We start from the raw sequence: 57,671 nt of genomic DNA, 5'->3' as shown, positions 1-57,671 counted from the left end.
CTGAAGAAACTCATGCAGCGACCGATGTTATTTATAGTATGAACCTCTTTTGGGGTACGATTCACATGGAGGGAAACCGTTTATGGATTCCGGGGCTGTCGTGAAGAACAGAAGTATTCGCTACGGGCTTTTCGGGTGTATTCTGGGTATCAGCGCCCCCATAGGATGGACGCTCATCCGCCTGATTTTTTTCGCCAATCCTGACCAGTCTCTCCTGTCGCAAGTTTTTGGCGATATCGTCAAATCCCCCTTTAATATCGCACTGTATACCTACATGGGAATCGGCACCGCAGGTGTGCTCGCCGTGCTCGGCTACTATATCGGCAAGACGACCGATGAGCTCCATAGTCGGGCTTCGGAACTGAATGTTCTTCATCGGGAGGTCGCTTCCCAAAAGGAAATTTTTGAACAGCGTTACCGGGCCCTCGACAGCAACATCAAGAACTTTCACCAGATCAGCAGTAAAATCCAGAAATCCATTGACATCGATGAGGTTCTGCACCTGTGCGCTGAAGGACTCCACGATGTGCTCGGTTACGAACGGGTCTCTATCCTGATGGCCGACGAAGGGCGCTCCAATCTTTCCTTTGTGGCGTCCGTCGGCACACCGGACTTCAACTCCCAAGGGGTCAGCATCCCTCTTGATATCCGCAGCGGAGTCATTTTCAAGTGCTTTGCGGATCGGCAGATCTATATGATCGACGATCTCAGTACATATCCGGCTGACTTTCGGCTCAAGCCTCCCTACGACGCCATCCGTGCGTTGCGCTCCAGGAGCTTTGTTCTCTGCCCCATCATCGTGAAGGGTGAGTCAGTGGGGGTATTCGGCATAGACAACCGCCAGAGCCGGCGCCCTCTCAATGACACCGATGTCGACACCATCAGGCTCTTCGCCGACCAGGCAGCCTCGGCCATTGTGAGGGTCAATCTTCTGAAGGCAATCGGAGCGCTCACCTCCGAGCTGGAAACCACTTTCTCCGATCTGCTCAAGAACCGCGACCACTATTCCCGCTACGTAATTAACCTCAAAGATGCGGTCAATTCTGTTGCCGACGGTACCGCTCACATCGCATCCGCCGCCGAAAGCGTCCTTGCCTCCGTTGATGAGACAAGTTCGTCGGTGAGCAACATTTACGTATCCATCGAGCAGGTTACGAAAAATCTCGATTATCTTTCTGAATCCATAGAAAAATCGGTGTCGGCCATGGAAGAGCTCAACTCCACCATCAAGAATGTTGAGCAGAGTGCCGCGATTTCGCACCAGGTTTCCAGCAAGGTGAAAGAGGAAGCTGACCGGGGGAGGCGCGTGGTGAAGGAGACCATTGCGTCACTGGCCGAGATCCAACGTTCGGTTGAGCTTTCCTTCGACGCCATGAAGCGGCTCACGGAAAACAGCGGCCGCATCGAGAGCATCGTAGGGGTTATCAACGACATTACCAAGCGGACCAATCTCCTCGCTCTCAACGCCTCAATCATCGCTGCCCAGGCTGGAGAATACGGCAAGAGCTTCGGCGTTGTTGCCGACGAGATCCGCAACCTTTCGCTCCAGACCGGTCAGTCAACCGGTGAAATCACCGGCATCATCGAAGAGATAATGAATGAGTCCCGCAGTGCCGCCCAGAACATTTCCGCCTCCAAGGAACTCGTGCAGAAGGGGGTGGAACTGGGGGGTGTCATGGGGCAATCGCTCCAGGTGATTCACGAGAGTTCGGCCCGCTCGCTGGATATGACCCAGGAAATTAAGATTGCGACCGAAGAGCAGGTCCGCAGCGTGCAGCTTGTCACCCATTCCATCGAAAACGTGAGCAGCATGAGTTCTCAGATATTCAAGGCGTCCAAGGAGCAGTCCGATGCCGCCATGAGCATTGTCCGCTCCGTTGATACGATTAAGGAAATGACCCAGGAAATGGTCAAGGCGACCGTAAAACAGGTGGAAGACGGCAGCGAAATCAAGCAGTCGGTGGAAGCTGTGGGCGAGATGGTAACCAAAATATTTGAAGACATGGAAGTTCGGCGCGGAGAAAGCTCCGCCGTAGTGAGAGAACTTGAAATGATGAAGAAAATCGCCGAATGAATTTAATGGACAGCTTCATCTGATCTATGGTAAACAATAACCGTGTTTTATAAATGACCCGCAACACTGGCGGAGTCGAAATCTGTTCACGACAAATTGATACTGCCTGGATTCGTACGAACCGGGACGGATGGCAATAGCCGCAACGACAGGGAATGAATCTTTTTCTCTTGGTCTTGGTACATGCGCCTCCGGAACCCCGGTGGCGCATTTTTTGTTGTGTGGAGCAGCCGTGAACCGCAAGAAGACAATCCTCGACATCCAGAAAATGAAGGCAGCCGGCGAGAAGATAACCGTCCTCACCAGCTATGATTACCCCTTTACCCGCATAATGGATGACTGCGGCATTGACATGATCCTTATCGGTGATTCCGTGGGAGTCGTCTTCAGCGGGTATGACAATACCCTGCCGGTCACCGTCGACGAAATGGTCTATCACACCCGGGCGGTGGTGCGGGCCCGGCCCAAGGCTCTCGTGATCGCAGACATGCCGTTTCTTTCCTATCAAACCGACGTGCGGGACGCCCGCCTCAATGCCGGACGTCTCGTAAAGGAGGGTGGAGCGGAAGCGGTCAAGCTGGAAGGTGGCGCCCATGTGGCCGACACCATCCGCGCCATTGTCGACATGGATATCCCGGTCATGGCCCACATCGGCCTCACCCCTCAGTCGATTCACCGGATGGGGGGGTACAAGGTCCAGGGGAAAAAGGAAGAGCAGGCCCAGCGGCTTCTGGATGACGCGAAAGCCGTCGAAGAAGCCGGTGCCTTTGCCGTGACCCTGGAAGGGATACCGCTGAGGCTGGCGGAAAGAATCACCGCAGAGCTTTCCATTCCCACCATCGGCATCGGCGCGGGGCCCCACTGCGACGGCCAGGTGCTTGTAATCCATGACATCTTGGGACTGTGCGAAAAATACTCTCCCAAGTTCGTGAAACGTTACGGGGACGCCAATGCGCTGATAACCAGCGCGGTTTCCTCATACATCGCCGAAGTGAAGAAAGGAGAGTTCCCCGACGAGGGGCATTCATTCAGCTGAGATGAGAATCATTGAAACCGTAGCCGAGATGCAGGCCTTTTCGCGGGAGGCGCGAAGGGAGGGGAAAAGCATTTCCCTGGTCCCCACCATGGGGTTCCTCCACGAGGGACACGCCTCACTTATGATTGAGGGGAAGAAAAGGGCCGACATCCTCGTGACGAGCATCTTTGTAAACCCCACCCAGTTTGGGCCCACCGAGGACTTCGATGCCTATCCGCGCGACCTGGCGCGGGACCGTAACGTGGCCGAGACGGCGGGGGTAGATATTATCTTCGCGCCCAAGGCGTCCGACATGTATCCCCGGGGATTCCAGACCTATGTGAACGTGGAGGAACTGACGCTCCCCCTCTGTGGCGCGAGCCGCCCCGGCCACTTCCAGGGTGTTACCACCGTGGTTGCCAAACTGTTGAACATCGTCATGCCCCACGTGGCCCTCTTTGGCAAGAAGGACTTCCAGCAGTTGGCAGTCATCCGCCGCATGGCCGCCGACCTGAACATGGACGTGGAAATCGTCGGCATGCCCATTGTGCGTGAAGCGGACGGCCTTGCCATGAGCTCCCGCAATGCCTACCTGGGGCCCGAAGAGCGGAGAAACGCTCTTTGTCTCAGCCGCGCCCTTGCCACGGCAAGGGACCTCTTCCTGGATGGGGAGCGAAGCGTTGGAACGCTGCGGGATAGAGTACTCCGGGTTATCGGCGAGGTTTCCGGCGCCGTCATCGACTATGCGGATTTCCGCGATGGCGACACCCTTGAGGCAGTCGAAACGGCCAACGGGCGAACTCTTATCGCCCTGGCCGTGAAGATAGGAACGACAAGGCTGATCGACAACTGCATCCTGGGAGAAGAGCAGTAAGCATACCGTTTCCGGTACTCCCTTATGTTAAGTCCCCCGTCAGCTCAAAGGATGGAGCGAACAATGCCGAAAAATCGTGACGCAGCCCGTGCCAGCCTGGAAAACCTCTACCGGATCTTCACCGTGCCGGAAGCACCCGATTCGACCCTCGGCGCCATCGACCAGGCGATTAGCGGCGATGTCGCCGGCTTCCTGCAGACCCATATCGTCGCCATCGAACGCCCCCTCGAAGAGATCGAAGCGGATTTCTCCTCCTTCTCCATACCTGAAGAACCGACCTACGTCTCCGAGTATACCGAATTCGTCAAAGAGAACCTCGTCGCCCACTCGGTCCATACCGCCTCACCGGCCTTTGTCGGCCACATGACTTCGGCGCTCCCCTACTTCATGCTCCCGCTGGCGCGCCTCATGACCGCCCTCAACCAGAATGTGGTCAAGGTGGAGACATCCAAGGCCTTTACGCCCATGGAGCGTCAGGTCCTTGCCATGCTTCATCACCTGGTCTATGGCCGGGATGACGGTTTCTACCCGCAATGGATTCATAACAGCCAGCATGCCTTGGGGGCCTTCTGCTCCGGCGGCACCATCGCCAACGTCACGGCGCTATGGGTGGCGCGCAACCGCCTGTTCGCTCCGGACGGAGGGTTCCGCGGCATTGCCCAGGAAGGGCTGGCCCGTGCCCTGAAATATCGCGGCGTGGACGGGATTGCCGTTCTCGTCTCCGAGCGCGGCCACTACTCTTTGGGTAAGGCTGCCGACCTCCTCGGTATCGGCAGGGACGACCTGATCAAGGTAAAGACCGATGCCAATAACCGCATCGACCTCAAGGCGCTGAGAGAAGAATGCCGGCGCCTGCAGGATCGGAACACCCTCCCGCTGGCGCTGGTCGGTATCGCCGGGACGACTGAAACCGGCAACGTCGACCCGCTGGAAGAACTGGCCGATTTAGCCCAAGAGCTCGGCTGTCATTTTCATGTGGATGCCGCCTGGGGGGGGCCGACCCTCTTTTCCGACCGGCACCGTCACCTGCTCAGTGGAATCGAGCGTGCCGACTCGGTTACCATTGACGGGCACAAACAGCTCTATGTGCCGATGGGGGCGGGGATGGTCGTATTCAAGGATCCCACCGCACTCTCGGCTATCGAGCATCACGCCAACTATATCCTGCGTCATGGATCCAAGGACTTGGGCAGTCATACCCTGGAAGGGTCGCGGCCCGGGAAGGCGATGCTGGTTCATGCCGGGTTTTCGATCATAGGCCGCAAGGGGTACGAGCTTCTCATTGATATGGGGATCGAGCGGGCGCGCACCTTTGCCGACATGATCCAGCGCCATCCAGATTTCGAGCTGATCAGCGAACCGGAACTGAATATTCTCACCTACCGCTACTGTCCGCCTGCCATCCAGCAGGCCCTGACCGAGGCGACAGCCCAACAGCGCGCCGCTATCAATGGGCTTCTTGACCAGGTCTGTCAGCTGTTGCAGAAATATCAGCGCGAAGCGGGTAAAACCTTTGTCTCTCGAACACGGCTGCATGTGGCTCGCCACGACATGGAGCTCACAGTCTTACGTGTCGTTCTGGCCAATCCGCTGACAACCGATGAGATTCTGGAGGCCGTTTTGGCGGAACAGTGCGAAATCGTGCGCCTGCCGGAGATTCAGGCCTTGCTGCGACAGGCCGGGGAACTCTGTCCCGGTCTGGCGAAAGCTGTATAACGGTAGTTTGATGGAGTTGGTGTTCTTTTGTGGTAGAGTGTAATGACTGAGTAAAGACCCGTTGCCGAGAGCCCTTTCGATGGAACTTTACGCCGCTTCATACATTCTGCCGATATCATCTCCCCCCATACCCGGCGGCGCGGTGGCCGTCGACGACGGCTGCATTGTCGAAACAGGAACGCTCGCCGATCTCCGTTCGCGTCATGGCGGTCCCGTTCATGATTTCCCCGGTTGCGCCATCCTCCCCGGGCTCGTCAACGCCCACACCCACCTGGAGCTTACCCATTTCCCTTCCTGGAAGATCCGCAAGGGGATCGACTATTCTCCTCGAACTTACGTGGACTGGATAATCCAGGTAATCAAGATCCGGCGGGCCTTGTCGCCGCAGGAGCTGGACCTTTCCGTGCGCGAGGGGCTGCGGATCTGCCTCGAAGCCGGGACCACAGCCATCGGCGAGATCCTTACCGACCGTTCACTTATCCCCCTCTATGCCGATTCAGACCTGAGAGGAAGACTCTTTTTCGAGGCCATCGGTCACGACCCGGTTCGCAATGCCCAGCTCTTTGAAGACCTTGATGCTGCCATCGCTTCCTTTTCCGGCGGCTCATTCCTCCCGGGCATTTCACCCCATGCTCCCCACACAGTCGCCGAACATCTCCACCAGGATGTCCTCCGTCTGGCGCATGAGCGGAACGTGCCACGAGTCATTCACCTGGCCGAGTCCCGCGAAGAGAGCGATTTTTTCTTTGATTCTTCCGGAAAAATTGCCGAACTTCTCTATCCCCACGTCCGGTGGGAGCCGTACCTTCCCGCTCCACGGCGCACAACCGCCACAGCCTGGCTCGATGGGCTCGGCGTATTGAACGGCACCATCTCGGCTGTCCACTGCGTTCACCTTATGCCGTCTGACGCCGAAATCCTGGCCAAGCGTGGCGTCGGCGTGGTCCTCTGTCCCCGGAGCAACGACAAGCTCGCCGTAGGCCGCGCCCCGGTCGTTCTGCTGAAGAAGCTCGGCGTCCCGCTTGCCCTTGGCACCGATTCGCTGGCCAGCAATGACTCCCTCTCCCTATGGGATGAAATGCGGTATCTCCTCGACACCTTCCCGGGCATTTTTGCTCCTTCGGAAGTCCTTTCAATGACCACCATCGGCTCTGCTCGCCAGTTGGCCCTTGCTGATCGGACCGGTTCCCTCGACAAAGGGAAACATGCCGATTTCCTTGTGATGAAGCTTCCGGGTCGGAATGGTTCCGGCGAGGCGCTGCACGAGGCGCTCATTCATTCGGGAGAGATTCTCCAGGTTTTCCTTGCCGGCAATCTCGTCGTAAGTCGGGAGGCGTTTCCTTGACCGTGCGCAAACCTCTTTTGTCCTGTAATTGCAAGGGTTTTTACTCCTTGCAATGATTTCGCCATATCTGCTACTATCACTTTCATGGGAGAAAAGCTGATCTGCAACAACAAGAAAGCGTTTCACGACTACTTCATCGAAGAGCGCTTCGAAGCGGGAATGGTCCTGAAAGGGACCGAAGTAAAATCACTCCGCATGGGGAAGGCGAATCTCAACGACTCCTTCGCCCTGGTCCGTGACGGTGAAATCTTTCTGCACAATCTCCATATCAACCCTTACGATTTCGGCAACCGCCAGAACCACGACCCCGACAGGCTGCGCAAGCTCCTGATGCATAAGAGCGAGATCGAAAAGCTCTTCGGCAAGATTCGCGAGAAGGGGTACTCGGTTGTCCCGCTCCGCCTCTACTTCAAGAACGGCCTCGCAAAGGTGGAGCTAGGCCTTGCCAAGGGCAAGAAGCTGTACGACAAGCGCGAGGACATGAAAAAGAAAGACCAGTCGAGGGAGATGGCCCAAGCCCTCAGGGAAAGAAGCAAGAGTCACTGATAAGAGTTTACAAGGGGGTGTACAGGTTTCGACGGGGATAGGAAACTAAAGGTTGCATGCCGAGGTCCGGGCTGGCCTCGTTAAAAAGCCCGGGGCGAATTACACGCCGATAATTACGACTACGCCGTAGCAGCTTAATACCCTGCTACCGATCCGCCGAGCCTCTCCCACGGGTGAAGATGGATCGTTATTTTAGTGGGATAGTCAAGGGGAGTGCCTGCGGCCCCAAGGCGAAACTTTAGCGGGATCGCTTCCCGGAAATCCCTGCCAGGGGAGAGTCGGGCGGCTAAATCAAATCCTGGCATAAGCATGTAGACGCCTTCTGTGTATGATCTTCGGACGCGGGTTCGACTCCCGCCACCTCCACCAATTCATAATCCGGCATAGTCCGGAGTAGTCAAAAAGCTCTCGGGGAATCGAGGGCTTTTTGTTTGTCTTGAGGACAGGTGTAATGGTTTTGTAAGAGCGGGATAATGTTTCCGAACCATTGCATACCTGAAAGCCCGGTATAAACTTGCCCAGTAAACTGCCTTGGAATTGGAGGAGGTGGCGGGAGTCGAACCCGCGTCCGGAGTTTATTGAGGAGGGAGGTGACGGGAAGAGGTTTGATCATCACGTCTGGCCAGGAAGGCCAAGAAACTCCGCAGACAGGAGCCCTGTATCCAAGGAGGATGAACGTGAAAAAAATAGTATTAGCCATTGCGATATTGACTGCCGCGCTGTTCATTTCGGCTGTTTCATGTTTCGCGAAAGATAAACAGAACGTGGCGGCGGGGCGTGACATCTGGTTTAAAAGCACTTTCGGCGGCGAGCGTTTTTTCAGCCTGATCCTGCCTAACCCTCCCTTCAATCTTCCGCTTGGTTTCGACCAGATGCTGACCTGGCCCCGCGACACCCGCTTCAACGAGTTCGGGGTCATCAATGATCCGGACTGCACGCCAGGGGATGCCTCGACCGACAACTTCGACCGATGTGCAGACTCAGAGTCCGCGGGAGTAATCGGAATCCGCAAGTTCCCCAATCCTTCAGGCGGCCCTCCACTCATTGGCGTTACCTGTTCCGCCTGCCACGCCGGGTTTGACCCCAATCATCCCCCCGCTGACCCGAATCATCCGAAGGCGGAAAACATCCACCCCACCATCGGAAATCAATATCTGCAGATCGGGAAAATTTTCAGGGGCCACCTCTCGCCCCATGACCCACGCTATCAGGTGTTTTCCAGTTGGGCGCCAGGCACGGTGGACACGACTGTCCTTGAAAACGATCACATCAACAATCCGGGAATGATTACGCCGATCTGGGATGTTCCGGATCGTCCGTTCTTCAATGTCACCGTTGGCGGTGTTCCTGTCCGTGCCCATCGCAACGGGCAGGGAGGGGAGGATGATGCGGGCTGCGAAACAGCTGCGCTCCGCGTTTACTTTAACATCGGCATGTGCGCCGCGGAATGCATGGTCGGACACCTTGCCAATGGACCGGGAGGGAGCCAAATTCCCATTGATCTTGCCGAGTGCAGGAAGGTCTGCCCTGATCTCGTGGAGGCGGAGGAGTCTGTCGGTAAGCTCTGTGCCTTTCTCCAGACTCCCCGTTCTCCGCGCCTGGTGAACGCGCCGGATGGCCCTCATTTTGTCGACTGGAAGGTCGTTGAAAAGGGAAAGAAGGTTTTCTACAACGCGTGTGGGGCATGCCACTCGGATGGCGACCCTTCCGTGAAGCACAACGTTCTTACCGACGATCTGATTCATCCTTACTCGGAAGTCGGCACGAACAGCTGCCGTGCCCGCACGACGAACTGGATGGCAGGGCACATCTGGGCAGCGTTCTCATCGGACCAGTACAAGGAGCGGCCCACCGGCGGCCCCGGTTTCTACCGCGACATGCCGCTCGTCGGCATCTGGGCGACCGCCCCCTTCTTCCACAATGACAGGCTGGGCCGTTTTACCGGCGACCCGTCGGTGGCCGGTCGAATCGCAGCCTATGAGAACGCGATGGATCTGCTTCTGAATCCGGATAAGCGGGATGAAGCCGGTTCGATCCTGAGAACCAATGACGTCGTGCTACTGCCGACTCCGTCCGGTGTCGTGACGCTTCCGGCCGGGACTCCCGTTGCCGCGTTCGCCAATGTCGACCCCGCAAGCGGCGACAACCTCTGCCCGGATCTCATCGAAAACAAGGGACACTATTTCGGAACTGATCTTTCCGCAGAAGACAAGTATGCGCTGACGGAGTTCTTGAAGACGCAATGATGGGGAGATACGAAATTGAAGGGGAGTGGCGCGCCCGGAGAGATTCGAACTCCCGACACCCAGGTTCGAAGCCTGGTGCTCTATCCAGCTGAGCTACGGGCGCACTGCAAAAAGAAGCCCCCGTAACGGGGGCAAATGAAAAAAGTGCTTTCTCTGATCTATACCACGTATCGGCGACTGTTACCAGAACTTGAGGATTAATCTTAAGGAAATCCGGAGAAAGTCAGCGCAACAACCGTAATGAAACACCACAGAGTAAGGGAGGAAGACCATGCAATTACCGAAACTTGTATGCTTGTGCTGTGTGCTGGCGTTAGTGGGGGCAACGTCTGGAACTTACAATGACGCAAGGGCAGCCGAAGAGAAACCCGTGTCTGATACCAGTGCAAGCCTTAAGGAGATGCCACTTCTGGATGGAGAGATCTGGCAGGCCATGACCGCCAGTGAAAGGGTTGCCTTCATCTGGGGGATCGGGCATGTCGTGACGATGGAACGCGAAGTCGCGGAGCAACGGCCGCAACTGAAAAAAGCAGGACTCGCGGCGAAGATGGCGGAAGGATTGTCCGGAATCCCCATGAATGAAATCACCGGAATGATCACTGAGTACTACAAAGAAAATCCTGGCTCACTGAAAGAACCGGTGATGAAGGTTCTTTGGGACAGGATTGTCAATCCGAGGATAAAGGCCGGTTTTGTCGATGAGACAAAGGAGTAGGCTGATTGTGGGAAATGGATATTCAACGATAAGGCATCGCCTAACAGTTTGTGACATGGCGTTGACACAAAGGAGATATCTGATGAAACCAAAAAAATTTATCGCTATAGCTGCCTTGGTTTCGGTAACTGCTGGTTGTGCGGGGATGACGCCAACCCAGCAGCGCACATTAAGCGGAGGCGCCATCGGTGCTGCAGGTGGAGCCCTGCTTACCGGAATCGCTGGAGGAAATGCCGCGGTCGGAGCTACTCTCGGTGGCGCGGCCGGAGCTCTTACCGGCTACATCCTTGGTGGGGGACACCACAAACGATAAAATGGCCTCTATGATCTGCAAGCAAAATCCGCGTTGGGAGGCACCTGATATCCGGTGCCCCCCAACGTTCGCATTGCGATGTCTCCCGCAAAGAGGAGAGACTTACCGGATGCTTTTTAATATATCTTCCGTCACATCTTTTACATCGACCTTATCGCCAAGATAGAGCAGGTCACGCTTCGGTACGATTACGGCAAATCCGTTGGCTTTGCCGTAATCGTCAGCGGCCTTCTGAATAGCCTTGGACATCGATTCTGTCAATTCGCCCTCTGTTTTTCGCATCGCTTTCTCGGCTTCCTGAACGTACTTCTGATATTCTCCGACCTTTTTCTCCAATTCCTTTACCTTTGCCTGCCGTTGTTGTGGCGTGAGGCTGGGCAGCTTCGATTCAATATCCTTCTTCATATTTTCGAGCTTCTTCTGCCGTGCGGCAATCTGTGAACGGTATTTCTCGGTTTTTTCCTTCATTTTGGCACTTGCTGCCTTGCCGGGAGCCGAGTCAGTGGCAATTTTCGATAAATCGACGTAACCGATTTTCACGGGCTGTTGTGCTTGTGATGGTTCTGCGAGCTTTGGGGGTTCGGCGGTTTTAGGTGGTTCAGGGGCTGGTTGCAGAACCGTTGGCGGTTCGGCGGTCGGTTGCGGAACCACCTTCGGTGACTCTTCCGCCATGGCGGAAAAAGAGATGAGGCAGAGAAGGAGGGCAATGCTGGCGATTGGCTTCATAGGGCACCTCTGGCGAAATGTTGAACTGCATCACGGGACGAAGATACGCGGTTTGCACAATTCAGGCAAACAAAACCGTATGTTATGCACATTTCCCCGGATTACAGAAGGAGTTGTGCCACGTCAGCGACGTTGGGATAGCTCGCCAACTTTCGCCTTGACAGGGGGGGGATTTTAGTGAACATAACGACGGTAGTTGTGCCGTGCTATCAATGTTGATTGGATGTGAAAATATTTTTCAACGTTTTGCAGGGCTCTATCGTTTATTTGACAATGGAAGAAGAAAACCGTTCGATCCCAAAAGGGAACAACGCGCTGCTCGATGGCCATTTGAGGAGGAATTGACGAATGAAACGGATGTGTGCTGCCCTGTGCCTCTGCCTTGTCGCGGCCCCAGCTTTTGCTGCGGAAGGCCAGATCTCCCTGCCCCTTGCGGAGGCAGTCAGGAGTGCCGTCGAAAAGAATCTTGACGTTAAAGCCGAGCTTTACAATCCTGCCATGGCCCAGGCCGATATCCGGAAGAACGAAGGGATTTACGACACAACCCTCCGTTTGGCCACGGACTTTAACTATTCAGTCACTGAACCGGCCAGTTCATTTCTCACCGGCAGTCTCACCAATCGTCAGAAAACCTTTGATGTTAATCCCGGCATAAGTCAGCTCATACCGATAGGCGGAACCCTCGGGGTGACCTTCAACAACACGTACAACAGCAATAATTCGACGAGATCCTTCAATAATTACTGGAATTCAGACCTGACCGTGAACCTTACCCAGCCGTTGTTGAAAAATTTCGGCAGGGAGCCGACAGAGCTTGCCATCATGGTGGCGCGAAACAGCAGGGGAGAGTCCCTTGAACGCTTCAGAACCACGCTTTCCGACACGGTTGCGCGGGTGAGGAACGAGTACTTCAAGCTCTACAGCCTGCGCGGGGACCTGGAGGTGAAAACAACCTCTTTGCTTCTGGCCCGGAAGATTCTCGACGACACCAAGGCTCGGGTGAAGGCAGGGGTTCTGCCTGCCATGGAGATCCTTAATGCCGAGTTCGGGGTGGCGAGCCGGGAGAAGGATCTGATCGACGCGGAAAAGGCGGTGCGCGACCAGAATGACGTGCTGAGGGTGCTCCTGCAGCTTCCGGGCAGGGAAGAGATTGTCCCGGTCGACATGCCGACAAAGGAGCCCTTTGCCGTCAACGAGAAGGAGATGGTCAAGCGCGCCCTGGACAATCGCTCCGAGATCAGAGAGCAGTTGGCCGCCCTCAAATCGAGGGAGCTTGAAATGCGGGTGGCCCACAACAGGACGCTTCCCGACCTGAACCTGAGCGCCAGCGCTGCGCTGACCGGCCTTGATGCCCACTACAACAGGGATATGGAAAAGATCGGTTCGGCTGATTATCCGGTCTGGGGCGTAGGCCTGCAGTTCGCGTATCCCTTGGGCAACAATGCCGCCGAGAACGATTACATCAGAAGCAAGCTCCGATTGGAGCAGGCCAAGACCCAGGTGCGCAGCCTCGAAGCGAATGTGGAGAACGATGTCAAGGCCGCCATCCGGGGGGTGGAGTCGGGATACAAACAGATCGATGTTACCGAGCGGGGCAGGGCCTTTGCCGAAGAGCGGCTTCGGTCCTTCATCAAGAAGAACGAAGTGGGTCTTGCCACCACAAAGGATGTACTCGACGTGGAAAACGATCTGGCCGCGGCCAAGATCAACCAGATCAATGCCTTGGTCGGGTACACCGATGCCATAACGCAGCTCTGGCGGACCACGGGAGAAATCCTCGACCGGACAGGGGTTCAGTTGTCCGACACGGAGGGGGATTCCCTCTACGAGCGGCACGCCCACAACTGAAGCCATCCTCTAATCGATCCACACCCACCGGAGATACACCATGAATCTATCTCTCTTCCCCCGTGACCCGTCGAGGAGCGGCATCCTGTCCCGTCGTGCCCGCCGACTGATGGTGCTTGGGGCAGCTTGTTCTCTCATTGTCACACTTGCCGCCTGCGCTCAAAAGGAGCAGAAACCTGCTGCCAAGCCGCCGGTCCCGGTAGCGATCGCCACGGTTGAGCGAACGACCGTGCCGGTCCAGATCAAGGCCATCGGTAACGTGGAACCCTACGCCACCGTGGCCGTCAAGGCGCAGGTGAACGGCGAGGTACTGAAGGTCCATTTCACCGAGGGACAGGACGTGAAAAAGGGTGACCTCCTTTTCACCATTGATCCGCGCACTTACCAGGCGGCGGTGAGGAAAGCCGAAGCCAATCTTTCCCGCAACCTGGTCCAGGCACGGAACGCCCGGCAGGACGCGGAGCGCTACGCCCAACTGGTGAAGGACGGTATCGTGACTTCGGAGCAGTACGAGCAGTACAGGACCAAGGCCGAGGCCTTTGCCGCCGATGTGTCCGCCGACCGGGCCGCCGTCGAGAACGCAAAGGTGGAGCTTTCCTACTGCTTCATCCGCTCCCCCCTGACCGGCCGCACCGGGAATCTGGCGGTCCACGCGGGGAACATCGTCAAGGCCAATGAGAACCCCCCACTGGTCACCATCAACCAGATAACGCCGGTCTACGTGGCGTTCTCAATCCCTGAAAAGGACCTCGCCGAGATCAAGCACCGCATGGCTGCAGGAAAGCTGGCGGTGGAGGCGACCATTCCCAACGATGCCGGGCCGGCGGAGCAGGGGGTGATCTCCTTCCTCGACAACACGGTCGATGTGGCCACCGGCACCATCAAACTCAAGGGGACCTTCGAGAACAGGGCACGTCGCCTCTGGCCCGGGCAGTTCGCCAACGTGGTTGTGACCCTCGCGGCCAGGCCCAATGCGATTGTGGTCCCGACCCAGGCGATCCAGACCGGCCAGAGCGGTCCCTATATCTTTGTGGTCAAGGCTGACTCTTCGGTAGAAATCCGTCAGGTAACCCCGGGGATTGCCTACGAAGGGGTCACCATCATCGAGCAGGGGCTCGCGCCCGGAGAAAGGGTGGTTACCGACGGTCAGATGAGGCTCACGCCCAACGCCAAAGTGACGGCCAAGCAGGGACCGGGAACCGGGAACCAGGGACCAGCAAAATCCAGACAAGGTTCTGGTCAGTCCCCGGGCAAGCAACCATGAGTATAGCCGAGATCTTCATCCGGCGGCCGGTCATGACGAGCCTCGTCATGCTGGCTGTCATGCTCTTCGGTCTCCTCGCCTACAGCAAGCTGCCGGTCAACGACCTGCCGACCGTCGACTACCCGACCATCCAGGTTTCCGCCAGTCTTCCCGGCGCCAACCCCGACACCATGGCCGCGTCGGTGGCGCTCCCCCTGGAGCGGGAGTTCTCCACCATAGCCGGCGTGGACTCCATGAACTCCACCAACGGTCTCGGAACGTCCCGCATCACCATCAAATTCACTCTGGAGCGCGACATCGACGCCGCTGCCCAGGATGTCCAGGCAGCCATCTCCCGGGCCCAGCGCCAGCTCCCCCAGGACATGCCGGCGCCGCCGTCGTTCCAGAAGGTGAACCCGGCGGACCAGGCAGTTCTCTATCTGACCCTCAGCTCGCCGACGCTTCCCCTGTCAACGGTCAACGACTACGCCGAGACCATGATCGCCCAGCGGATTTCCATGGTCAACGGCGTGGCATCGGTGCAAGTCAACGGTTCTCAAAAGTACGCGGTGCGGGTCCAGGTGGACCCCAAGGCGCTTGCGGCTCGCAAGATCGGCATTGACGAGGTGGCCCAGGCCCTGGAGCGCGGAAACGTGAACCTCCCCACCGGCACCCTCCAGGGAAAGCACGAGGCCCTCACGATCCAGACCAGCGGCCAGCTCTATAGCGCCAAGGAATATGAGCCGCTCATCGTCGCCTACCGCAACGGTTCACCGGTGCGCCTGGGGGATATCGGCAAGGTCGTCGACAGTGTGGAGAACGACAAGGTTGCTGGTTGGTACAAGCAGACCCGCGCCATCATCCTCGCCATCCAGCGCCAGCCCGGCACCAACACCATCGAGGTGGTGAACCGGATCAAGGAGCTGCTTCCCCACTTCCGCTCGCAACTCCCCGCCTCGGTGGACCTGAACATCCTTTTCGACCGGACCGAGGGGATCAAGGAGTCGGTGGCCGACGTGAAGTTCACCATGATGCTCACCATCTGCCTCGTCATCCTGGTGATTTTCCTCTTTCTGCGCAACCTCCCTGCCACACTGATTCCGAGCCTCGCCCTGCCGCTCTCCATCGTCGGAGCCTTTTCAGCCATGTACCTGATGGGGTTCTCGGTCAACAACATCACCCTCATGGCCCTGACCCTCTCGGTGGGCTTCGTGGTGGACGACGCCATTGTCATGCTGGAGAACATCGTTCGGCACCTGGAGAAGGGAGAGGATCCCAGAGAGGCGTCGTTGCGAGGTTCCCGGGAGATCGGCTTCACCATCGTCTCCATGACCATTTCGCTGGTGGCGGTCTTTATTCCGGTTCTCTTCATGCAGGGGATGCTCGGACGGCTCCTCCATGAATTCGCCGTCACCATCAGCCTGGCAATCCTCATCTCCGGCTTCGTTTCCCTCTCGCTGACCCCCATGCTCTGCAGCCGCTTCCTCCGTCCCCACGGCGAAATGAGCCACGGCCGGTTCTACAATTTCATGGAGCGGTTCTTCGACGGCATGTATCGCTTCTACGAAGTGACCCTGGCGCAGGTCTTGAGGCTTCGCCGTACGGTGCTGGCAGGTACATTGTTCTTGACGCTCCTCGCGGTCTGGCTCTTCACCAAGGTACCCACAGGCCTCTTGCCGAGCGACGATATCGGTGCCATCTTCGCCATGACCGAAGGGGCCCAGGGAATCTCCTTCGAGGAGATGAAGGCCAAGCAGCAGCAACTGGCGGCCATCCTGCTCCAGGACCCGAACGTGGAGGCATTCATGTCAACGGCGGGGGCTTCGGGTAGCCGTGTGTCGTCCAACTCGGGTTTCATGTTCATCCGCCTCAAGCCCCGCCAGGAACGGAAGCTGAACGCCGACCAGGTGATCCAGCAACTGCGTCCCAAGGTCATGGGGGTGCCGGGGATTGTCATGTTCCTCCAGAACCCGCCGCCGATCCGCCTGGAGGCCCGACTGGCGAAAAGCCAGTACCAGTTCGTGCTCCAGAGCCCCGACACCGAGGATCTCTACGCGCGCGCGGCCGAACTGGAGGCAAAGCTGAAACAGGTGCCGTTGCTGCTGGACGTGACGAGCGACCTTCAGCTTCAGAATCCCCAGGTCCAGCTGGATATCGACCGGGACAAGGCATCGGCCCTCGGGGTCACCGCCCATCAGGTGGAGGACGCACTGTACTATGCCTATGGTGCGCGGCAGGTCACCACCATCTTCGCCCCGGACAATCAGTACAAGGTGATTCTGGAGTTGGAGCCCCAATATCAGACCGATCCGACAGCCCTCTCCATGCTGTACATACGCTCCCAGAAGGGGGATCTGGTCCCCCTGAATACTCTGGCAAACCTGCGGCGCACCCTCGGCCCCCTGTCGGTGAATCATCTGGGGCAGATCCCCGCCGTGACCATTTCCTTCAACCTGCGGCCCGACACTCCCCTGAGCGAGGCGGTTTCAGCCATCGAAAAGGTGAGCCGCGAGACGCTTCCCGCTACCTTCACCACGAGCTTCCAGGGGGTTGCCCAGGCTTACCAGCAGTCCACCACGGGGCTCACGGTTCTGATCATCATGGCGATTGTTGTCATCTACATCGTCCTCGGCATCCTCTACGAGAGCTACATCCATCCGATCACCATCCTGTCGGGGCTGCCTTCAGCCGGTTTCGGGGCGCTGATCACTCTCATGATTTTCGGCAAGGAGCTGAACCTCTATGGTTTCGTCGGCCTTATCATGCTGATCGGCATCGTCAAGAAGAACGCCATCATGATGATCGACTTTGCCCTGGAGGCCCAGCGCAGTGAAGGGATGCCTCCCCTGGAGGCGATCCATCAGGGGGCCCTTGTCCGGTTCCGTCCCATTATGATGACCACCATGGCGGCCCTCATGGGAACGCTTCCCATCGCCCTCGGCATCGGGGCAGGGGCCGAAGCCCGGCGTACCCTCGGGCTTTCAGTCGTGGGGGGGCTTGTCGTGTCGCAACTGCTGACCCTCTACATCACGCCGGTCATCTACTACTATATGGATCGCATGCAGGAGTGGGTGAAGACGCGTCTCGGGGTCGGGCAGAGTTCCCGGAAGGAGCGAAAGGCGGCAGGGTAGGGAGCTTGCGCAAGACGGCTGCCTATATATACTTACCCTGGCGAGTGGGGTTGGTTGCCGACCCCGATTTTCTGAAGGGGGCCATGCCATGAAAAAGCTCGTTCTGCTTCGCCACGGCGAAAGCGTCTGGAACAGGGAGAACCGTTTCACCGGCTGGACCGATGTGGGGCTTAGCGAGAAGGGGATTGAGGAGGCAATCCGGGCAGGGCGCACCCTGAAAGATGAAGGGTTTGTTTTCGATGTGGCCTACACGTCGGTCCTCAAGCGGGCCATCAAAACCCTCTGGCTCGTCCTGGAGGAGATGGACCTCATGTGGATCCCGGAATACCGCCACTGGAGGCTCAACGAGCGTCACTATGGAGCGCTCCAGGGGCTCAACAAGGCGGAGACAGCCGAGCGGCACGGCATGGAGCAGGTCATGATTTGGCGCCGCAGTTACGATATCCCGCCGCCCCCCCTGACGCCCGACGATCAGCGGTTCCCGGGAAGCGACCCTCGCTATGCGTCGCTTTCACCCTCGGAGATCCCCCTCACTGAATCCCTCAAGGACACGGTTAACCGTTTTCTCCCTTACTGGCACGAAACAATCGCACCCGCTGTTAAAGAGGGAAAGCGGGTCCTCATCACCGCCCATGGCAACAGCCTGCGGGCCCTGGTAAAATACCTTGATCTGGTCTCTGACCCAGAAATCGTCAACCTCAACATCCCAACCGGCATTCCCCTTGTCTACGAACTCACGGATAACCTGACACCCATCAGGAATTACTACCTCGGTGATCCGGATGAAGTGGCCAGGGCAAGCAGGATGGTGGCGGATCAGATAAAGAAGTAAGTATCGCCCCGAGCTCCTGGCTCCGGCGTCAAGCGATAAAAAATCGTCCCTTCCTCATTGCGATAAACCCTTCTGCTTCCATCTGCTTCAGGTTGCTCAATGCCGCATCCTGGGGCTTGTTCAGAAAAGGCATAATTTCTTCAAGCGTTATGCCTGGTCTATCCAGTATTGCCTTAAGTATCAGGCTCCGTAGTTCCCGATTGGATCCCTTGAAGGGGCTCTGGGTTGCGTGATGGGCACTGCGCCGAGAAGGATTGCCGTGGAGCCTCTTGAGGTGGGCACCGTAGTCCATGAGGGCATAATACCATTCCCGCGGATTGCCATGATCGAGAGTTCCTTCGACCAGGGGTGTGATCTCACGGTCATGGACCTTTTCAGAATCATTGAAGAAGTGATGGATGAAAACGGTTCTGATGTTGGTTTCGATGAATACGGAAGGCACGGAGAAGGCAAAGGCCGCCACGGCCCGCGCTGTGTAGTGGCCTATGCCGGGGAGCTTTTCCAGTTCCGCGATGGTGGAGGGGAGGGTGCCGCCATGTTCTGTTACGACTGCTTCGGCGCACCGCTTCAGATTGAGGGCCCGCCTGTTGTAGCCGAGCCCTTGCCAAGTGGAAAGAACCGCATCAAGGGTAGCTGCTGCAAGGGACCTGAAATCGGGGAATGCCGAAAGGAATGACATATACTTACCCGTCACCCTGTCGACCTGGGTCTGCTGAAGCATTATCTCGGAAACGAGGATGGCGTAGGGATCATGGGTCTCGCGCCACGGAAGGGTGCGCCCGTGGCGCCGGTAATGGCCATAAACAATCTGTCGGAAGAGGAGGGCAGCCTCCGGGGTGAGTCCCCCGGAGGAATACAATGCCCTGAGAAGGTTTTCGGTGCTCAATGGTCGTGGTAGCCAAGGACAACAAGGATGCAGGTTCCGTCGGCAATGACGCTGATCCCGTTCCTGCGGCATGCCTCGATGGCAGCATCGCTTTCGGCGCCCGGCTGCATCCAGACGTTCTTGATCCCCTTGCGGGCAGCCATTTCAACCACCTGCTCGGTCACCTGGGGAGGGGTAATCACCGAGATGCTCTCCACGTCACCGGGAAGATCCATGACGCTCGGAACGCATGCAACTCCTTCGATCTCCTGCTCCCTGGGATTGACCGGAATGACCCGCAGGTTCTTCTGCTGGTAAACGCGCAGCACCTTGTTGCCGTATTTGTGCCGGTCTGCCGAAGCGCCGACAACGCCAAAGGCCTTTGACTGGAAAAAGAGATCAAGCTGTTCCTTGGTATCCATGTTCACTCCTCCCAAAGTGTCTTTGGACACTAGTATCCGTCATTTCAGATGCTTTGCAACCAGCATCTCGATAAGTTCGCCGATCGTCGTCCTTTTGTGTGCCGCGGCAATCTTCAGCTTCAGGTGGAGATCCTCGCGGATATTCGCCGTGAGGCGCACATCTCCCTCGGGCACCAGCCCCGATGTCGAACGGCCCTTTGCCGTTCCTTTGTGTTTGCCTCGCGATTTTTGATCGGATTTCCTTGTTGGGGCTTTCCCCTTGGTGGCGGCATTTTTTGTCGCCTTCTTCACAGGCGCTTCCGAACGTATTTCTTTGGGGGCTTTCTTTTGAGTCGGCTTCTTCTTTTCCGGCTCCGCAGGCGTTTCAAAGAGGGCCATTTGTCCTTCAAGTGGTTCGCTGCTCATGGTATTCCTCCCGGCGCAAGAATCGATGCGGAATTTAACCATATATACTTACCCGAGTAAATAGAAAGGTCACGGCATCAGGGAGATATTTTGCATTTTGGTACCTCCCATGGTACTATCGCCTCGCTCAAAAGGCAGTTAATGAAATCATTGAACAGGGGAGCCACCAATGTACAAATTGGCGATTCACACTTCTTTTGCCGCTGCCCATTGTCTCATCAACTACCAGGGGGACTGTGAGAACCTCCACGGGCACAACTGGAAGGTGGAAGTGACCGTGACGGCCCTAGAGCTTGACAAGGCCGGCCTCGGAATCGATTTTAAAATCCTGAAGCAGGAAACGAACGCAATTCTGCGTACCCTGGATCATAAATACCTCAACGAGTTGACGCCGTTCCGTGAAGTTTCCCCATCTTCCGAGAACATTTCCCGCTACCTCTACGAAGAGCTCTCCAAGCGGCTCAACGACGGCAATGTCAAGGTCGACAGCATCACCGTCTGGGAGTCGGACAACGCTGCCGCCACCTACTATGAGTAAGCCGACCGCGGAGCTGGCCGAAGTCTTTTCCTCTGTCCAGGGAGAGGGGATGCTGATCGGGCTGCGGCAGGTTTTCGTCCGCTTCCGCGGCTGTAATCTCACCTGCGACTATTGTGACACTCCCACTGAAATAACCGCCGAACCCTGCCTTATGGAACAGACTCCCGGCAGGCGCGATTTTGTTCCGACCGCCAACCCCGTGGCCCTTGATCGCCTCGTTTCGCTCGTCGACGGATGGCAGCGAGGATGGCCGGGGGTCCACCATTCCATCAGCATTACCGGCGGTGAACCGCTCCTCAGCCACACTGCACTTTCGTCCTGGCTCCCGGAACTGAGAAGTATCCTTCCCGTCTATCTGGAAACCAACGGCATCATGCACTCGGTCCTGGGGCTTCTGATAGACCATATCGACATCATCGGCATGGACATCAAGATCCCATCCACCTCGGGATGCACCGGCCTGTGGGACGACCACCGGAGTTTTCTTCAAATTGCCGCCAGAAAGAATGTCTTTGTAAAAATTATCGTAGGGGATGAAACGGAGGAATGGGAAATTATCCGCGCCAGTGAACTGATTGCCGACATAAACAGCCATATTCCCCTTATCCTGCAACCCGTCACCGAATCTGGCGGAAGAGTCGGCATTAACCCCGTCAGGGCGCTGGAATTCCAGGAGATTGCCTGCCGCCACCTAGATGAAGTCCGCATAATCCCCCAGACTCACAAGTTCATGGCCCAGTTGTAGGGGGAGACGAGAGCGACATGATCATCGAAACAATGACTATGATCGAGTTCGAAGAGGGGCTGACGCGAACCCGGACGGTTTTCGTTCCCTTCGGGTCCGTCGAAGAACATGGTAGCCACCTGCCACTTTCCACCGACACCATCCAGGCCTACGAAGTGGGGAAGAAGGCAGCCCTGCAGATTCCGCTCTTCGTGGCCCCGCCGATCCACTACGGCTCGTGCCGCTCCACCTCATGCCATCCCGGCACCATCTCCATTACCACCGCAACCCTCAAGTCCCTCATGAAAGACATCGTTCGCTCCCTGTACGCGCAGGGGATGCGCAATTTCATCATCCTCACCGGCCATGCAGGGGGCTCTCACCGCATGGCGCTTCAGGACGCCGGCGAGGAGCTCCTGCCGGAGATTCCCGACATCAGGATTGCCGTTGTCACCGAATATGAGCTTGCCAGCCGGGAAGGGAAGGGAATCATCGAGACGGAAGGGGACGCCCATGCGGGCGAGATAGAAACGTCGCGGATTCTGCACACGCATCCGCATCTGGTGAAGGGGGCGGGAGAGCGGGAATTCCCCTCGTTCCCCATGGGCATTCTGGTCCGGAACAAGAGGAAATACTGGCCGAACGGCGTCTGGGGCGACCCCACCAAGGCCACCGCCGAAAAGGGAAAACGGCTGGAAGAGTTGGTCGCGAAAAAGATAGTTGAACTGGTTGCGGCGCTTGAGCAGTTTCAGGAATAGACAGTACCGATCTGCTAATCCAGAATTACCGGGCACAGGGGCGGGCATTCTTGACGCTTCCCAGGCACATCCGGATTCTGCAAAGGTCCTTGAGCATCTGCAGCGAATCAAAAACGGGATGAACCTTCGAGCCCGGCGAATTGATCCACTTGATCGGAACCTCAGCAACGCGATGGCCATGCTTCTTTGCCAGGGCCAGCACTTCAACGTCATAGGCAAACCGATCAATCCTCGCCTCCGCGAACAGCGTCCGGGCAACCCCGCCTCTGAACAGCTTGAAGCCGCACTGCGTATCATTGAAATCGTCCATAATCATCAGTTTTACTATTTTGTTGAAGGTTTTTCCCATCCCCCTGCGCCACCAGGGCTGCTTCTCCAGGATTTGGCTGAGGGCCAGTGCCCGCGAGCCGATGGCCACCTGGCAGGCGTTGTCGGACAGGTGAGGCCAAAGCACCTCCAGTTCCTCGATGGGGGTGGAGAGGTCCGCATCCGACACGAGAACCAGCTCCCCCTTCGAGGCAAGAACCCCGGTCCTCAACGCATATCCTTTGCCCCGGTTGGGCTCATAGCGAATCACCCGTAACGCCGGGATCTCCTCCGCAAGGCGTTGCACTAACGCTGCAGTACCATCACCGCTGCCGTCGTCCACGACAATAATCTCGCAATCCAGCCGACGCTCCGTCACGTACTGCCGGATTCTTCGCAGGGTGCCGCCGATCCGCGTCTCTTCGTTATAGGCGGCGATTACAATCGAGATCGTTCCGGTCATGGCAGTCTCCTGATGTCTGATGGCGATGTCATCGATATTCCTTCCACATCAAGCCCGTTTGCGCGTTGAACTTGGTAACGCTGTCCGAATCCTCGATGCTTCCGGTGAATGCCTCATCGTCATCCCAGAGGATTCCCTCCGGCATCAAAATCTTGGCGACAATCGTCTTTCCCGCAATGGTTTTCCTGCCAAGGGTTTTCGTCTTGGCCCGATTGGTCGCCTCATAGAGCTTCAGCGAAAAGCTCGTGGTCACCGACTCCCGCTCGTCGGGTTCGGCAAACAGAACATAGATACCTTCAAGGGTCGATTTGATGATGACCTCTGTCGAGTTATCCACCGTCCGCAGGACAAGCGAAACAACCTTCTGCTCCCGGGTTGATTCGGACTTTGTCATGGGGCGGTCCCTGCGGTGCTTGGGGAACGCCTTGTACAGGGCGCGATATTTCAGCTGGTCCGTCCCCGCCACCACCAGTTTCAGGTCGCCATAGACCGTGGCAAGCATCAGGCTGACTTCTGGCGAGACATCTGCCTTCACCTTTTTTGAGCTGCTCGGAGCTGGTATTGATTGGCTCCTTTTCTGCGCCAGTTGATTTCCCTTTTCTCCGGGCAACGCAGCACTTTTCGCCGTCTGAATTTGCGATTCTGACGGCATGGATGATGGTGCTGGTGCAACAGATGCCTTTGACCTGGCAATCCGCTCCTGCTCAGCCCTAAGGGCGGCAACACGTTCACGTTCCGTTTTGATCTGAGCCAGTCTGGCTTTTTCAGCCCTTTCGGCCGCGGCCCTTTCCACCGCCAGCCGTTCCTCCCTGGCTGCTGCTGCCCGTGCGGCAGCAATCCGCGCCTGCTCGGCCTTCAGGGCTGCAATGCGCTCCCGTTCCGCACCTTCCTGAACCTGTCTGGCCCGTTCAGCCCTTTCGGCCGCGGCCCTTTCCGCTGCCTGCCGTTCCTCCCTGGCAGCTGCTGCCCGTGCGGCAGCAATCCGTTCCTGCTCCGCCCTTAGAGTGGCAAGCCGCTCCAATTCCGCACGTTGCCTCGCCAGTCGCCTTTCTTCCGCCAGGGCCGCTGCCAGGCGCTCCCTTGCAGCCTTTTCCCTCTCCAGTCGCTCCCGTTCAGCCTTCTCGCGGGTCGCTTTCTCTGCTGCCAGCCGTTCCGCTTCGGCCCTTTCGGCAGTAAGGCGTTCCGCCTCTGCCTTCTCAGCAGCTGCCTTTTCAGCGGTCAGCCTTTCCCGCTCCGCAATCTCGGCGGCGATTCTCTGTTGTTCCGCCAATTCCCGCGCCTGACGCTCCCGTTCGAGCTTGAGGGCCGTCGCCACTTCGCGCTCTGCCTTTTCCTGGGCAAGGCGTTGCAACTCAGCCTGCTCTCTGGCAGCTTTTGCCGCCGCAAGCCGTTGCATCCTTGCCATCTCAGCCGCTAGTCTCTCCCTCTCTGCTTTCTCCTGCAACAGACGTTTGGCTTCGGCCAGTTCATCGGCACTTGGCTGGGCATCGATAGTCTCTTTATGGGCAGGTTCCGTAACGGATAGTGAGGCAGCTTTGAGTTTCTTCCTCAATGCCTTGGATGCAGCAACCATCGCTACTTCCGGCTCCGCCTGATCATCCGCCGATGCAGTGTCAACGTCGTCTTCCGCACTGCTATCGGGAGGGGCAATTGCTTCGTATCTGTTGGGTGGTTCGGGCTTTTCTTGATCTGCCGATGGACTGGAGGAAGCGGCTGGCTCTCCCGGAATCGAGTCGGTATTTACCCAGATGAAATTGAACCTTTCGACGCTTCCGGTTGGCGGATAGAAGACTGTAGTGGTGGCGAGGATAGCGAGCAGGACGCCATGGAGAACCAACGACGCAGCAAAAGGCCAACCGAGGCCGAATCGTTCTGATCTTTTAAGAAGCCAAAGATAATCGTCCATTACAATCTCACCACAACCAATAACCAGGTGCTCTTCTATGACTAAGTATCTTCCTTCCTGTTCACAACAACTGGTTTCACATTCTTATATTTTTCGATCAAATACTGGTACTGGGGAAGATCCCTGACAAATATGTTCGCAACCTTGTCGGAATAGATCAGCTTCCAGTCCTTTTTTTGAAGAAGAATCCGTGAGAGGATAGAGTCCGTGTCAAAGATTACCCACGTGAAACGGTACTTGCTGACCACATCGTCCCATCCGGTATCAAAACCTACAACTGTGTTGTATTCCTTCATCCTCTCCGTGCCGTACATGTCTGATCTGCCGTCGAAGAACACCTTGTACTGGGGCCACGCCGCATAAATGATGTAGTCGCCGAACTCGTCGTTGTTGAGCATATTGCCGGCTATTTTTTCCTTTTTCAGGAACTCCACCGCCGCCACCGGTTTCTTCTTTTCGTCGAACCTGAATTCAATCTTGCCGCTGGCAGCGAGAAATATAACCAGCATCATGGCCAGGGCAGGCCAGAGGAAACCCCTGTTGGAAGCGTCCAACTTCGCGATGTTCGTCGACCTCTCTCTCAGGATAGCAAGCAGGCCGTTGTCGGAATCAGTCATAATTTGGTCGACCCTGCGCAGCAGAATCGGCGCAGTGATGATCGCAAACAGTGGAATGTATCTAACCGAATAGAGTGCCATGTTGGTAAAGAGAAGCACAAGAAGCAGTTGGGTGAGGTTCAGCTTTTCTCTGGAAACCGCAAACACGGCAATCATGGCGAGCAATAAATACTTAAAAATAGATAAGTCATGAAAGTTCGGCGACAGGAACTCCATAACGTGGTCCATGATGTATTTGTTGCTTACTAGGTTGAAGGGAAACAGCAGGATATGAACGCCGAACGGGTTAATAAGGGATGCGATAAGGCAGAGGGCAATAGAGATCGCGAGTTTCTTCGCATTGGCAAGTGATTGCTGCTTTTCATCGGATTGACCCCACAGGGCGTTGGTGAGGTTGCCGACGAAGTAGATCCCCGTCATGACGAAACCGATGACGTATCCTCCGTGGAGATTGACCCACAAGAGCATGAGGAGAGGGAGAAAAAAAAGCCAATTCCGGTTCCTGTACTGGAATGAATCAAGGATGAAGTACCAGAGAATAATTAGGAGAAGTGAAAAAATATGAGGTCTGGCAAGCCAATGTATCGTTGACGCTGATATCGCAACCAAACTCACCAGAGCTGACAGGAGTATGTTATTCCCAGCAGAGCGCATGATTAACTTAAAGAAAAGGTAGTAAGTAAAGGCGATCAGAGATGCAAAGAATATAACGGCTCCGGTTAGACCGAAGCCCCTGTGAAGGAGCGCCATGATAATCTCTGACAACCATTCGTGGGCGGTCCATGGAAGCGGAGGGGAGAGGAAGGAAAACATGTCATAGCGCGGAATCGAGAACCTATTAAGAATATACTCGCCAGCACGTATATGGTAGCCGGTATCGCCATCATTTAACAGCCCCTTCCCACTAGGGAATGACAAATAAAGTAGGAGAGTAATAAAAATAATATCGGCAATAGATGGTAGCAGAAAAGAAATATTTCTCTTTGTCTGAGTTATTTCCTGCTTTTTTGATAAAGATATTGAATTCACGAGTTAAATGCTCCCTGAACTTATCAGTTTGCCTGAAAGATATAATTACATTGTTGCAAATGCCAACCAACAAACAGACTTATCATTTGCATGCGGTAACCCACAGATTCATACCTGCTTCGAATTTACCGAAGTTCATACGTGACCGAAGGAATCCTCCCTTTTCAAGGAAATCTGCAATCATATTGTGTGAATAGGCACCTTTGTGTTCATTGATTTCATCACGGCTTACCAAATTGCAACAGGCAAGGAATCTTAGAAGTCTGTCTGTCCAAACAGCTGGAGTCGTCATGATAAAAAGCCCCCCTTGCTTCAGTACTCTGAATATTTCTCTCAGAATATTTGGGAGGTGGGTCGGTTCGATGTGTTCGAATACGGCAAGCATAGTTACAACTGCAAAGAAGTTGTCTTCGTGTGGTAGTTTATTCTCTTGGGCAATATCAAGTCTAGAGATAGATATCCCATTGTTTTCCCAACGTGTTTCGTCGGTAAAAGAAATCTGATCAATTCCATATTTATTGGCGAACCGAACGGTCTGTAGAAAAAGAGGAAAACTACCGCAGCCGATATCCAGTATACTTCCCGAACGGGATGCTTCTGGAATAAGCCGGTCAGCCATCACAACACGCTGACGAGCCAGAAAGCTTTCCAAACATCCGTTTCCGCGTGTTGCCGTTTCAGAGTGATTTGTCATGAACATGTCATCCCAACAAGGTTTCTATCTTAGAAGGTTATACTTGATAATACAGCGTAAAGCGGATACTCCGTCTTTCCAGCCGATTTTTTTCCCTTCTTTGTAACCCCTTCCCGAATATGAAATTCCGACTTCATAGATTTTTATATCCAATTTTGAAATTTTTGCGGTAATTTCTGGTTCAAAACCAAAGCGATATTCTTCAATCGTTATCTTGTCCAGCACCTCTTTCTTAAATACTTTGTAGCAGGTCTCCATATCCGTCAGATTCAAGTTTGTGAGCATGTTGGAAAGAAGAGTCAGAAACTTATTCCCCAACATGTGCCAGAAATATAGGACCCTGCGATAGTCTCCTGTGACAAAGCGGGAACCGTAGACAACATCTGCTTTGCCGTCAAGTATCGGCTGAATGAGCTTCGGGTACTGCTGAGGGTCATACTCCAAGTCAGCGTCCTGAATAATCACAATATCACCTGTAGCTTTACTGAAACCGGTTTTCAATGCAGCACCCTTACCTAGATTCCGGTCATGGAAGAAAATTTTTGTGGAATCATCCGCAAACGATGGGAGTAGTTGCCTAGTGCCATCAGATGAAAAATCGTCTACCAGAATAATCTCTTTCTCAATATCAACAGATCGTACACATCCGAGAATAGTCGCAATGGTAGATATTTCGTTATAAACCGGAATGACAATGGATAATTTCATTTTGTATCCCAACTGTATATTGTAAAGAGCGTTTTGTTAAAAGTATTTATTTTTAAACACTATTGTATAAAGTTTATGTCAATGTGTCTTTAAAGCGTTTTCTTTTCCAGATAGTTAAGTTTTTAAAATTTTTAACCGTAGAATACAAAAAAAATAACTTATCGTTATCTCTGTTATTAATATTCCACCCAATAATGTAGTTGATTGCAGGGTATTTAATCCAGTCAATGTTATAAGGTTGATAGGTAACTTCATCTGCTGAAGGAAGTATAGCTGCATCTTTCCTGAAATGTACGGGGAACAAATCATAGTAAGCTTCATAGTTGCCCACATCAATGCATTTGTTAAACAGAGCATAGTAACAAGAAGCATGTAAAAGAGGGTCTATTCTCTTGTTGCCGATGTCAAGTTGTCTGTAAGAACATAAATAAGAGCCTGAAGGTAATGTTATATTCTTAAATGACATATAAACTGCGATATTGCGGTACTCTTTACTCAATACTAGCGAATTTATAAATAATGATAAAAATACAGAAGTTATAATAAATAAAGAAAAGCTTTTTTTAGACGATACGGTTACTCCAAAATGTAATAAAGGTAGAGTTAACAAATAAATTACCAATGGAAACCTCTGATTAAAAAAACTCCCGTCTCCAAGTCTAAATGGCAGCATAAAGTACATAATAGTCATTGTAATGATAAAAATTACTAAATACTTATCACTTGAATGCCACTTATGTAATTTGTTTATATTTACTAAACCCACCAGTCCTTTGACTAATATAATAAGAACCAATAATGATGGCACTAATTGTAATCGAGAATAAGTAATGCTGGAAAAAGTCAGCAAGTCTGCAAAAAGTCCTAAATTTCTATCAACTGAAAGAAGGTATGAGAAGTCTTGAGAGGATGTTTGCTTGCCATGTGAAACATACAATAGCAGAGCAATTATTACCGGTGATGCCAGAATTAGTTGCAAAAATGTGCGTCCGAGTTTTTCTTTTGGTCCTTCATCCTCTGACAAGGGAATGAGGACGAGTGAGATTAAATAGAATACAAAGGGAATGAGATGAAAAAAGTACAGGGCAAAACCCATGAGGTTTAATATCGTCATTCGATAAGTGAAAGTGCGATTTCGGATTTTCCAGGCAACAGCGGTCGCTAACAGGAAGAGGGGGATTGCAATAGTGAAACTGTAGAATCCCATCATGAGGCAAAAGCTGAAAACAGCAGGGAACAGCAAGAATGAGGCGGGAAATAGAGGTTTTCCGAACGTTCGGAGGAGTACAGGGACAGCAATCGAAAAAAGAATAATATTGAGTGAAACAAAAATTTTTTCGGTAACCAGCGGGGAGAACAATTTCAGCAGTGGGTAAGCAACAAGATGATAGCCAAGATTGGGAAGTGCCCTTAACTCATAATAGAAATAGTTACCCCAGTCTTTCCCTCCATTTAGTAAATCCTGCAGGATGGCAAGATTGTATAGGTGGCTTGGTCCATCCTGGGTAGGGAAATACCTGAGGCTCCACACGAGTGCGATGTGAGTGGTCAGAGCCATTACATAACACACCCAAAGGTGTTTGTTTGAGGCAAATATCGGCTCAGTCTGGTTCGATTGCAATTGGATCACCCAGTTTTGTATTTGTAAGATCGACAGTTCCAGCAGGCAATTCAAGAACGCATTGGGCCTGCATATGAACACGCGACATTCGGTTTGGAAGCATATTTTTATTAAGTGCTACCACCGTCATCTTTTTGCCAAGAAAAAGAACATCTATCGCGAACCGCATGCCTAAGGTGTGAACCCCTTTGCACGGCGTTATGAGCAATCCCTTGCCTGCAGGCAGATGTCTTTTCCCCAGCAAACCCACTAGTCGTTTCAGTGGTGTGTCGGCCATAGCAAGATCGTCTGCCAACACTGTTTGTGTCGTTTTGTTAATGGCTTTCATTGGTGCTTAACCCAGCCTGATACCATGATGAGCAGGGATTTTATCTATAAGTGCAAAGTTAGTACGGACCGAAGCGATCTTTTCTCCCCGCTGGTCAATATTTGCTTCCTTTATCGGTCCTATCCGTCCCGATGCTGCCTTCAGATACCCGATTTTGTGCGGATCAATGCCCATGACCCTTGAACAGGTGGCGTCAACCGCCGCAAGATTGCGCCCCATGACCAACACCCCCGCCTGTTTGGGCGTACCCATGATGGGCCCGTCTCCCTCCATGCCGACGATGCCGTCAACAATTGCCAGGTGCGGTTTCAGCGTCAGGTTGATATCGAGGATGCATTTGTCGATGCCGGCAAAATGGAGCACATTCTTTGGCCAGCCATAGAAAGAGCCGGGCATGACACCGAACATGTTCTTCATCGAAAGCGTTACGCCGGCCCAATGGTGGGTTTTCATCTTGGGCATGGAAACTATTAAGTCAATCTGCTGAAGCGTTGAAGGGAAAACAAGTGCGGGCAGTTCAGACAAACGCCCCGCGTTTGCCACACGGAAGCCGCTGTCGTAGTTCAAGTCAACAAAGGGAATCCGGTCTTCATGCAGCACATCGCCTACGCCTGATTCTTCCAGAACCAGGATGGAGTCGCGACAGTGCCCCGGCCCTTCTGCAACCAGAACCCGGCTTGCGCCAAGGTGCTTGAACGCCTCCACCGCGCCACGAATGACCAAGGGATGCGTAATGATTGGACCGGCACCGGAGTGAGGTTCAACCATGTTTGGCTTGAGCAGCACCCGTTTCCCCTGGATCTCCTTCACGCCGACGCCCAATTCGCGAAGACCGTTCACAATAACCTTGGCAATGTCGGCATTGTAGTGCTCAACCTTGGCAATAAAGGTTTCTGCCCGTTGCCTTTCAAAGGAACAACCATTAAGGAATACTCCGCCGGAGAGCAGAATGGCGCCTCCTGTGGCGGAGCGGCGCAGGAATTCACGACGGGTCATTAATGATTCAGACAAGAACTGTTCAGGCCGCACCACGGCGATCTCCTTCCGAGGAGAACATGCCTGCGGGATTACCGTTGGTGGCGAGTACCACCATCAGCAGGGAGAGGAGGGAGGTGTCATAGGGGCCATATTTTTGTTGTAATTGACAACTCTCAGCAACCACATCGGCAATCGCCGGCTGAGTAACACCCCATGCCCCCAGGCCAATGATTCCCCACCCCAGAGAAAGGGGAGAGCGGATTCTGGAAACCTGCGCTGCAAGATAATCAAGACTCTTTTGTACCCGCTCCTTGGGTACGTGCCCGGCCAAAGCGGCGAGGGCAACCCCGGTACAATCGGCCTGCGGTAACTGTACCTGATCGAAAACAACTGTACTGCCGCAATTCCAGCCACCGCCGGGCAATTGCAGGCTCATCAGAACATCAACTCCCTCGCCAATGCGCTTGTGTCCGCCGTGTCCTGCCGAGGAGAGTGCCATGATGGCAAGGGATGTGGGGACCACCCACAAGTGTGTCCCTGCCGTCCACGGCCAACCGCGCTTGGTCGGGCTGTCCTTCAAGCGCTTGTTGCCGGTTTGCAGCAGGAACTCGATGGCCTGGTTCTGATTTTGTTGATACGAAGTTGAATCATTCCAGGCAAGAACTGCGAGTGAGGTGGGCCAAAAGGCATCGGGAGCTTCGCTGGAAACGGGAACACTCCCATTCTTCATTTGTGCGGCCGCCAGGCGCGTTCGGCCCGCTTCAGCCAATTCATGCCGTCTGCCGGCGGCTTCCAGTGCCATAATTGCCCAAGCAGTCGAGTCGGGCCGAAAGGTGCCTCCCGGCCGCTCCGCAAACCCTCCGTCAGCCTGCACTCTTCCGCAAAGCTCGCCAAGAATGTTATCGAGCAGCCCTTTGCCCATAGAAAATACTATCCAATCAAATTCGTTAATGCTTAGTGTTGGAACAGGAGTCTGATTTTGAACATGGCAGGCCCGAGGATTACCACCAGCAGAGCCGGGAAAATAAAGAACACCAGGGGGAAGAGCATCTTGATCGCTGTCTTGGCCGCAGCCTCTTCGGCATACTGCCGCCTCTTGGTGCGAAGGGTGTCGGAGTGAATGCGTAACGCCTGGCTGAGGCTCGTGCCGAATTTCTCCGTCTGCACCAGCATCATCACGAATGCCCTCATATCTTCCAGCGACGTTCTTTCCGCCATGTCTCTCAGGGCTTCGGAGCGCGGTTTGCCCGCCCTGGTTTCCATGGCAGCCACCTTTACCTCTTCAGCCAGGGGATTTCCACGAAACTGCGGGTTTTCGCTTGCGCGGATCATCGCCGCATCAATGCTGAGGCCAGCCTCCACGCAAACCGTCAGAAGATCGAGTATGTCAGGGAGAGTCTGGAACATCAGAAGCTTACGTTTTTCCGCCTTCCGATGGACGATGTAGCTGGGGAGCAGATACCCAATGATGGCAAACATCACCGCATAAAGCATGGTTTGCATCTGCGCCAGGGCACCCTTGGGAATGGCATAGAGAAGAATGAAGATTACGGGCAGCCCAACGGCAAGGATGATCTTGCTCCCAAGGAAGATGTAGAGGGATTCTTTTCTGTAGCCGGCAGCCAGCAGCATCTTCACGTACTTTGACTGCTCCTTGTTAGACTGGGTAATCTTGCTCCCCATCCTGGCAAGGAATAGCTGCAGGGGGGTTTTCTCCTTGATCAGAGAGAACGTTTCCGGTTCGCTCTTTTGGGTGGTGGACAGTTTCTCCAGCCGCTCCTTGACGATGCTTCCGCGGGTCAGGTACGGGTAGAGCAGGGCGACGGTCAGCAGCGACACGGAAATAAAGATCGATACGGTGATTATCGTAAGCATCGGGTCACCCTAAATCCTGATATTGATGATTTTGCGGATGAACAGAAAGCCCAGCAATTGTGAAATAATGGCGTACCCAAGGATGTATTGGCCTTCCCGCTCTTTGATCAGAACATCTTCGTATCCCGGCATGATCATGTTGAAAATGAGAAAGGTGACAATAGGCAATGCCCCGAGCACATAGCCCGACATCCGCCCCTGTGCGGTAAAAACCCGCACCTGTCTCTTGATCTTGAGCCTTTCCCTGATGGTATCCGCAAGCTTGTCGAGAATTTCAGCAAGATTGCCCCCCACCTCGCTGTTGATGCTGACCGCAGTGGTAAAAAAACGAAGATCCACGCAGTCGATTCGGTCAACCATGTTGATAAGGGCGTCCGTGATTCTCAGCCCCAGTTTCTGCTGCTCGTAGGCAGTCTTGAAGAGCTCCTTGGCCGGTTCAGCGATTTCATCGCCAACCAGTTCCACCGCGCTGGTAAGGGAGTGGCCGGCCCGCAGGGAGCGAGACATCATGTTCAGTGCTTCCGGCAGTTGTTCGGTGAACTTGTCCAGCCTTTGGTTCTTCTTGTAGTACAGGAACAGGAAGATGCCGACGATTGTCACCACCGAAAAGCCGGTGGCCAGGAGATATCTCCGGGAAAGGATATAGACAACGGCGAAAATGACCACCGTCGCCACAAAGGAATAGAGGAGAAAATTGGTCAGGGTGATTTTGAGACCGGCATGGTCGAGCAGGCGTTCGACATTCTGCAGCGCGGGGATACGGGAAAACAGTCGGTCGAGCGGTGGAGTTTCCTTGATGATTTCCGTCCGCAGATCGTCGGGCATGCTCAAGAGGTCGGACGATGAGCCTGCCATGCGCCGCAATCTTCTTTTCAGCACAGCCGCGGATGACTCCTTGGCAGCCGTAACGGCGAAGAAGAGGGCGCACACTATCAGAAAAACGGCAATGAATGTCAGGATGACGACTGCTATCACGGATCGCTCCTCTTTATTGGAAGATGCCCGGAGGAAGCTCGAACCCTGCAATTTTCAGGCGTTCGGCGAACCGGGGGCGTACGCCGCTAGCCTTGAATTCGCCCACAACCTTTCCATCTTTGTCAATGCCGCGATGATGGAACGTGAAAATATCCTGCATGACGATGGTGCTTCCTTCCATGCCGGTAATCTCGGAAACGTTGACGATCTTCCGCGTTCCGTCCGGAAACCGCACCAACTGGATGATGACGTTGATGGCAGAGGCGATCTGTTCACGGATCGCCCGTTCCGGCAGATCCATCCCCGCCATGAGAACCATGGTGTCGAGGCGGGCCATGGCATCCCTCGTGGTGTTGGCGTGGATGGTGGAAATGGAGCCGTCATGGCCGGTGTTCATGGCCTGGAGCATGTCGAGGGCCTCGCCCCCCCGCACCTCGCCCAGGATGATCCGGTCTGGCCGCATCCGCAGGGCGTTTTTCACCAGATCCCGCTGAGTGACTTCGCCTCTCCCCTCGATGTTCGGCGGCCGTGTCTCCAGGCGGACCACGTGGTCCTGCTTCAGCTTTAGTTCGGCCGAATCCTCGATGGTAAGGATGCGCTCGCTGCCCGGAATGTACTCGGAAAGCACGTTCAGCAGCGTGGTTTTTCCCGTGCCGGTACCACCGGATATGAGGACGTTCAGCCGGGCCTTTACCACCCCTTCCAGGACAAGACGGATTCTCTCGTCAAGGGCGCCCAGGCGCAGAAGATCACCGATCTTGAGCGGCTCGACACCGAAGCGGCGGATGGAGAGCACCGGCCCGTCAATGGCCAGGGGGGGGATGATGGCGTTGACCCGCGAACCGTCGGCAAGGCGCGCGTCCACGTAGGGGGACGATTCGTCGATCCGCCGCCCCACCTTCGAGACGATCCGCTCGATGATCTGCATGAGGTGATTGTTATTGCGGAAGATGACATCGACCTTTTCCAGTTTGCCGTGCTTTTCGATGTAGACACTGGAGCTGCCGTTGATCAGGATATCCGAGATGTCCGGGTCGGCCAGAAGCGGTTCGAGGGGGCCCAGGCCGAGGGTTTCATGCTGAACCTCCACGATAATCCGCTCTTTTTCGGAAGAGTTGAGCGGTACTCCCTCTTCGTGAATGAGACTTTCGGTGATGAGCCCGATCTCTCGCACCAGTTCACCGCTTTTCAGCAGGTCGAGCTTCCCGAGATCGATCCGCTCGATGAGCCGACGGTGGATTCTGGTTTTCACTTCCTGGAAATAGAGGAGATTCTTCTCGATGGAAGGGGATTCTTTCCCCATGAATTGTTCAGTAAACAGCACAGCACACCTCCTGCCTGCATAAATCAATTGCGGCTATTTCAACATATCGGCCAGTTTGACAATGGCCGAACTCACGCCCGACCGGGGTGAGAGCTTCACAATGGGCACTCCCCTGTTTATGGATGAAACCACCTCTGCGTATTCGTTGGGGACCGTGATGAAAACCTTCCAGTCCAGAACCTTTGATGCATCTTCAACCTTGATATCCGCCTTTGGCAGGTAGCGGTTCACCACCACCGTGATCTTGTCCCGGGTAAGGCCCTGCTTGTCCATGGCTGTCAGGTAGCGCTTGGCGTTTTTCAGGGCAGGGAGGCTGAGGACCGTGGTGAACAGGATGTGGTCCGAGTTCTTGAAAGTGGCCATATTGCAGCCGAACAGCGGCCCGCCGGTATCGATGACAATGTAGGAGAAAACCCCTTTAAGAAAGGCCAGTACACGGTTGACCTGATCCGGGGTTATCCCTGCCGTGTCCTCCACCTCCATCGGTTCGGTCAATACGTAAACCCCCGAAGAGTGCCTGGTCATGACGCTCATCAGAAAACTGGCGTCGAGCCGGGATATGTTGGAAGTGACGCTGCTCAGGGTGTACCGCGGGGTGACATCGAGAAAGGTTGCCACATCGCCGCTGAACAGGTTGAGGTCCACCAAGGCGACTTTTTCGTTCTTGGCGGCAAGGGCCGCCGCCACGTTCACCGCTACGGTGGTGGTACCCATGCCGCCGATGGGGTTGTAGACGGTGATGATCTTGCCGGATGGGGCATCATCAGGCTGCCGGGACTCCCACAGCCTTCCCGCCTTCTGCAGCGCCTCCAGAAGTTCTATCTTCTCGACCGGCTTTACAAGGTATTCAACCGCCCCGGCCCGCAGCAGCTTCAGTATCCAGTCCGGGTTCTTTTCAACAGCCGTAACGAAAATCGAAGTGCGGGGGTAGCGGGAGAGAATGGAGCGGATGGTATCCACCCCTTTTTCCAGTTCCTTCACTTCAAGAATGACGATTGCCGGGTTCCTGTCGTGGACCAGCCTCAGCCCGTCCTGAAGATCGCCGACGGAACCGAGCAGGGATATCTTGTTGCCAAAAAGTTTGAGATGATCCTCAATGGCATTACGCGAATAGCGGTCGCTGTCGATGATGATGAGGGAGATGCTAGAGGGCATAAAACAAAGATCCTGTTCTTCTAAAATAAATTTATCCGATGTTACTGGACGAGTTTTGGTTTGATTCCCGGCGTTGCAGCGCTGCTCGCACAATCAACGCAGGTGATCTGGTCTATTTCAACAAATTTTCCACCGCCAGTACAAACTCCGGAAGGAGCAAAATATCGTCTTGCTCCGCCACAGGGCATGCCGCCACCAGAACCGCACGCCCTACTGATTCTGATTTTAGCGTAGCCCCATATTACATGTGGGTCATTGGGGCCCTGTAAGCCTGGATTATTAGTTTCAGTGACAGGAGCTGAGACAGTCCATTTTGTAACAATTCGGTCGCCGGTTTGCCGATCTGTTACAAAGTTGCCAAGAGCATCTGTTTGGAACTCTTTATTGCCTGCGTCGTAATAGGGATCGTAGAAATCAGCTTCAATATCCTGATATACCGAATTTCCTGTTCCTTGGGTTGAATATAACGGCTGGTTGCATACTTCAACGTTAGGGGTCGTTTTTCCGCAAATGAGATCACTGACATTGAACCCTGGCGCCGTTGGGGTTGCCAGGAAGGACGTCCATGCCATTTCACCCGATGAAGTCGGCGTTGGGTTTCCTGTATCTGGACCTATGTAAAGCCTCCTTGGTAGAGAAGTTGAGCATGTCTGGCGGCCGATCATGAAATAAGGAGAAGTTGCCGATGGTACCCGCGCTGCTATCGCTTCCGCCGAAGCACTCATTCTTGGCCTGCCAAATACATTACTCAAAAAGAGATCGACCTGTCCCCCGATTGAAGCCCCGGCGGCATCTGTGCTGCCGGTCCTTCTGGCTCTTACTTGCACTGCATTTATGGGGGTTCTTGCCGTCGAAAATTTTGGGGAAAGGTTTCGGTTCCAGTTGCCAACCGTAATATCATTATTTGCACTCAAATCATTGCTGAAGTCTGATGAAATGACAACACTGCCAGTTGCCGCAACATTCGCGCCAGCAAAATTTACCGCCAGCCTTCTCGCACTTGTCTGGATAGTAAATGCACTGCCATTGAGTTTTGCGGCTCCAGCAAGCGCAGCTGAATCAGCCGCATTCTGCAACTGGCCCTTCGCGACATACATGTATCCCAGATCGACGGCCATCCCCACAAATGCGATCAGGACCATGAGCATCAGGGCGATGTAGACAGTCGCCACACCTCTTCTGTTGTTCAGGATCTTTATCATTCGCCCGTTGGTATCCATTGCAATTCCCTCTCCTGTTCAGGAGTCAGTTCCTTGTCAGTGGGAAGCTCGGTTTTCGTGCCGGGTGCCGATGGTTTGATGAGTTTGGGTGTAATGAAAAACACCAGCTCTTTTTCTTTCAAGTCATTCTCGGTTGAACGGAACAGGGCGCCAAGGATTGGTATATCGCCAAGCAGGGGAATCTTGGACATGGTCCTGATCTGGTCTTCCTGCAGCATACCTGCAAGCACGAGGCTTTCGCCGTCTTTCAATTCGACGTTGGTATTGACCGTCCTGGTATCGATAATCGGGTAGCCGTTCACTTCAAGTGTTCCCGTGATGGTGCTTACCTCGGCAGGATCGATTTTCAGCTTAATCAGTCCGTTGTCCGATACCTCGGGAGCAAAATTCAGCTTCACGCCAACATCGACGAACACAATCGAGGTGGTTGCCGTTCCCCCCGTGCTGGTGACGACATTGTAGGGAATCCGGCTCCCTGCAAGAAAGTTCCCCTTTTGACCACTTTTAACCAGCAGGTTCGGTTCCGCCAGGATCTTGGCATACCCTTTAGTACTAAGTGCCTGCAGAACCGCACCAATTCCTTCAGGGAAATATGAAAAACCGAGTTGATAGGGGGCTAGGGGGCCGAGACTCCCCAGTCCCACCACGTTTCCGGCGATGTTTTCACCCTCCCCATCGCCTGCATGCCCGGTTCCAAATCTTCTAGCTGATCCGCTGGGGGCTCCGATCAAGTTGGTAAAACCTTCTCCGTCCAATTGTTTCACCATTGCACTGAAGCCCAGTTTTTTAAGGGCTGTTTTGTCAACCTGGGCGACCTTTACCTGGAGAAGCACCTGTTCAGAGCATTTGTCATCTAGCTGGATGTGGTCAAGCACTAATGGCACAATTTCTTCTTTACTCTGTTCAACGACACCTGCAACTTCAGCTTTCTTAGTAATCACTACCTTTTCTTCAGCATACGCATCGGCTATGTGTTTCGCTTTATCAATGTCTCTTTGTCGACACGCTGTTCCGGTAAGTACAATGGTCTTATTTGCAAATTCAACTTCAATATTTGGAGCGAATTTATGAATTTGTGATTCAACTTGATATTTCGCTTGTGACTTTAATTGCCGATTATCCTTGGGACCATAAAGTTCAATGGCATCAAGAACTTGAAGGTCAAAAAATGACGGATTTGCATTTCCCTTTTCCCATACAAGTATAGTGGTCACTCCGACAGTTGTGCCGTTTATCAGTATCTGCTTCGGCGAGATAAGGGTCAGGTCTGCAATGGCCGGATTGGCGACCGACACCCGAACGGCAGGATTTTTCAAGTTAAGCAGCACGCTTTTGTTTATCGTTACCTCGGTAGGAATTCCTGCTTCTGCCGTAACGGCAGAGATTAGAACCACAACCGATGCAAGCACGGTGAGCAGTCTCTTTATATTTCCAGACAGATTCATTGGGGCACCTCATACATAACATTAAGGTAGGATCGCTTCAGCATGAATTATTCAGAGAACTGTTTGGTTGTTTTCTCTTTCCCCTTGATGATTTCAACGGTTACCGACAGGGGAGGGGAGGGCGAAGCGGATTTTCTCACGGATCTTGCCACTCGCTTGGCCGGTTGAGCAGGGGCAGCGGCAACGCGGACCACGGGGCGTTCTGCGCCGCTTATAACTTTGGCGATGGTGGCACCCCTGGAATCGACCTCTGCCGTGTCGATGATGTTTCTCAGCAACAGCTGAAGGGATCCCTTGTGGGAGGCGAGCACCAGCTTTTCCGCGTCATCGGGGGTGAGGTCAAGAGTCACCGTCGGTACGATTACCGGCTTGCCTTCCTTCTGTTCAGTTATCTGGCCGGTGGCCAGGATGGGGACGTTCTGCAGGACTATTTTGCTGATGGTGCTGTTTGGTGAATTGGGCATATCAGCGGTGAGGACCACGTCAACCCGGTTGTTGGGGGCGAGGAAGCCGGCCACGCCTGCCACCTCGTTGACGCCAACGGTAACGGCCCGATGCCCTTGGGGAACGATGTAGGTCATGACCCCGGTGGCCGTGGCCCCTTCCTTGGGCATCAGTTTCTGTTCGGTTATGGTGTCTCCGGCGGTGAGTTGGCGGACAACGATGCGTCCCTCCAGTTGCTGGGGCGCAGTGAAACTCCCCTGGGGAATGTTTTCAGTCGGTACGTTCGCTGTTTTAAGCTGTGCTGCGGATAGTTTGGCTCCGATGGGCATATCCACGGCCGCCACAACGATTGCCTGACCTGAGGCGGCCTTGGATTTGGCAGACTCTTTGCTCAGGTACGAGTAAATTCCCCAGGAAGCGAGTCCTGCGAAGAGAAGGGCAATTGCAGTTACCACAATTGCAGCATTAGGCCGTGTCATAGTCCCTCCAAAAGATGCTTGATAATTATTTATTCATAACGCATCGACGCCGCTCCTGTCAGGGTGTTTGCGATTCGTATCAGTCTTGGAACTACAGAATTGAAATTGCAGGTTACGGAAATTGTAACGATATCACCAGATCTCGCGGGGTTATTTCCAGTCACCGCTAAATTAGCAGTTGCAGTATTTTTATCGACGTATTGCAGTCCATCGTAAATCGTCTGCTGGATTGCATCGGTGCCACGGGCGGCAAAAGAATACGATAAATTTTGCGCTAAGTTGGGAGTCACAACTGCTGCCCTGGCGCCTGCTCTGGCGGCATTGTTCAGCATGTTCTTGATATACATGGCCCTACCGAATTCAACCATGCCGAAAACAAGCAGCATTAAAAGGGGGAGGACAAGCGCAAACTCTACCAACGCCTGGCCTTTCTGTTTCGTTTGATGAGAGAATTTCGCTTTCATGGTGATTCCACCAACTATAGTTGATGCTCGACTCACGATCCAGCTGTGAACGCCGAGTTGACGGCACTGAAGGAATTGTTCGTAGTAGAGCCGAGCCCTTGAACCATAAGGAATACAACGACAGCAATCATAAGCAGTATAAGGGAGTATTCAACAAGGCCTTGACCCCGTTCATTCCTGAAAATACGGTCTAAGCACACGCGTACCGAGGTGCAATTTTTCAAGACGTGCCCCATTGAAATCCTCCTTTCATCACGATCAATCCCAGCAATAAACTTTCAAAGGCTTGAGGGTAAAAAAGAGGGGAAGATTATTCCCCTCATTGAAAGATAACCGGTTCGGTCAGCCAAAAAATTCTTACGAAGGTTGTACCAGTGCACTGTTGACGGTGCTGAATGCGTTGTTGGACGATCCGCCGACATTCATCAGCATGGCAATGACCACAATGGCAACAAGAACCAGGATGAGTGCATATTCCACAAGACCCTGTCCCTTTTGGTCCCGTGCTGTCAGCAAGAACCGTGCATAAAGTGCGTTAATGAAATTGATAAGTTGTTTCATACCATTCTCCTCCTCTGTTTTGATTGATACTTGCCAGAACTGCCGCTATTCATTTAGTCCTTCGTTCTCTGTCCCCCCTTTTCGTTGGTTTGTTTGCTGCAAGATTCATGCTCTACCGGGATTAACCCGAAAAAATCACAACCACCTTCCTTGGTTCTGCTGACAAAAGCAGATGGGAGGTGCCTTTGGAGGGGGCAGAGTTTCTTCTTGCTTATATGTCGTGCACGCGAAGCAGTTCATGCAATGCCGTTAAATAACCAAAAAATGCTATAAAATAAAACATGTTTTCACTGACTGAATAGTATTTGACTTCCATAATAATTGGCGTTACTAAGTTTGTCAAACCATATAACTGTCTATTTTTTTGAAGTTTTACGTTTTTATTGTTATAAACACATTAAAATTATAACTCTTTAAAATCATTGGAGGTTGTTATCGGTTCGGCCGGGTAGGCAGAAAATAATGACAGGATTTGGTTATTTCGCTTGGTTGGTCCCACGCGGAGCATGCGGTTATTGTCTGAGTTATATGTTGTACAAATATGTCATGTTCGGATTTTAGGGGGGGGCATGGGAAGGCAATTGGGCAAAATGCTGGTCAGTGCTGGAATTGTTACTGAACAACAACTCCATGAAGGCCTTGAGCGACAGCGCATTCACAAGGGGAAGCTGGGGGACAATCTCGAGGCGCTGGGTTATGTGCAGGACAGTGACCTAGTGAGGCTGCTCAGGCAGATTCCGCCACCACCAGTGAGGGTCGAGGATACGGGGCTGGAACTTTCCTTTATCGCCGATCTCGTGACAAAACACATCGTTTTTATGAGTGAATTCACCCTTGTCGATGTGGAGGAAAGGATCAAGCTCCCGGCCTCTATTGTTGATGCCAGCGTGGAAATGCTGCGTCGCGGCAAAATCGTGGAAGTTCTGAGTGCCGAAGGGTACGCGACGTCAACATACCGGTTCAGGATCACGGAGTTGGGGAGAAAGCGGGCCCAGGATCTTTTGGATATCTGCCGTTACGTGGGTCCGGCACCAGTCCCCCTGGACGTTTATCACACTATGGTTGTGACTCAGTCCATCAACGGCATTCCTCTTGATGAAGGGGTACTTCGCAAGGCCTATTCCCATCTGGTGATCGAGGATAATTTCTTTAGTCGCCTGGGGCCGGCAATTGCCTCAGGGAAATCACTGTTCATGTATGGCCCGTCGGGGAATGGCAAGACCGCTCTGGCCGAGAACATCAAAGCAATGTTGCCCGACACGATTCTGATTCCCTATGCGATCATCGTGATGGGGCAGATCGTGAATATCTTTGATCCAGTGACCCATGAGCTGGCTGAAACAGGATACCCGCCAGATGAACTGGACCAGCGGTGGGTTGTTACCAAGAGACCGGTTGTGGTGGTTGGCGGCGAACTGACCGCCCGCATGCTTGACCTTGATTTCAATTCCATCGCCAAATATTACGAAGCGCCGTTGCAGATGAAGGCCAATAATGGACTTTTTATCATCGATGACTTCGGACGACAGCAGATCGAGCCTCGGGCTTTTCTCAATCGGTGGATCTTCCCGCTGGAAAAGAGGGTAGACTTCATCAACTTGCATACAGGGATAAAGATACAGATACCCTTTGACCTTTTCGTTATTTTTGCCACTAACCTCGAACCTGCCGAGCTTGTGGACGAGGCATTCCTCAGAAGGATACGGTACAAGATTAAAGTTGATAGGCCATCTACTGAACAATTCGAGGCAATTTTCAGAAAGGTCTGCGATCGTAATGGCATTGCCTTCGAGCCCCAGGTGTTCGAGCGGTTGATGGGGCATTACAGAAAGTCCGGGGTAAAGCTGGCTGCGTGCCACCCCCGCGATATCGTCGATCACATCATTGACAATTCGCGGTACAAGCATCGCGGAGTGCGGATGACAGAAGAGGCCATAGACGCCGCATGGGAAAATTACTTTGTGGAACCGGGCCAGCACAATGCCTGAGTAGTGCCTGTTTCTGGCAATTAAGGTTGAGCGCAAGTAGACTCTTCTTGTTGTATATTGCACATCATGAGTGTAATATGTAACACAAAGAGAGGTGCTCAAAGATGCTGCTGACTCAGACTCGACCTTCGGAAATTGACCTGCACACCACGGAAGCGCGCGGTGCTTTGGCCAAAATAATCATGAAGCTCTTTACCCATTGGGGGCTGTCGACTGCCGACCAACTGGAATTGTTGGGACTGAGCCCAAAGAGTCGCGGGCTTCTCGCGAGGTACGCAAAAGGCGAGGCGTTGCCGGAAGGGCGCGATTCCCTTGACCGGGTCGGGTATCTTCTGGCGATCCATAAGTCATTGCGGCTGCTCTACCCATACAATCCTGAAATCCGTTATTCCTGGGTGAATCGGCGCAACACGGCCTTTAACAATCTCACCCCTCTGGCGGTTATGAAGGAACAGGGAATTATCGGGCTCGCCAGGGTGGCACGGTATCTCGACTATTACCGGGGGCTCTAGTGAAGGCCCTGTTTGTAAAGACCAACGATTTCCAGGGCGACGTATTCCGGAATATTGTTTCCCTGCGTGAATCGGTCGACCTTTTTGACGATCTCACCGACGAGGCGGGCCAGAGTCAGTACGCGACCGTTGCTGAAGCAAGAGTTAAAGAACTTATTCCTATCGGCCTGCTCGATAGAGGTTTTCACTACACAACAGCCATAGACTACCCGTTCGCCAAAGAGCCATTTTTGCTTTCGCGCTATGGGAACGGGACGTTCGGCGTGTGGTATGGTTCCCTGCAGTTTGAGACCACTATCCATGAAACCGTCTTCCATATGATGCGAGAGGAAGCGAAGGTTGAAGGGTTAACGGGGCGGTTGGTACGGGAAAGGGCTGTCTATCTGGTCCGCGCCCGCGCTGTTCTCATCGACCTGGTTGGCAAGGAAAAACGGTATCCGGATCTCGTTTCCGATGATTACAGCTTCACGCAGCAAATAGCCGAGCGATTGCAGAAGGAAGGGCATCCCGGATTGTTGGCTCCGTCGGCCCGGAGTGCGGGGACGAACCTGGTGGCATTCACTCCGAATATCCTGAATGATCCGCGGGTAAACTGCTATCTGACCTATACCTACGATTACCAGGCAAAGACTGTCGAGGTTGAGCGGCAGCCCGGAGATGTCATTTATTCACACCAGTTCACGTAAGGCTAGATTTTTAGGAGAGCCGGTGGCACGTGCGAACCTGCTGCCAGTCGCCTGGCGTCGCACTCCTTGGCAGCTGAAAAAAAATTTACCTGGGTTGTTTGACATATCCAAACTGGAAGGTACACTTGAGTCAAAGCCTCAATGACCTCTTGTCGATGGCAATAACAGTCACCGAAAAGAAAGTCAGAGATGCTTTTCCAGCCTTGCAGGATTCTTAGTACACCAATGAAAAACTATTGGTCACTATGAATGAACAAGGCTGGCAAGCCCTGCGTGGTTCCCTCTTTGGTCAGTAAAAGTCAAAAAGGACGAAAAGCCATGCAGGGCTTGAAATGAGCCTTGAATGGTCGCTCCAGGATTCTGGACATCAACGATTTTGACCGTTCAAGGCTCGGAAAAGCCTTGGGTGCTTCTCACGGAGGAAAGTAAACCTCCCGAAAGAATACGCTCAAGGCTTTTTTTCGTAAAATGGTGTATTCTCTGGTGCACCGCCGGATGGGCTTTGCCAGACTCAATCAGGTCCGGTGGTAATCACCAGTTGCATATAAATCAATGAATTTCGCAAATGGAGGAAAACATGGCCGTAACCGTTGTTGCAAAGGTTGTAGTGCAAAAGGAGTTTGTTGAACCGGTGAAAGCCGAGCTTCTCAAGCTGATCGACCCGACGCGGCGGGAGAGAGGATGCATCGAGTACAGACTCCATCAGGACAACGAAGATCCTGGCGTGTTCATATTTTACGAGAACTGGGAAAGCATGGCCTCCCTGGAGCAGCACATGAAGACCGACCATTTCAGGAGCTATGTCTCTGCAGTAGAAGGAAAGCTTGTCAAGAAGGTCGTGAATAAAATGACCGGGATATAAGTCGATGCACCTTGAATGATGACTGAAGCCGCACCACCTCGCATGGACCTTCGTCTGGCCGCGCTCCTGATAGGAGTCATCCTTTCAACGGTCGATTCCAGCGCACTCAACCTGGCCCTGCCGACCCTCGCCGCCCATTTTGGAACCGATGCCAGCGCAGTCCAGGGGGCAATCTCGCTCTATCTGGTCGGTTCCGCCCTTGCGTTTCTTCCCCTCTCAAGTATTGCCGGGCGGATCGGGACGGTCAGGGTCTACCGCATATCCCTGGCTACGTTCGCCCTCATCTCCCAATTTCTTGCCTTTTCTCCCAACCTTCAGACGCTGCTTGTACTCCGTTTTCTCCAGGGAATCGCCGGTGCCGGCATCGTCGGCCTTGTCCCGGGGATGACTGCCGCTACCTTCAGGGAGCACCGGGGGTGGGCGTTGGGCATGGTTTCCGGCTCGGTGGCCGCAGGTACCCTGATCGGCCCGCCCCTCGGGGGCTTCCTGGTTGAATGGTTAGGGTGGCGTTCCATCTTCTACATAAACCTTCCGTTCGGCTTGCTGGCGTTGTTGTTGTCAAGCCGTTTGACCGAACTTATGGGTGTCGGCCTTGTCGAGGGACTGCGAAGGATTGTCCGTGCTCCCCGTTTCATTTTGGCACTGGCCTCCACCGTCTGCTTTTTCATCCACTCCTTCGGCACCAACCTCATCTGGCCCTTCTATCTGGAAGCGGGAGGAATGTCTCCCGCCAAGGTGGGGCTGTTCATGCTGGTTCCGCCCGTCATGCTCATGGTCGCCGGCCCATCGTGCGGAAAGATGTCCGACAGTAGAGGGTATGACCGGGTAAGCTGGCTGGGAAGTGCCGTGCTGATGGCAGCTTCCCTGGGCCAAGGGCTCAGCGGGTCCGTTATCATCGGCTTGATGGGCATCGGCATCGGGAGGGCGCTGTTCCAGGCTGCCAACAACGCCGCCGTTTTGTCACAGGCTCCCGAGGGGACGAACACGGTCGCCTCGGGCCTTCTGTCCATCGCCAGAGTGAGCGGTCAGGCGTTGGGAAGCGTCCTTGCCGGTATCTTATGGGGAAAACTGGAACATGGCGGCACCAGCAGGGCGTTTCTCGTGGTCAATCTGGTGATGGCCGCTGTCGCCGCGCTCGCCGGATGTCTGATCATCGGACGGAGCAGGATCAAGTCATAGCGGATCAGCGATAGTGGTTAGCGAATTATCGACGCAGGGTCCTCTTTGCGCGCCAATTGCCTACCCAGTCACTCATACGTTCCAGGACCACATAGAACACCGGAACGAACGGGATGGCGAGTAGGGTGGAGGAGATCATTCCTCCGAAGACGACGGTGCCGATGGCACGTTGGCCCGCTGAACCCGCACCGAACGCGACCACAAGCGGAACGACTCCCAGGATGAAAGCGAACGAGGTCATGACGATCGGGCGGAACCGGCGGCGGGTTGCCTCGATGGCGGCCTCGGCTATGGACATCCCTTCGTGGTGGAGGTCGCGGGCGAATTCCACGATAAGGATGGCGTTTTTGCTCGCCAGGGCAATCATCAGCACCAGCCCCACCTGGGTATAGAGGTTGTTGTCGTAACCGCGGATGATGAGGGCCAGAAGGACTCCGACCAGCGCTATCGGGACCACCAGAATGATCGCTGCGGGCGAAGTCCAGCTTTCGTACAGGGCCGCCAGGACCATGTAGACCAGGATGACGGAGAGGGCGTAGATGAAGTAGGCTTGTTTGCCCACCTTCTTTTCCTGGAAGCTGGTGGAGGTCCAGTCGAAGTCAATTCCCTCAGGGAGCTTTTCGGCGGCCATTCGCTCCATCAGGGTCAGGGCCTGACCGGAGCTGAAGCCGGGGGCGGCGGAGCCGAAAATGGCGGCGGCCGGGTAGAGGTTATACCGGGTTATCAGTTCGGGGCCCTGGGTCTGCCTGACATTAATCAGGGCGCCGAGGGGAACCATCTCTCCCCGTTGGTTGCGGACGTAGAGTTTTCCAATGTCTTCGGGCCTGATGCGGTAAGGGCTGTCGGCCTGAATATAGACCTGGAAGACCTGGTTGTATTTGTTGAAGAGGTTCACGAACGAGGAGCCGAGGTATGCCTGGAGGGTTTCAAAGACATTCGACATGGGTACCAGGAGGGCCTCCGCCTTGGTCCTGTCGATATCCAGGTACAATTGGGGGCTGCTTAAGCTGAAGGTGGAGGCGAGGCCCTTCAGTTCAGGTCGTGAGTTGCCGCTCCGCATCAGTTCGTCAGCGGCATCCTTGAGCCGTTCAAGACCGACGCTCCCCCGATCCTCCACCATCATCTGGAAACCGCCAGTCTGGCCGAGGCCCCGGATCGGCGGAGGGATGACCACAAACGCCTGTGCCTCCTGGACCTCGGCAAGCTGGCGATTGATGCTCGCTATGATCCTGTCCTGGTTCAGGGCGGAGCCCCGCTCGCTCCAGTCCTTGTAAACGACGAAGGTGGTGGACATGTTTGAGACATTGGCACCATCCAGGATCGACAATCCGCCGATGTGGACCCAGAAGTCGACACCGGACGTCCTTTTGAGAATCTCGTTGATCTGCGCCGCCACCTTCTCCGACCTGGGCTGTGAGGCCCCTTCGGGGATGCGGGACACCAGGACGCCGTAACCCTGGTCCTCGGTGGGGAGAAAGCCGAGCGGGCGATTTATGAATACCAGGAAAGAGGCTGTGACGATGATGGCGAAGATGACAACGAACAGAACCGGCCGCTTCACCATCCGGGAAACGACCCCAATGTAGACATTGGTGAAGGACTGGAACGCCCGGTTGAATCCCCGGTAGAACCAGTTAGGCTGTTTTTCCCCGCGCGGCCTCAGCCACAAGGAGCACTGGACCGGCTTCAGGGTAAGTGCGTTGATGGCGCTGATCACAGCCGTTGAGGCGATTACCAGGGCGAACTGGCGAAATATCTGCCCGGTGATTCCCGGGAAGAAGGCCGCCGGAAGGAAGACCGCGACCAGGGCAAGGGTAATCCCCATCACCGGCCCGGTCAGTTCCCGCATCGCCTTGATGGTGGCCTCCTTTGGGGCAAGCCCCTTTTCGATATAGTACGAGCTGCTCTCCACGATAACGATGGCATCGTCCACCACGATTCCGATGACCAGCACCAGCGCGAACAGGGTCATCAGGTTAATCGTGAAACCGAGTCCGGCCATGGCGATAAAGGCGCCGATGATGGTGACCGGCACAGTGGTTGCCGGAACCAGCATCGCCCTGATGTTCTGCAGGAACAGGAGGATGACGAAGAGCACCAGGAATGCGGCTATGAAGAGCGTGTCGTAGACACTGGAGATCGCCTCCCTGACAAACTTTGTGGTGTCGTAGCGGATGGCGTGTTTCATCCCGTCGGGGAATTTCTTGCTCATCCCGTCCAGGGCCTTGTAAACGCTGTCGGCCACATCGATAGCGTTGGCGTCCGGAAGGGCGAAGACCACGATCTGGGCTGATTTGTGGCCAGTGAATCGGGCGTAATTGCTGAAGTTCTGCTGGCTCAGATCTACCCGTGCCACGTCTCGCAGCCGGACCACCTGCGGGGCCGGGCCGGTTGCGGTCTTGACGACGATATCTTCGAACTGCCCCACATCAGAGAGCCGGCCAAGGGTGGTAACAGTGAACTGGAAATTCTGGCTCGCCGGAACCGGCGGCGCGCCGAGCTGTCCCGCCACCACCTGGACGTTCTGCCTCTGGATGGCGGTCAGAATGTCGCTTGTGGTGAGGTCGAAGCTCTGGAGCCTCTTGGCGTCGAGCCAGACCCTCATGCTGTACGGACCAGCGCCGAATACCCGTACCTGGCCGACGCCGGGGAGCCTAGCCAGCGGGTTTTGCAGGTTTATGACGGCATAGTTGGAGAGGAAGATCTCCTCGAATCTCTCATCCTCAGAATAGAGGCTGGCCACCAGCAGGATGTTGGGGGAGACTTTTTTTACGGTGACTCCCTGCTGCTGCGCCCCGCCCGGAAGCTGGGCCAGGGAGGTATTTACCAGGTTCTGGACAAGGGCAAGGGAGGTGTTGAGGTCGGTTCCGACATCGAAGGTGATGGTCAGGCTATAGGAGCCGTCACTCCCGCTGGTGGACGACATGTAGATGGAGCCTTCCACGCCGTTCACCGCCTGTTCGATAGGGACCCCGATGGTTGCCGCGACAACCTCCGCGCTTGCGCCGGGGTAGCGCGCGGTCACCTGTATGGTCGGCGGCACAATCTGGGGGTACTGGGCCACTGGCAGGCGATTCAGGAAGATCAGTCCGATGATGACCGTGACCAGCGCGATGACATTGGCGAAGATGGGGCGTTCGATGAAGAACTGGGAAATCACGGCTTGACCTTCGGTTCCGCAGTAGTGCGGGAAGGGGTGGACGCAGGCTCCGCATCCTCCCGTACGGGTGTGACACGGCTTCCGGAGGGGGCTTTCAGCTGGCCTTTGACGATGACCCATTCGTTTCCGTCAAGGCCTTGTTCGATCACGCGCAGGGAATCCTCCTGGTGGCCCACCTTGACGGCGCGCCGCTCCACCGTATTCTTGCCGTTGACGGTCAGCACGTACGACCCCTGCTGGTCGCTTCTTACCGCCGTGTCGGGAATCAGGAGGGCGACCCTCCTTTCCAGCGGGAGACGGACCTTCGCGTACAACCCGGGGAGTATCCTTCCCGACGGATTCCGGAAAACTCCCCGTAACAGCAGCGTTCCGGTGGTAGGGGTGAGGCTTGTGGCGGCAAAATCGACATACCCCTTGTGCGAATACCCCTCTTCCTGTGCAAGGGCGATAAATACGGGGCGTTTTTCTGTTTTGGCAACGCCGGGAAGACTGTTTGACTTGAGCAACCGGGCCAGATCCAGGTCGCTGACCGTGAAATATACGTAAATGGGATTGATCTGGATGAGTTGGGCAAGAACGGAGTTGTTCGTTTCAGAGCCCACCAGATTTCCCGGGTCCTGCTGTCTTCGATCAATCCGTCCGCTAAAGGGGGCCGAGACCAGGGTGTAGCCAAGATTGAGCCTTGCGAGGTCCCGATTCGCCTCCGCAGCCTTCAGGTTGGCCCTGGCAGAGTCCCGCTGGTATCTCCAGTTGTCCACGTCAGTCTGGGTAGCGGCTTTATGGGGCAACAGGTTGGAGTATCGGATCAGTTGACCCTCGGCGTACTCAAGCTGCGATCTCAGCGCCATGACCTGGCCCTCTGCCTGGCGGAGGGAGGCCTCATAGGTGTTCCGCTGTATCTGAAAGAGCGGTTGCCCATTGTTGACCATCTGCCCGTCCCGGAAAAAGACCTTCTCAAGATACCCGGGAACACGAGCTACCAATTGCACAGAGTTGACGGCCTGGGTGTTGCCGGTCAGTTCCAGGTAATCGGTAACTTCACGTTTCACGGGGTGAGAAACGGTCACCTTCGGGGGCGGGGGAGGGGGCGGCGGGGGCTTCTTGCATCCGACCTGAAGAAGGGCGAGAAGTGGCAGAACCCAGAGCACACGGCAATGTAATGGTTGGAAAGAGGTTTTCATTCCGCGAAACATAGCCACATTGCCTCCCTGGCCCGCATCAGACTAGCTAATATCTCCGCTCAAGTACTTGATCTATTCATGATGCCGCGGCAAAACGGTCACCAGTCCGGCCAGCGTCCCCCCGGTTCACTCTCCGGGGGGATGGGCGGATTGTATGATGCCGGGGTAAGGAGCTTTCCCCAATCGGTCCGCTGTTCCATTTCTGCTCTGATTTCAGGGGGAACCAGTTCTTTTCCTTCCCGTATCTCCCAACCCCCGCCCAGTGCCCTGTAGACACCAACCAGACTGCTCGCGATGGTGCCCATGGTTGTGGCCAGGCTGTCCTGCTCATTCAAGAGGGACTGCTGCGCGATAAGCACAGTGGTGAAATCCTTGATCCCCTGCTGATACTGGAGGACCGCGAGATCGAGAGATCTCGCCGCAGCGGCGGTGCTCCGGGCCAGGTATTCAGCCCGGTCGCGGGCCCGCAGGAAGGCTACCAGGTTGTCCTCCACCTCCTGCTGCGCAGTGAGCACCATGTTCTGGTAAGTGATGAGCAGTTCCTGGAGGCGCGCATCCTGGAGCCGGACATTGTTCGAAATCCGACCGTAATTGAGGATGTTCCACTGGAATGAAGGGCCTGCCTGTATGAAACGGCTGCTCCAGTTGAACATGTCGCTCAGGCTGGAACTGCCGATATCGGTTGAGAGGAATCCGAACGTGCCGGAGAGGGAGAAAGCGGGATAGAGGTCAGCCTTTGCCACGCCGATCTGGGCGCTCTGGGCCGCTGCACGGTGTTCCGCGGCGCGGATATCGGGCCGGCGGCGTAGCAGGTCGACCGGGATGCCCAACACAATCTGGGGGGGAGAAACGGGGATATGGGCAGGACCATTCAGATAGCCGGTCAGGTCGCCCGGCGCCATTCCCAGCAGAACGCTGAGACCGTGTTTGGTCTGCCGGAGTTGCGCTTCCAGGGAGGGGAGCGCGGCAAGGGTGTTATTGAGCGAAGTTTCGGCCTGATCCAAGTCCAGCTGTGTTGCTGTGCCGTACTTGAACCGGGCTTCGGCGATGTTCAGGTTCTCTCTCTGGGTTTGCGCGTTCCGGCGGGCAATGTTGAGCCGTTTTTCCAGGGTCCTGATGGTAATGTAGGAATTGGCGACATCCGCCGTAAGAGCCACGAGCGCATTGTCGTAGTCGGCCACAGAGGCAAGCCAGCCGGCATCGGCCGATTCGATGGCCCGCCTGAACTTGCCCCAGAAATCGAGTTCCCAACTGGCCGTCAACCCGATCTGCGATTGCCAGAACGATAACCCGGAGCCCCCCCCGGGCGACGCGCTGCTTTGGCTGGCGGAAGATTGTTGGGTGCCGGTCTGCACAGACCCCTGGCTTGTCCTGTTGTAGTGAACCGAGCCAAAGCCCTGCTGGGTCTGCGGGAAATACTCTCCGACCACTATGCCGAGCAGTGCTCTGGCTTCGAGCACTCGCGCTCCGGCGATCCTGAGGGTGAGGTTCTCTCGGTAAGCGTGGTCAATGAGGCGGTCGAGGATCGGGTCGTTGAATACCCGCCACCAACTGCGATAATCCGTGGTACCGGTTTTCCCCAGGTCTCCTTCTGCCCCGGTCCAATCAGATGGAACCGCGACATCGGGCCTGTGAAAATCCGGCCCCACTTTGATGCAACCAGAGAGGATGAATACGGCTGCCAGCAATACGCATTGACGCCGGCTCTTGTTGAAGGTGGTGCGCCTTTGAACGAACATTGCCGTACGAGCCCATCCTTGGTCCGTTCACTGTTGGAATGAAGGTTCCGGTAGCACCCTTCGACGGTCGTTCCGCAGTGAAAGTCGGCAGTAATGCTGTCTCCCGCATGTCTGTGAATGACGATAATAAACCCTAGCAACAATACCCCTTATGTCAAGAAGGAGGCGCGCCGGAGAGCTTACTGATACTCCTTTCCTGAATCTGATTGCTTGGGGATAAAGACGCTAAAGGTTGTCCCCACTCCCGGTTCTGATTCGCATTCGATCCGTCCCCCGAAGCGACGCACAAGGGTCTTCACACAGGCGAGGCCCATCCCTTCGCCCACGGTATCCGGGCAGTTTCCCCGACGGAACAGCTCAAACATCTTTCCCCTATCCCCCGGTGCTATTCCTCGTCCGTTGTCGCTGATGCGGAGAGTCGTTCCATCCGCTTCTTCGCAAGCGATGACTTCGATGCGTCCGGGGCGTTCCGCTGCCAGGTACTTGACCGCATTGTCCAGCAGGTTGCCGATGATCTGCTCAAGCGCCATCTTGTCTATGATGATTTCCGGAAGCTCGCCGACCGTGACCGTGACGCTGCGCTGCTCAAGCTGGTGTCGCAACGATTGCAGGATAGAATTGACGATCGTCATGACGCTGACCGTTTCGAGCCTGATTTCTCGCCGCCCCATGTAGGAGAGTTGCAAAACCGCGTTGATGAGCGCATCCATCCGGGTGACCGAAGAGCTGATGAATCCGAGGGCCTCTGGTGCATCCTGCTGCAAGGCGCACCTGACCTGCTCACGCTCTTTTCCGCAAAGAGAGGTAAGAGATTGCTCAAGGAGGGGGATCGCGTCCTTCAGCGCCAGATCAAGCTCGGATGCAAACCCTTTTATGTTGATGAGCGGTGCCCGAAGATCATGCGAGACCATATAGGCAAAGCTTTTAAGTTCATCATTGATGTCCCGCAGTTCCCCGGAATAACGTTGCAGCTGCTCTTCAGCGCGCTGGCGCTCCACAAGCTCACGCTGCAGCTGTTTGTTGGCCTCCGCGAGTTCCGCCGTACGGCTTGCCACTGTTTGCTCAAGCTGTCTGCGATGCAACTCCAACTCCCTATCCCTGCTCTGGATCTGGACCAGCATCTCGTTGAACCCTTGCGCCAGGGAGCCGAGTTCGTCATCATTCCATGCCGAGGCCCGCACGGAATAGTCCCCCTCGCGGGAAACGGTACCCATAACCTGTACCAGATCAAGGATGGGGCTGGTGACAGCCCGTTGCATCCTGGACAACAGGAGGAAGGCAATCCAGAGCGATCCCGAGAAGACGATGACCATGATTGTTGTGTACCACCACAAACGGCCAAGTAATTCCCTGAGATCCGATTCGATGAGTATGGTGCCGATCGGTTCCCGGTCGAGGATGATAGGCTCGACCACAACAATGCTGTTGGCAGCAATAGAGTAGCCATTCTTCAGGGGAGGGGAGATCGGTTTGACTCTCTCCCCGTTTCGCAGGTAACGGGCAAATATCTCACCCTCGCGGGTATGGATTGTCGCTTGGACGATATTGGGCGCAGCGCTCAGAGCTCCCAAAATTTCATTTGCCACCCTCGGATTGTTAAAGCTCAGTGCCGCCGTGCTGTTGCTGCCGGTGATCCGTGCCTGAACCGTCAAGCTGTTCACCAGGGAGCGGCGGTATGAAACCATCTCATTGAATATCAGGGCAGCCCCGGATATGAGCAGTGCTACGCCGGTCGTCGCCATGCTGATCAGCATCATTTTCCGCTTTATCGTCGCTTGTCGAAATATACGCATACCGGCACTCTATTGCGAATCGCGAACGATTCGTGCCAGGCTCAGCAGCTTGGAGCTTATCTGCAGGCCTGCGCGTTTCCCGGCATCCACATTGATTTCAAAGCCGACTTTATCGTTTTCGACGACGAAATTTATCACCCCGCCTTTCTGGGCAAACTTCCTCATGTCGCCGACCGTAAGGATCTTCGCCTGCCTGAGGAAGGGCATGATGCGCGACAGGTGGTTTTTTTCCGAACTGCTGACGAAGAGGATATGGCAGTCTCGTATGTCGTCGACATCCTTGAATTTGTTTATGAGGAGCTTCCTTCCGTGAATGGTCTTGCCCTTGATCGATGCGAGGGAGGTGCCAAACGGATCGTCCCCGAGAATCCCCAGGATGATCGGTGAATTGGCATCGGCAAACGCGTCCTTGGGCCACTCGACGAACCGGGCGAAATTGAGGAGAAACGCCAGCTTGACCTGGTACTCGCTGGGAAGGCGCTCCTCCGCCTGCACGGTGGGCAGACTCAGAATGCACCACGCCAGTATGATGAGGATTGTGACAGTTCTCTTGATCACAGTTATGTTTTCTGGATATCCGTTGTCTTGGTTGATTTCGATGCGGCTGCGTTGCTGCCGACTAATAGCGCCAGGTGATTTTTCCGTAATAACTCCGCTCCACCTCGGTGGGAGCGGTAGAAATGATCGCTGAATTGAATTCGGGATGGTGACTGTCGGTAAGGTTCCTGCCGACGAGTGAAAGCTCAAGGTTCCTGGTCGGCTTCCACGCCAGGCGGGCATCAAGCGTTACATAGCGGTCAATGTCAAATTCCGGCAGTCGATCCACATACCGTACCCAGACATCCAGTTCGACGCTTCTGCCTAACTCCATGGAAGAGCGAAGTGAACCCTGATGCCGCGGGCTCGTCCCTTGGGTAAAACCAAGATAAAACAGTGAGTTGCTGTCAGGATCAAGGCGCATCTGCATCTCCAGGAAACTGTATGCAGCGTGCAAACGCCACCACTCAAGTGCCAACCAGTCCGCAGCCACTTCAACTCCATAGGATTCACCATGCATCTTATTTGAGGTTATCCCTGGTAGAACGAGATGCGGTGACGGGGAGACTTCGAGATAGGGTGTACCGAACTCAAGCGTGCGCAGACGCGAGAAGTTGTCGTAAAATGTAGCAATATCAACTGAAAAATGTTCGGCTGGGGCAACGCGATAGCCGAGCTCATAGGCAATCACGTCTTCACTCTTGAAGTCCCTGGAACCGAAGCCGGAAAAGAGTACGGGGAGTGTCTGGTTAACAGTTCCAGGAGGATATACGGAAATATCATTTCGAAAATTTTCCTCGGCGCTGGAAGGTGTCCTCACGGCGCGCGAAACAGCGGCCCAGACAGTCTGCCGATAGTCAGGCGTCCAGATGAGACGGGCATTGGGCTGAATCTCGAAGCCGGTAAAGTCGTTGTGCTCGAACCGTGAGCTCAGAACCAGCCGGAGTTTCTCTTCAATGAGCGCTATGTCGTCCCGTACGAAAAGGCTGTAAAGATTGTCGCTCCGTTTGTCAGGGGTAAAGGAGATCGGGATTTTGTTGGTGATGCTTTCATGGCTGAAACGGTAGCCTAATCCCCACATAATTTCCTGCCGGGAGCCCCATCTGAACCGGTTCTGGAAGTCGACATCAATGGTGTCCCGGATTTCACCCAAGATTGCCATGTCACGTTCAGTCCGGTCATAGTAAAGCTGAAGCGCCATGTCTGCTGTATCTGAAAGCTTGCGCGTCCAGCGGGACAGGAGATTCCCCCCGGCGATATCGGTATCCGAGTTGAAGGTTCGGGAATAGGGCGGGGCCACGAGAGGAACGGTGAACGTCTCTCCCTCTTTCCCATGATAGATGTCCCCTTGGACGGTCAACGAATCCTGTGCGGTCAGGTCCGAATCCACACGGAATCCTCCCCGCAAAACGCTCCAGTCGTCTTTCCCCTCGTTGCCGGCGGCATCGACGCCACCATCTCTGTTGAAATATTTCGTGTACAACCGGTAATAGGTATCGTCACCAACGCGCCCTCCATAGCGCGCCCCGCCGAACCCTCTTTCTTCCGTTCCGGCACCGGCGCTCAGAAGACCTCCCTGGGTTTCCTGGGCGTGCTTGGTAATGATGTTGATGACGCCATTGAAGGCATTGGCTCCCCAGAGGGCGGCTCCCGGTCCCCGGATCACCTCGATGCGGTCTATGTCTTCGAGCATCGCATCCTGGACATCCCAGTACACGCCGGAAAAGAGGGGCGTAAAGACGGTCCGGCCATCCATAAGGACCAAGAGCTTGTCCGAGAAGCGATCATTGAACCCTCTTGCCGAGACAGCCCACTTGTTCGCATCGAGACGGGCTACCTGGATGCCCGGCACCATGCGGAGCACTTCGGGGATGCTGGTAGCTCCGGAGCGTCGGATGTCTTCCCTGGTGACGACGAAGATAGCTGCACCAGCATCGGATAGCTTCTGCTGTTTTTTCGATACCGATGTCACCTGAATGTTCATCAAGTCTTCGAGACCCAGTTCACTGAGGTTCAGGTTCTCATCTTCCGATCCCCACGACGGTTCTATCAAGCCTATCAATGGGATCGTGCAAATCATCAGGGCAGGTGCCCACTTGGAAAGCAGGAGCATATCTATGTGCCTCACGTGAATTCTCTCTCGGGATCGTGCATTTATTGTCACAAACAACAAGCAGGACCGGCATTACGACAACGATGCCGGAATGACCTTCTGGGGTAAGTCTCAATCTGTCTTGGCAGTCTTGGGGTATTGGGGGCAGGGGGTCAGTGCGCGGGGCTGTAACGTATCTCCAGTTAATTGGCCACAGGCGAAAGGGTGAAATAGAACGTAGCACCTTTGCCCACTTCACTCTCAGCCCAAACCCGTCCCTTATGGCGTTCCACAATGCGCTGGACCGTTGCGAGCCCTATTCCGATGCCTTTGAATTCATCCCCGAGGTGCAGCCTCTGGAACAGGTCGATCAGCTTGCCGGAATTACCCAGGTCAAAACCGATGCCGTTGTCGCGCACGTAATATACCATCTCCCCGTTTTGAAACGATTTTCCGAACTCGATACAGGCGTCTGGCAGGGTTCTGCTGAACTTCCATGCATTCCCCAGCAGGTTCTCCATCATAACTCTAAGCAATGCAGGATCACCTTCTACTTCCATGCCGCCGGTTATCCTGACCTCAACCTTGTGCTGTTGCTCGAGGTCGCGTAGTTCCTGCGCGATTTCCCCTGCAAGGTCGCTCAAGTTTACGGGTTCGAGGCGCGGTTCGTCGGTCGCCATTCTTGAGAGGTCGAGCAGCGCGTCCATCAGCTGCCCCATTTGAGCGGCGGACGCGCCTATTTTCGAGAGACACCGTCTGCCGGCATTGTCCAGTCGATCGCCGTACTCTTCAAGCAGAACTTCGCTGAAGCCATTGATCGTACGGAGTGGGGAAGATAGATCATGTGACACGGAATAACAAAAAACTTCCAGTTCCCTGTTGGAAGTCTGCAGTTCCGCGGTGCGTTCCAAAACCTTCCGTTCAAGCTGGGCACTGAGTCTTCTGTATCGATCCTCGCTCTCCTGAAGTGTCTTGAGCATCTGCTCGCGTTCCCGGATCAACTGCTGTTTCTGC

The 57,671-nt window shown here is 54.7% G+C and carries 50 protein-coding genes, 1 tRNA gene and 1 other RNA gene (1 of these 52 cut by a window edge); 21 read left to right on the top strand and 31 right to left on the bottom strand.

Going from position 1 to position 57,671, the window contains the following annotated elements; genetic code table 11:
- The first annotated feature begins 82 nt into the window (after nt 1-82).
- The 8 genes from KI811_RS05460 (at nt 83) to KI811_RS05425 (ending at nt 9,816) form a co-directional block, all read left to right on the top strand.
- Entirely contained in the window at nt 83-2,074 is a 1,992-nt protein-coding gene (locus tag KI811_RS05460; RefSeq protein WP_214185463.1) for a methyl-accepting chemotaxis protein, read from the top strand.
- 232 nt (nt 2,075-2,306) lie between these two features.
- Entirely contained in the window at nt 2,307-3,110 is an 804-nt protein-coding gene (panB, locus tag KI811_RS05455; protein ID WP_214185462.1) for a 3-methyl-2-oxobutanoate hydroxymethyltransferase, read from the top strand.
- A 1-nt stretch (nt 3,111) separates the two neighbouring features.
- A complete protein-coding gene (gene panC / locus KI811_RS05450) occupies nt 3,112-3,963 on the top strand; it encodes a pantoate--beta-alanine ligase (protein WP_214185461.1) in 852 nt (283 codons plus the stop codon).
- Between the two features lie 63 nt (nt 3,964-4,026).
- Nucleotides 4,027-5,679, top strand: coding sequence for a pyridoxal-dependent aspartate 1-decarboxylase PanP (gene panP, locus KI811_RS05445; protein ID WP_214185460.1), 1,653 nt, complete (start codon nt 4,027-4,029; stop codon nt 5,677-5,679).
- Nucleotides 5,680-5,758: 79 nt separating this feature from the next.
- Nucleotides 5,759-7,024, top strand: coding sequence for an amidohydrolase family protein (locus KI811_RS05440; protein ID WP_214185459.1), 1,266 nt, complete (start codon nt 5,759-5,761; stop codon nt 7,022-7,024).
- 84 nt (nt 7,025-7,108) lie between these two features.
- Nucleotides 7,109-7,570, top strand: coding sequence for an SsrA-binding protein SmpB (smpB, locus tag KI811_RS05435; RefSeq protein WP_004511418.1), 462 nt, complete (start codon nt 7,109-7,111; stop codon nt 7,568-7,570).
- 13 nt (nt 7,571-7,583) lie between these two features.
- Nucleotides 7,584-7,939, top strand: a transfer-messenger RNA (tmRNA) gene (gene ssrA / locus KI811_RS05430).
- A 308-nt stretch (nt 7,940-8,247) separates the two neighbouring features.
- A complete protein-coding gene (locus tag KI811_RS05425; protein ID WP_214185458.1) occupies nt 8,248-9,816 on the top strand; it encodes a c-type cytochrome in 1,569 nt (522 codons plus the stop codon).
- A 26-nt stretch (nt 9,817-9,842) separates the two neighbouring features.
- Here the strand turns inward: KI811_RS05425 and KI811_RS05420 are convergent.
- Nucleotides 9,843-9,919 (bottom strand) — tRNA-Arg (locus tag KI811_RS05420).
- Nucleotides 9,920-10,087: 168 nt separating this feature from the next.
- Between KI811_RS05420 and KI811_RS05415 the strand changes: the two genes are divergently transcribed.
- Complete coding sequence (locus KI811_RS05415; protein ID WP_214185457.1) at nt 10,088-10,531, top strand: hypothetical protein; 444 nt, start codon at nt 10,088-10,090, stop codon at nt 10,529-10,531.
- Nucleotides 10,532-10,700: 169 nt separating this feature from the next.
- On the opposite strand, the gene KI811_RS05410 is transcribed toward KI811_RS05415, so the two are convergent.
- Both KI811_RS05410 and KI811_RS05405 read right to left on the bottom strand, forming a co-directional pair.
- The gene (locus tag KI811_RS05410; protein ID WP_214185456.1) at nt 10,701-10,865 is read right to left on the bottom strand and encodes a hypothetical protein; all 165 of its coding nucleotides are present in this window, start codon (nt 10,863-10,865) and stop codon (nt 10,701-10,703) included.
- Nucleotides 10,866-10,946: 81 nt separating this feature from the next.
- Nucleotides 10,947-11,570, bottom strand: coding sequence for an OmpH/Skp family outer membrane protein (locus KI811_RS05405; protein WP_214185455.1), 624 nt, complete (start codon nt 11,568-11,570; stop codon nt 10,947-10,949).
- 348 nt (nt 11,571-11,918) lie between these two features.
- Between KI811_RS05405 and KI811_RS05400 the strand changes: the two genes are divergently transcribed.
- The 4 genes from KI811_RS05400 (at nt 11,919) to gpmA (ending at nt 18,624) form a co-directional block, all read left to right on the top strand.
- Nucleotides 11,919-13,418: a TolC family protein gene (locus tag KI811_RS05400; RefSeq protein ID WP_214185454.1), complete on the top strand. Its 1,500-nt coding sequence runs from the start codon at nt 11,919-11,921 to the stop codon at nt 13,416-13,418.
- A 40-nt stretch (nt 13,419-13,458) separates the two neighbouring features.
- A complete protein-coding gene (locus KI811_RS05395; protein ID WP_214185453.1) occupies nt 13,459-14,682 on the top strand; it encodes an efflux RND transporter periplasmic adaptor subunit in 1,224 nt (407 codons plus the stop codon).
- Nucleotides 14,679-17,792 carry an efflux RND transporter permease subunit gene (locus tag KI811_RS05390; RefSeq protein ID WP_214185452.1) on the top strand — a complete coding sequence of 1,038 codons (3,114 nt, stop codon included), beginning with the start codon at nt 14,679-14,681 and terminating at the stop codon, nt 17,790-17,792. The genes KI811_RS05395 and KI811_RS05390 overlap by 4 nt, the downstream gene beginning before the upstream one ends.
- A gap of 88 nt (nt 17,793-17,880) precedes the next feature.
- Nucleotides 17,881-18,624, top strand: a complete 744-nt coding sequence (gpmA, locus tag KI811_RS05385) for a 2,3-diphosphoglycerate-dependent phosphoglycerate mutase (protein WP_214185451.1) — start codon at nt 17,881-17,883, stop codon at nt 18,622-18,624.
- Between the two features lie 28 nt (nt 18,625-18,652).
- Here gpmA and KI811_RS05380 read toward each other — a convergent pair whose 3' ends face one another.
- From KI811_RS05380 to KI811_RS05370, 3 genes are read right to left on the bottom strand one after another with little or no spacing between them, the layout of a single operon-like run.
- Complete coding sequence (locus KI811_RS05380; RefSeq protein ID WP_214185450.1) at nt 18,653-19,510, bottom strand: A/G-specific adenine glycosylase; 858 nt, start codon at nt 19,508-19,510, stop codon at nt 18,653-18,655.
- A complete protein-coding gene (locus KI811_RS05375) occupies nt 19,507-19,911 on the bottom strand; it encodes a CoA-binding protein (RefSeq protein ID WP_214185449.1) in 405 nt (134 codons plus the stop codon). The genes KI811_RS05380 and KI811_RS05375 overlap by 4 nt, the downstream gene beginning before the upstream one ends.
- A 39-nt stretch (nt 19,912-19,950) precedes the next feature.
- Complete coding sequence (locus tag KI811_RS05370) at nt 19,951-20,316, bottom strand: hypothetical protein (RefSeq protein WP_214185448.1); 366 nt, start codon at nt 20,314-20,316, stop codon at nt 19,951-19,953.
- Nucleotides 20,317-20,485: 169 nt separating this feature from the next.
- On the opposite strand from KI811_RS05370, the gene queD reads away from it, so the two are divergent.
- From queD to KI811_RS05355, 3 genes are read left to right on the top strand one after another with little or no spacing between them, the layout of a single operon-like run.
- A complete protein-coding gene (gene queD, locus KI811_RS05365; protein WP_214185447.1) occupies nt 20,486-20,854 on the top strand; it encodes a 6-carboxytetrahydropterin synthase QueD in 369 nt (122 codons plus the stop codon).
- A complete protein-coding gene (locus tag KI811_RS05360) occupies nt 20,847-21,599 on the top strand; it encodes a 7-carboxy-7-deazaguanine synthase QueE (protein ID WP_214185446.1) in 753 nt (250 codons plus the stop codon). The genes queD and KI811_RS05360 overlap by 8 nt, the downstream gene beginning before the upstream one ends.
- Before the next feature lie 17 nt (nt 21,600-21,616).
- A complete protein-coding gene (locus KI811_RS05355) occupies nt 21,617-22,336 on the top strand; it encodes a creatininase family protein (protein ID WP_214185445.1) in 720 nt (239 codons plus the stop codon).
- 25 nt (nt 22,337-22,361) lie between these two features.
- Here the strand turns inward: KI811_RS05355 and KI811_RS05350 are convergent, their stop codons facing one another.
- The 18 genes from KI811_RS05350 to KI811_RS05265 all read right to left on the bottom strand — a co-directional run bounded on the left by KI811_RS05350 (nt 22,362) and on the right by KI811_RS05265 (nt 40,928).
- Nucleotides 22,362-23,105 carry a dolichyl-phosphate beta-glucosyltransferase gene (locus tag KI811_RS05350; RefSeq protein ID WP_214185444.1) on the bottom strand — a complete coding sequence of 248 codons (744 nt, stop codon included), beginning with the start codon at nt 23,103-23,105 and terminating at the stop codon, nt 22,362-22,364.
- A 28-nt stretch (nt 23,106-23,133) separates the two neighbouring features.
- Complete coding sequence (locus KI811_RS05345; RefSeq protein ID WP_214185443.1) at nt 23,134-25,011, bottom strand: coiled-coil domain-containing protein; 1,878 nt, start codon at nt 25,009-25,011, stop codon at nt 23,134-23,136.
- Nucleotides 25,012-25,052: 41 nt separating this feature from the next.
- The gene (locus tag KI811_RS05340; protein ID WP_281875551.1) at nt 25,053-26,657 is read right to left on the bottom strand and encodes a hypothetical protein; all 1,605 of its coding nucleotides are present in this window, start codon (nt 26,655-26,657) and stop codon (nt 25,053-25,055) included.
- Nucleotides 26,658-26,739: 82 nt separating this feature from the next.
- Nucleotides 26,740-27,351, bottom strand: a complete 612-nt coding sequence (locus KI811_RS05335) for a class I SAM-dependent methyltransferase (RefSeq protein WP_214185442.1) — start codon at nt 27,349-27,351, stop codon at nt 26,740-26,742.
- Nucleotides 27,352-27,375: 24 nt separating this feature from the next.
- On the bottom strand, nt 27,376-28,059 hold the full coding sequence (locus tag KI811_RS05330; RefSeq protein ID WP_214185441.1) for a glycosyltransferase family 2 protein: 684 nt from the start codon (nt 28,057-28,059) through the stop codon (nt 27,376-27,378).
- Between the two features lie 73 nt (nt 28,060-28,132).
- Complete coding sequence (locus tag KI811_RS05325) at nt 28,133-29,617, bottom strand: hypothetical protein (protein WP_214185440.1); 1,485 nt, start codon at nt 29,615-29,617, stop codon at nt 28,133-28,135.
- 43 nt (nt 29,618-29,660) lie between these two features.
- Nucleotides 29,661-30,008, bottom strand: a complete 348-nt coding sequence (locus KI811_RS05320; RefSeq protein ID WP_214185439.1) for a DUF192 domain-containing protein — start codon at nt 30,006-30,008, stop codon at nt 29,661-29,663.
- Nucleotides 30,009-30,014: 6 nt separating this feature from the next.
- Complete coding sequence (locus KI811_RS05315) at nt 30,015-31,040, bottom strand: DUF362 domain-containing protein (protein ID WP_214185438.1); 1,026 nt, start codon at nt 31,038-31,040, stop codon at nt 30,015-30,017.
- Nucleotides 31,027-31,788, bottom strand: coding sequence for a prenyltransferase/squalene oxidase repeat-containing protein (locus KI811_RS05310; protein WP_214185437.1), 762 nt, complete (start codon nt 31,786-31,788; stop codon nt 31,027-31,029). Before KI811_RS05310 ends, KI811_RS05315 begins: the two co-directional genes overlap by 14 nt.
- A gap of 152 nt (nt 31,789-31,940) precedes the next feature.
- A complete protein-coding gene (locus KI811_RS05305) occupies nt 31,941-32,861 on the bottom strand; it encodes a type II secretion system F family protein (RefSeq protein WP_214185436.1) in 921 nt (306 codons plus the stop codon).
- Between the two features lie 9 nt (nt 32,862-32,870).
- Complete coding sequence (locus KI811_RS05300) at nt 32,871-33,836, bottom strand: type II secretion system F family protein (RefSeq protein WP_214185435.1); 966 nt, start codon at nt 33,834-33,836, stop codon at nt 32,871-32,873.
- Nucleotides 33,837-33,849: 13 nt separating this feature from the next.
- Nucleotides 33,850-35,160 (bottom strand): TadA family conjugal transfer-associated ATPase, encoded by a 1,311-nt coding sequence (locus KI811_RS05295; RefSeq protein WP_281875556.1) that lies wholly within the window; start codon nt 35,158-35,160, stop codon nt 33,850-33,852.
- A 33-nt stretch (nt 35,161-35,193) separates the two neighbouring features.
- A complete protein-coding gene (locus KI811_RS05290; protein WP_214185434.1) occupies nt 35,194-36,315 on the bottom strand; it encodes a CpaE/TadZ family protein in 1,122 nt (373 codons plus the stop codon).
- Between the two features lie 41 nt (nt 36,316-36,356).
- Nucleotides 36,357-37,535, bottom strand: coding sequence for a pilus assembly protein TadG-related protein (locus KI811_RS05285; protein WP_214185433.1), 1,179 nt, complete (start codon nt 37,533-37,535; stop codon nt 36,357-36,359).
- Complete coding sequence (locus KI811_RS05280; RefSeq protein ID WP_214185432.1) at nt 37,514-38,980, bottom strand: type II and III secretion system protein family protein; 1,467 nt, start codon at nt 38,978-38,980, stop codon at nt 37,514-37,516. Before KI811_RS05280 ends, KI811_RS05285 begins: the two co-directional genes overlap by 22 nt.
- 47 nt (nt 38,981-39,027) lie before the next feature.
- Entirely contained in the window at nt 39,028-39,903 is an 876-nt protein-coding gene (gene cpaB / locus KI811_RS05275; RefSeq protein WP_214185431.1) for a Flp pilus assembly protein CpaB, read from the bottom strand.
- Between the two features lie 29 nt (nt 39,904-39,932).
- Nucleotides 39,933-40,367 carry a TadE/TadG family type IV pilus assembly protein gene (locus KI811_RS05270; RefSeq protein WP_214185430.1) on the bottom strand — a complete coding sequence of 145 codons (435 nt, stop codon included), beginning with the start codon at nt 40,365-40,367 and terminating at the stop codon, nt 39,933-39,935.
- Nucleotides 40,368-40,724: 357 nt separating this feature from the next.
- The gene (locus KI811_RS05265) at nt 40,725-40,928 is read right to left on the bottom strand and encodes a Flp family type IVb pilin (RefSeq protein WP_214185429.1); all 204 of its coding nucleotides are present in this window, start codon (nt 40,926-40,928) and stop codon (nt 40,725-40,727) included.
- A 569-nt stretch (nt 40,929-41,497) separates the two neighbouring features.
- Between KI811_RS05265 and KI811_RS05260 the strand changes: the two genes are divergently transcribed.
- From KI811_RS05260 to KI811_RS05240, 5 genes are all read left to right on the top strand, one after another.
- A complete protein-coding gene (locus KI811_RS05260; RefSeq protein ID WP_214185428.1) occupies nt 41,498-42,916 on the top strand; it encodes a cyclic di-GMP-binding domain-containing protein, MshE-related in 1,419 nt (472 codons plus the stop codon).
- A 104-nt stretch (nt 42,917-43,020) separates the two neighbouring features.
- Nucleotides 43,021-43,428 carry an MbcA/ParS/Xre antitoxin family protein gene (locus KI811_RS05255; RefSeq protein WP_214185427.1) on the top strand — a complete coding sequence of 136 codons (408 nt, stop codon included), beginning with the start codon at nt 43,021-43,023 and terminating at the stop codon, nt 43,426-43,428.
- Nucleotides 43,428-44,114: an RES family NAD+ phosphorylase gene (locus KI811_RS05250; protein WP_214185426.1), complete on the top strand. Its 687-nt coding sequence runs from the start codon at nt 43,428-43,430 to the stop codon at nt 44,112-44,114. The genes KI811_RS05255 and KI811_RS05250 overlap by 1 nt, the downstream gene beginning before the upstream one ends.
- Nucleotides 44,115-44,691: 577 nt before the next feature.
- The gene (locus tag KI811_RS05245; RefSeq protein WP_214185425.1) at nt 44,692-44,976 is read left to right on the top strand and encodes a putative quinol monooxygenase; all 285 of its coding nucleotides are present in this window, start codon (nt 44,692-44,694) and stop codon (nt 44,974-44,976) included.
- Between the two features lie 15 nt (nt 44,977-44,991).
- Complete coding sequence (locus KI811_RS05240; protein ID WP_246551382.1) at nt 44,992-46,155, top strand: MFS transporter; 1,164 nt, start codon at nt 44,992-44,994, stop codon at nt 46,153-46,155.
- 25 nt (nt 46,156-46,180) lie between these two features.
- On the opposite strand, the gene KI811_RS05235 is transcribed toward KI811_RS05240, so the two are convergent.
- From KI811_RS05235 to KI811_RS05205, 7 genes are all read right to left on the bottom strand, one after another.
- Nucleotides 46,181-49,315 (bottom strand): efflux RND transporter permease subunit, encoded by a 3,135-nt coding sequence (locus KI811_RS05235; RefSeq protein ID WP_214185424.1) that lies wholly within the window; start codon nt 49,313-49,315, stop codon nt 46,181-46,183.
- Nucleotides 49,312-50,496, bottom strand: a complete 1,185-nt coding sequence (locus tag KI811_RS05230) for an efflux RND transporter periplasmic adaptor subunit (protein WP_246551448.1) — start codon at nt 50,494-50,496, stop codon at nt 49,312-49,314. The genes KI811_RS05235 and KI811_RS05230 overlap by 4 nt, the downstream gene beginning before the upstream one ends.
- Before the next feature lie 98 nt (nt 50,497-50,594).
- Nucleotides 50,595-52,235: an efflux transporter outer membrane subunit gene (locus tag KI811_RS05225; RefSeq protein WP_214185423.1), complete on the bottom strand. Its 1,641-nt coding sequence runs from the start codon at nt 52,233-52,235 to the stop codon at nt 50,595-50,597.
- Nucleotides 52,236-52,414: 179 nt separating this feature from the next.
- Nucleotides 52,415-54,028, bottom strand: a complete 1,614-nt coding sequence (locus tag KI811_RS05220; RefSeq protein WP_214185422.1) for a sensor histidine kinase, YfiR-like protein-associated — start codon at nt 54,026-54,028, stop codon at nt 52,415-52,417.
- A gap of 9 nt (nt 54,029-54,037) precedes the next feature.
- Nucleotides 54,038-54,586, bottom strand: coding sequence for a TOL_0243 family YfiR-like periplasmic protein (locus KI811_RS05215; RefSeq protein WP_214185421.1), 549 nt, complete (start codon nt 54,584-54,586; stop codon nt 54,038-54,040).
- Between the two features lie 61 nt (nt 54,587-54,647).
- On the bottom strand, nt 54,648-56,678 hold the full coding sequence (locus tag KI811_RS05210) for a TOL_0244 family TonB-dependent receptor (RefSeq protein WP_214185420.1): 2,031 nt from the start codon (nt 56,676-56,678) through the stop codon (nt 54,648-54,650).
- 182 nt (nt 56,679-56,860) lie between these two features.
- Nucleotides 56,861-57,671, bottom strand: partial view of a sensor histidine kinase gene (locus tag KI811_RS05205; protein ID WP_214185419.1) — the 3' portion only. It continues 374 nt past the right edge of the window; 811 of the gene's 1,185 nt are visible here — the last part of the coding sequence; its start codon lies off the right edge, out of view — the gene reads right to left on this strand; it ends in the stop codon at nt 56,861-56,863.

The organism is Geobacter hydrogenophilus (assembly GCF_018501225.1).
GTDB classification, from domain to species: domain Bacteria; phylum Desulfobacterota; class Desulfuromonadia; order Geobacterales; family Geobacteraceae; genus Geobacter; species Geobacter hydrogenophilus.
The sequence above is the reverse complement of the archived record's forward strand: the minus strand, read 5'-3'. Positions and strand labels throughout refer to the sequence as shown.

Excerpts from the sequence above, each read along its gene's own strand:
- KI811_RS05460 (WP_214185463.1), top strand. The coding sequence starts at position 83 with ATGGATTCCGGGGCTGTCGTGAAGAACAGAAGTATTCGCTACGGGCTT.
- panC (WP_214185461.1), top strand. The coding sequence starts at position 3,112 with ATGAGAATCATTGAAACCGTAGCCGAGATGCAGGCCTTTTCGCGGGAG.
- panP (WP_214185460.1), top strand. The coding sequence starts at position 4,027 with ATGCCGAAAAATCGTGACGCAGCCCGTGCCAGCCTGGAAAACCTCTAC.
- KI811_RS05440 (WP_214185459.1), top strand. The coding sequence starts at position 5,759 with ATGGAACTTTACGCCGCTTCATACATTCTGCCGATATCATCTCCCCCC.
- smpB (WP_004511418.1), top strand. The coding sequence starts at position 7,109 with ATGGGAGAAAAGCTGATCTGCAACAACAAGAAAGCGTTTCACGACTAC.
- KI811_RS05415 (WP_214185457.1), top strand. The coding sequence starts at position 10,088 with ATGCAATTACCGAAACTTGTATGCTTGTGCTGTGTGCTGGCGTTAGTG.
- KI811_RS05405 (WP_214185455.1), bottom strand. The coding sequence starts at position 11,570 with ATGAAGCCAATCGCCAGCATTGCCCTCCTTCTCTGCCTCATCTCTTTT.
- KI811_RS05400 (WP_214185454.1), top strand. The coding sequence starts at position 11,919 with ATGAAACGGATGTGTGCTGCCCTGTGCCTCTGCCTTGTCGCGGCCCCA.
- KI811_RS05395 (WP_214185453.1), top strand. The coding sequence starts at position 13,459 with ATGAATCTATCTCTCTTCCCCCGTGACCCGTCGAGGAGCGGCATCCTG.
- KI811_RS05390 (WP_214185452.1), top strand. The coding sequence starts at position 14,679 with ATGAGTATAGCCGAGATCTTCATCCGGCGGCCGGTCATGACGAGCCTC.
- gpmA (WP_214185451.1), top strand. The coding sequence starts at position 17,881 with ATGAAAAAGCTCGTTCTGCTTCGCCACGGCGAAAGCGTCTGGAACAGG.
- KI811_RS05375 (WP_214185449.1), bottom strand. The coding sequence starts at position 19,911 with ATGGATACCAAGGAACAGCTTGATCTCTTTTTCCAGTCAAAGGCCTTT.
- KI811_RS05370 (WP_214185448.1), bottom strand. The coding sequence starts at position 20,316 with ATGAGCAGCGAACCACTTGAAGGACAAATGGCCCTCTTTGAAACGCCT.
- queD (WP_214185447.1), top strand. The coding sequence starts at position 20,486 with ATGTACAAATTGGCGATTCACACTTCTTTTGCCGCTGCCCATTGTCTC.
- KI811_RS05360 (WP_214185446.1), top strand. The coding sequence starts at position 20,847 with ATGAGTAAGCCGACCGCGGAGCTGGCCGAAGTCTTTTCCTCTGTCCAG.
- KI811_RS05355 (WP_214185445.1), top strand. The coding sequence starts at position 21,617 with ATGATCATCGAAACAATGACTATGATCGAGTTCGAAGAGGGGCTGACG.
- KI811_RS05350 (WP_214185444.1), bottom strand. The coding sequence starts at position 23,105 with ATGACCGGAACGATCTCGATTGTAATCGCCGCCTATAACGAAGAGACG.
- KI811_RS05345 (WP_214185443.1), bottom strand. The coding sequence starts at position 25,011 with ATGGACGATTATCTTTGGCTTCTTAAAAGATCAGAACGATTCGGCCTC.
- KI811_RS05335 (WP_214185442.1), bottom strand. The coding sequence starts at position 27,351 with ATGACAAATCACTCTGAAACGGCAACACGCGGAAACGGATGTTTGGAA.
- KI811_RS05330 (WP_214185441.1), bottom strand. The coding sequence starts at position 28,059 with ATGAAATTATCCATTGTCATTCCGGTTTATAACGAAATATCTACCATT.
- KI811_RS05325 (WP_214185440.1), bottom strand. The coding sequence starts at position 29,617 with ATGGCTCTGACCACTCACATCGCACTCGTGTGGAGCCTCAGGTATTTC.
- KI811_RS05320 (WP_214185439.1), bottom strand. The coding sequence starts at position 30,008 with ATGAAAGCCATTAACAAAACGACACAAACAGTGTTGGCAGACGATCTT.
- KI811_RS05310 (WP_214185437.1), bottom strand. The coding sequence starts at position 31,788 with ATGGCACTGGAAGCCGCCGGCAGACGGCATGAATTGGCTGAAGCGGGC.
- KI811_RS05305 (WP_214185436.1), bottom strand. The coding sequence starts at position 32,861 with ATGCTTACGATAATCACCGTATCGATCTTTATTTCCGTGTCGCTGCTG.
- KI811_RS05290 (WP_214185434.1), bottom strand. The coding sequence starts at position 36,315 with ATGCCCTCTAGCATCTCCCTCATCATCATCGACAGCGACCGCTATTCG.
- KI811_RS05285 (WP_214185433.1), bottom strand. The coding sequence starts at position 37,535 with ATGGATACCAACGGGCGAATGATAAAGATCCTGAACAACAGAAGAGGT.
- KI811_RS05280 (WP_214185432.1), bottom strand. The coding sequence starts at position 38,980 with ATGAATCTGTCTGGAAATATAAAGAGACTGCTCACCGTGCTTGCATCG.
- cpaB (WP_214185431.1), bottom strand. The coding sequence starts at position 39,903 with ATGACACGGCCTAATGCTGCAATTGTGGTAACTGCAATTGCCCTTCTC.
- KI811_RS05270 (WP_214185430.1), bottom strand. The coding sequence starts at position 40,367 with ATGAAAGCGAAATTCTCTCATCAAACGAAACAGAAAGGCCAGGCGTTG.
- KI811_RS05265 (WP_214185429.1), bottom strand. The coding sequence starts at position 40,928 with ATGAAACAACTTATCAATTTCATTAACGCACTTTATGCACGGTTCTTG.
- KI811_RS05260 (WP_214185428.1), top strand. The coding sequence starts at position 41,498 with ATGGGAAGGCAATTGGGCAAAATGCTGGTCAGTGCTGGAATTGTTACT.
- KI811_RS05255 (WP_214185427.1), top strand. The coding sequence starts at position 43,021 with ATGCTGCTGACTCAGACTCGACCTTCGGAAATTGACCTGCACACCACG.
- KI811_RS05245 (WP_214185425.1), top strand. The coding sequence starts at position 44,692 with ATGGCCGTAACCGTTGTTGCAAAGGTTGTAGTGCAAAAGGAGTTTGTT.
- KI811_RS05240 (WP_246551382.1), top strand. The coding sequence starts at position 44,992 with ATGATGACTGAAGCCGCACCACCTCGCATGGACCTTCGTCTGGCCGCG.
- KI811_RS05230 (WP_246551448.1), bottom strand. The coding sequence starts at position 50,496 with ATGAAAACCTCTTTCCAACCATTACATTGCCGTGTGCTCTGGGTTCTG.
- KI811_RS05225 (WP_214185423.1), bottom strand. The coding sequence starts at position 52,235 with ATGTTCGTTCAAAGGCGCACCACCTTCAACAAGAGCCGGCGTCAATGC.
- KI811_RS05220 (WP_214185422.1), bottom strand. The coding sequence starts at position 54,028 with ATGCGTATATTTCGACAAGCGACGATAAAGCGGAAAATGATGCTGATC.
- KI811_RS05210 (WP_214185420.1), bottom strand. The coding sequence starts at position 56,678 with ATGCTCCTGCTTTCCAAGTGGGCACCTGCCCTGATGATTTGCACGATC.